The 57,671-nt window shown below is 39.1% G+C and carries 52 protein-coding genes (1 of these 52 running past the window's edge); 22 read left to right on the top strand and 30 right to left on the bottom strand.

What is annotated here, in order from left to right; genetic code table 11:
* The 8 genes from BMX11_RS16390 to BMX11_RS16355 form a co-directional block, all read right to left on the bottom strand.
* On the bottom strand, positions 1-589 hold the 5' portion of the coding sequence (locus BMX11_RS16390; protein ID WP_090886201.1) for a sugar kinase. 467 nt of this gene lie to the left of the window's left edge; the window shows 589 of its 1,056 coding nt (coding positions 1-589); its start codon is at positions 587-589; its stop codon lies beyond the left edge, outside the window.
* Positions 590-700: 111 nt separating this feature from the next.
* A complete protein-coding gene (gene uxaC / locus BMX11_RS16385) occupies positions 701-2,101 on the bottom strand; it encodes a glucuronate isomerase (RefSeq protein WP_090886199.1) in 1,401 nt (466 codons plus the stop codon).
* Between the two features lie 132 nt (positions 2,102-2,233).
* Positions 2,234-3,880 carry a UxaA family hydrolase gene (locus BMX11_RS16380; protein WP_090886197.1) on the bottom strand — a complete coding sequence of 549 codons (1,647 nt, stop codon included), beginning with the start codon at positions 3,878-3,880 and terminating at the stop codon, positions 2,234-2,236.
* Between the two features lies 1 nt (position 3,881).
* Complete coding sequence (locus BMX11_RS16375; RefSeq protein WP_090886195.1) at positions 3,882-5,393, bottom strand: tagaturonate reductase; 1,512 nt, start codon at positions 5,391-5,393, stop codon at positions 3,882-3,884.
* A gap of 79 nt (positions 5,394-5,472) precedes the next feature.
* Positions 5,473-6,489 (bottom strand): pectate lyase, encoded by a 1,017-nt coding sequence (pelA, locus tag BMX11_RS16370; RefSeq protein WP_090886193.1) that lies wholly within the window; start codon positions 6,487-6,489, stop codon positions 5,473-5,475.
* Between the two features lie 4 nt (positions 6,490-6,493).
* Positions 6,494-8,425 (bottom strand): glycoside hydrolase family 88 protein, encoded by a 1,932-nt coding sequence (locus BMX11_RS16365; protein ID WP_090886191.1) that lies wholly within the window; start codon positions 8,423-8,425, stop codon positions 6,494-6,496.
* 5 nt (positions 8,426-8,430) lie between these two features.
* Positions 8,431-10,101 carry a glycoside hydrolase family 28 protein gene (locus BMX11_RS16360; protein WP_090886189.1) on the bottom strand — a complete coding sequence of 557 codons (1,671 nt, stop codon included), beginning with the start codon at positions 10,099-10,101 and terminating at the stop codon, positions 8,431-8,433.
* 142 nt (positions 10,102-10,243) lie between these two features.
* Entirely contained in the window at positions 10,244-11,215 is a 972-nt protein-coding gene (locus BMX11_RS16355; RefSeq protein ID WP_090886187.1) for a pectinesterase family protein, read from the bottom strand.
* Positions 11,216-11,474: 259 nt separating this feature from the next.
* Here BMX11_RS16355 and BMX11_RS16350 point away from each other — a divergent pair, with 259 nt between their 5' ends.
* Both BMX11_RS16350 and BMX11_RS16345 read left to right on the top strand, forming a co-directional pair.
* The gene (locus BMX11_RS16350; RefSeq protein ID WP_090886185.1) at positions 11,475-13,109 is read left to right on the top strand and encodes a glycoside hydrolase family 43 protein; all 1,635 of its coding nucleotides are present in this window, start codon (positions 11,475-11,477) and stop codon (positions 13,107-13,109) included.
* A gap of 194 nt (positions 13,110-13,303) precedes the next feature.
* Positions 13,304-14,098, top strand: a complete 795-nt coding sequence (locus BMX11_RS16345) for a rhamnogalacturonan acetylesterase (RefSeq protein WP_090886183.1) — start codon at positions 13,304-13,306, stop codon at positions 14,096-14,098.
* 138 nt (positions 14,099-14,236) lie between these two features.
* Here the strand turns inward: BMX11_RS16345 and BMX11_RS16340 are convergent, their stop codons facing one another.
* From BMX11_RS16340 to BMX11_RS16330, 3 genes are all read right to left on the bottom strand, one after another.
* Positions 14,237-14,671 (bottom strand): carboxymuconolactone decarboxylase family protein, encoded by a 435-nt coding sequence (locus BMX11_RS16340; protein ID WP_090886181.1) that lies wholly within the window; start codon positions 14,669-14,671, stop codon positions 14,237-14,239.
* A 674-nt stretch (positions 14,672-15,345) separates the two neighbouring features.
* Complete coding sequence (gene hisS, locus BMX11_RS16335; RefSeq protein ID WP_090886179.1) at positions 15,346-16,743, bottom strand: histidine--tRNA ligase; 1,398 nt, start codon at positions 16,741-16,743, stop codon at positions 15,346-15,348.
* 190 nt (positions 16,744-16,933) lie between these two features.
* The gene (locus BMX11_RS16330) at positions 16,934-17,494 is read right to left on the bottom strand and encodes a DUF1543 domain-containing protein (RefSeq protein ID WP_090886177.1); all 561 of its coding nucleotides are present in this window, start codon (positions 17,492-17,494) and stop codon (positions 16,934-16,936) included.
* 133 nt (positions 17,495-17,627) lie between these two features.
* Here BMX11_RS16330 and BMX11_RS16325 point away from each other — a divergent pair, with 133 nt between their 5' ends.
* Positions 17,628-18,302 carry a hypothetical protein gene (locus BMX11_RS16325; RefSeq protein ID WP_090886175.1) on the top strand — a complete coding sequence of 225 codons (675 nt, stop codon included), beginning with the start codon at positions 17,628-17,630 and terminating at the stop codon, positions 18,300-18,302.
* Between the two features lie 320 nt (positions 18,303-18,622).
* Here the strand turns inward: BMX11_RS16325 and BMX11_RS16320 are convergent, their stop codons facing one another.
* The 4 genes from BMX11_RS16320 to BMX11_RS16305 form a co-directional block, all read right to left on the bottom strand.
* A complete protein-coding gene (locus BMX11_RS16320) occupies positions 18,623-20,779 on the bottom strand; it encodes a carboxy terminal-processing peptidase (RefSeq protein ID WP_394332679.1) in 2,157 nt (718 codons plus the stop codon).
* 325 nt (positions 20,780-21,104) lie between these two features.
* Positions 21,105-21,788, bottom strand: coding sequence for a hypothetical protein (locus BMX11_RS16315; RefSeq protein ID WP_090886171.1), 684 nt, complete (start codon positions 21,786-21,788; stop codon positions 21,105-21,107).
* A gap of 30 nt (positions 21,789-21,818) precedes the next feature.
* Positions 21,819-22,661 (bottom strand): isoaspartyl peptidase/L-asparaginase, encoded by an 843-nt coding sequence (locus BMX11_RS16310; protein WP_090886169.1) that lies wholly within the window; start codon positions 22,659-22,661, stop codon positions 21,819-21,821.
* Between the two features lie 34 nt (positions 22,662-22,695).
* On the bottom strand, positions 22,696-23,571 hold the full coding sequence (locus BMX11_RS16305; protein WP_090886168.1) for a cyanophycinase: 876 nt from the start codon (positions 23,569-23,571) through the stop codon (positions 22,696-22,698).
* 290 nt (positions 23,572-23,861) lie between these two features.
* Between BMX11_RS16305 and cphA the strand changes: the two genes are divergently transcribed.
* Positions 23,862-26,477, top strand: coding sequence for a cyanophycin synthetase (gene cphA, locus BMX11_RS16300; RefSeq protein WP_090886167.1), 2,616 nt, complete (start codon positions 23,862-23,864; stop codon positions 26,475-26,477).
* A 171-nt stretch (positions 26,478-26,648) separates the two neighbouring features.
* Here the strand turns inward: cphA and BMX11_RS16295 are convergent, their stop codons facing one another.
* Positions 26,649-27,104 (bottom strand): PA2169 family four-helix-bundle protein, encoded by a 456-nt coding sequence (locus tag BMX11_RS16295; protein WP_090886165.1) that lies wholly within the window; start codon positions 27,102-27,104, stop codon positions 26,649-26,651.
* Positions 27,105-27,429: 325 nt separating this feature from the next.
* Here BMX11_RS16295 and fumC point away from each other — a divergent pair, with 325 nt between their 5' ends.
* The 6 genes from fumC (at position 27,430) to BMX11_RS16265 (ending at position 32,198) form a co-directional block, all read left to right on the top strand.
* Positions 27,430-28,827 (top strand): class II fumarate hydratase, encoded by a 1,398-nt coding sequence (fumC, locus tag BMX11_RS16290; RefSeq protein ID WP_090886163.1) that lies wholly within the window; start codon positions 27,430-27,432, stop codon positions 28,825-28,827.
* 198 nt (positions 28,828-29,025) lie between these two features.
* Positions 29,026-29,541 carry a fumarate hydratase gene (locus tag BMX11_RS16285; RefSeq protein ID WP_090886240.1) on the top strand — a complete coding sequence of 172 codons (516 nt, stop codon included), beginning with the start codon at positions 29,026-29,028 and terminating at the stop codon, positions 29,539-29,541.
* A gap of 1 nt (position 29,542) precedes the next feature.
* Positions 29,543-30,349: a S1/P1 nuclease gene (locus BMX11_RS16280; protein ID WP_090886161.1), complete on the top strand. Its 807-nt coding sequence runs from the start codon at positions 29,543-29,545 to the stop codon at positions 30,347-30,349.
* Positions 30,350-30,552: 203 nt separating this feature from the next.
* Positions 30,553-30,993: a hypothetical protein gene (locus tag BMX11_RS16275; RefSeq protein WP_090886159.1), complete on the top strand. Its 441-nt coding sequence runs from the start codon at positions 30,553-30,555 to the stop codon at positions 30,991-30,993.
* Positions 30,994-30,995: 2 nt separating this feature from the next.
* Complete coding sequence (locus BMX11_RS16270) at positions 30,996-31,430, top strand: low molecular weight protein-tyrosine-phosphatase (RefSeq protein ID WP_090886157.1); 435 nt, start codon at positions 30,996-30,998, stop codon at positions 31,428-31,430.
* A gap of 36 nt (positions 31,431-31,466) precedes the next feature.
* Positions 31,467-32,198, top strand: coding sequence for a ThuA domain-containing protein (locus tag BMX11_RS16265; protein WP_090886155.1), 732 nt, complete (start codon positions 31,467-31,469; stop codon positions 32,196-32,198).
* A 951-nt stretch (positions 32,199-33,149) separates the two neighbouring features.
* Here the strand turns inward: BMX11_RS16265 and BMX11_RS16260 are convergent.
* Positions 33,150-34,073, bottom strand: coding sequence for an SPFH domain-containing protein (locus BMX11_RS16260; RefSeq protein WP_245738691.1), 924 nt, complete (start codon positions 34,071-34,073; stop codon positions 33,150-33,152).
* A 180-nt stretch (positions 34,074-34,253) separates the two neighbouring features.
* Between BMX11_RS16260 and BMX11_RS16255 the strand changes: the two genes are divergently transcribed.
* Positions 34,254-36,296, top strand: a complete 2,043-nt coding sequence (locus BMX11_RS16255) for a M13 family metallopeptidase (protein WP_090886151.1) — start codon at positions 34,254-34,256, stop codon at positions 36,294-36,296.
* A 222-nt stretch (positions 36,297-36,518) separates the two neighbouring features.
* Entirely contained in the window at positions 36,519-36,704 is a 186-nt protein-coding gene (locus BMX11_RS16250) for a hypothetical protein (protein ID WP_025141500.1), read from the top strand.
* Between the two features lie 15 nt (positions 36,705-36,719).
* Here BMX11_RS16250 and BMX11_RS16245 read toward each other — a convergent pair whose 3' ends face one another.
* From BMX11_RS16245 to BMX11_RS16235, 3 genes are all read right to left on the bottom strand, one after another.
* Positions 36,720-36,902, bottom strand: a complete 183-nt coding sequence (locus BMX11_RS16245) for a hypothetical protein (RefSeq protein ID WP_090886150.1) — start codon at positions 36,900-36,902, stop codon at positions 36,720-36,722.
* 42 nt (positions 36,903-36,944) lie between these two features.
* Entirely contained in the window at positions 36,945-38,042 is a 1,098-nt protein-coding gene (locus BMX11_RS16240; RefSeq protein ID WP_090886149.1) for a CapA family protein, read from the bottom strand.
* 109 nt (positions 38,043-38,151) lie between these two features.
* A complete protein-coding gene (locus BMX11_RS16235) occupies positions 38,152-38,709 on the bottom strand; it encodes a C40 family peptidase (RefSeq protein WP_090886147.1) in 558 nt (185 codons plus the stop codon).
* A 1,107-nt stretch (positions 38,710-39,816) separates the two neighbouring features.
* Between BMX11_RS16235 and pdhA the strand changes: the two genes are divergently transcribed.
* From pdhA to BMX11_RS16205, 6 genes are all read left to right on the top strand, one after another.
* Entirely contained in the window at positions 39,817-40,812 is a 996-nt protein-coding gene (pdhA, locus tag BMX11_RS16230; RefSeq protein ID WP_090886145.1) for a pyruvate dehydrogenase (acetyl-transferring) E1 component subunit alpha, read from the top strand.
* Positions 40,813-40,844: 32 nt separating this feature from the next.
* Positions 40,845-42,497: a 2-oxo acid dehydrogenase subunit E2 gene (locus tag BMX11_RS16225; RefSeq protein ID WP_090886143.1), complete on the top strand. Its 1,653-nt coding sequence runs from the start codon at positions 40,845-40,847 to the stop codon at positions 42,495-42,497.
* A 306-nt stretch (positions 42,498-42,803) separates the two neighbouring features.
* Positions 42,804-43,355, top strand: coding sequence for a cupin domain-containing protein (locus BMX11_RS16220; protein WP_090886141.1), 552 nt, complete (start codon positions 42,804-42,806; stop codon positions 43,353-43,355).
* Between the two features lie 68 nt (positions 43,356-43,423).
* Positions 43,424-44,653 (top strand): serine hydrolase domain-containing protein, encoded by a 1,230-nt coding sequence (locus tag BMX11_RS16215; protein ID WP_090886139.1) that lies wholly within the window; start codon positions 43,424-43,426, stop codon positions 44,651-44,653.
* Positions 44,654-44,771: 118 nt separating this feature from the next.
* Entirely contained in the window at positions 44,772-45,077 is a 306-nt protein-coding gene (locus tag BMX11_RS16210; protein WP_090886137.1) for a YbaB/EbfC family nucleoid-associated protein, read from the top strand.
* Between the two features lie 454 nt (positions 45,078-45,531).
* A complete protein-coding gene (locus BMX11_RS16205; protein WP_090886135.1) occupies positions 45,532-46,209 on the top strand; it encodes a metal-dependent hydrolase in 678 nt (225 codons plus the stop codon).
* 54 nt (positions 46,210-46,263) lie between these two features.
* On the opposite strand, the gene BMX11_RS16200 is transcribed toward BMX11_RS16205, so the two are convergent.
* Positions 46,264-46,611, bottom strand: a complete 348-nt coding sequence (locus tag BMX11_RS16200; protein ID WP_090886133.1) for a hypothetical protein — start codon at positions 46,609-46,611, stop codon at positions 46,264-46,266.
* Positions 46,612-46,702: 91 nt separating this feature from the next.
* On the bottom strand, positions 46,703-49,513 hold the full coding sequence (polA, locus tag BMX11_RS16195) for a DNA polymerase I (RefSeq protein ID WP_090886131.1): 2,811 nt from the start codon (positions 49,511-49,513) through the stop codon (positions 46,703-46,705).
* A 156-nt stretch (positions 49,514-49,669) separates the two neighbouring features.
* On the opposite strand from polA, the gene BMX11_RS16190 reads away from it, so the two are divergent.
* Both BMX11_RS16190 and BMX11_RS16185 read left to right on the top strand, forming a co-directional pair.
* Complete coding sequence (locus tag BMX11_RS16190) at positions 49,670-50,443, top strand: hypothetical protein (protein WP_090886129.1); 774 nt, start codon at positions 49,670-49,672, stop codon at positions 50,441-50,443.
* A gap of 38 nt (positions 50,444-50,481) precedes the next feature.
* Entirely contained in the window at positions 50,482-51,168 is a 687-nt protein-coding gene (locus BMX11_RS16185; RefSeq protein WP_090886127.1) for a hypothetical protein, read from the top strand.
* A 142-nt stretch (positions 51,169-51,310) separates the two neighbouring features.
* Here the strand turns inward: BMX11_RS16185 and BMX11_RS16180 are convergent, their stop codons facing one another.
* The 5 genes from BMX11_RS16180 to trmB form a co-directional block, all read right to left on the bottom strand.
* Positions 51,311-51,898 carry a DNA-3-methyladenine glycosylase I gene (locus tag BMX11_RS16180; RefSeq protein WP_090886125.1) on the bottom strand — a complete coding sequence of 196 codons (588 nt, stop codon included), beginning with the start codon at positions 51,896-51,898 and terminating at the stop codon, positions 51,311-51,313.
* 19 nt (positions 51,899-51,917) lie between these two features.
* The gene (locus tag BMX11_RS16175; protein ID WP_090886123.1) at positions 51,918-52,292 is read right to left on the bottom strand and encodes a four helix bundle protein; all 375 of its coding nucleotides are present in this window, start codon (positions 52,290-52,292) and stop codon (positions 51,918-51,920) included.
* Between the two features lie 53 nt (positions 52,293-52,345).
* Positions 52,346-52,702: a carboxymuconolactone decarboxylase family protein gene (locus BMX11_RS16170; protein WP_090886121.1), complete on the bottom strand. Its 357-nt coding sequence runs from the start codon at positions 52,700-52,702 to the stop codon at positions 52,346-52,348.
* 67 nt (positions 52,703-52,769) lie between these two features.
* Entirely contained in the window at positions 52,770-53,102 is a 333-nt protein-coding gene (locus tag BMX11_RS16165) for an MGMT family protein (RefSeq protein ID WP_090886119.1), read from the bottom strand.
* Positions 53,102-53,752, bottom strand: coding sequence for a tRNA (guanosine(46)-N7)-methyltransferase TrmB (gene trmB / locus BMX11_RS16160; protein ID WP_090886118.1), 651 nt, complete (start codon positions 53,750-53,752; stop codon positions 53,102-53,104). The genes BMX11_RS16165 and trmB overlap by 1 nt, the downstream gene beginning before the upstream one ends.
* A gap of 114 nt (positions 53,753-53,866) precedes the next feature.
* On the opposite strand from trmB, the gene fcl reads away from it, so the two are divergent.
* Entirely contained in the window at positions 53,867-54,793 is a 927-nt protein-coding gene (fcl, locus tag BMX11_RS16155) for a GDP-L-fucose synthase (protein ID WP_090886116.1), read from the top strand.
* A 161-nt stretch (positions 54,794-54,954) separates the two neighbouring features.
* On the top strand, positions 54,955-55,887 hold the full coding sequence (locus tag BMX11_RS16150; RefSeq protein ID WP_090886114.1) for a hydrogen peroxide-inducible genes activator: 933 nt from the start codon (positions 54,955-54,957) through the stop codon (positions 55,885-55,887).
* Here BMX11_RS16150 and BMX11_RS16145 read toward each other — a convergent pair.
* The 3 genes from BMX11_RS16145 to BMX11_RS16135 all read right to left on the bottom strand — a co-directional run bounded on the left by BMX11_RS16145 (position 55,884) and on the right by BMX11_RS16135 (position 57,320).
* Positions 55,884-56,129, bottom strand: a complete 246-nt coding sequence (locus BMX11_RS16145) for a hypothetical protein (RefSeq protein WP_090886112.1) — start codon at positions 56,127-56,129, stop codon at positions 55,884-55,886. The genes BMX11_RS16150 and BMX11_RS16145 overlap by 4 nt on opposite strands.
* 24 nt (positions 56,130-56,153) lie before the next feature.
* A complete protein-coding gene (locus BMX11_RS16140; protein WP_090886111.1) occupies positions 56,154-56,609 on the bottom strand; it encodes a hypothetical protein in 456 nt (151 codons plus the stop codon).
* A gap of 102 nt (positions 56,610-56,711) precedes the next feature.
* Positions 56,712-57,320, bottom strand: coding sequence for a superoxide dismutase (locus tag BMX11_RS16135; RefSeq protein WP_090886109.1), 609 nt, complete (start codon positions 57,318-57,320; stop codon positions 56,712-56,714).
* Positions 57,321-57,671 lie beyond the last annotated feature (351 nt).

The following is a 57,671-nucleotide window of genomic DNA, read 5'->3' as shown; positions in this document are numbered from 1 at the left end:
GTTGTGGTAAAATATCAATAGGTTCTTTGCCGTACTTCCAGAGTTTAGCGCGATAATTTAGATCTAAAGAAATCACTATATTTCTTTGGCTTGCGGCCTCTAAAGCCTCTAAGCATACATCGGCAATATCTTGGTTAATTGCAGGACAGATGGCACTAAAGTGAAACCAGGTTACCCCTTCAAAAACGGCATCCCAGTCAATTTGTCCAACTTTTAGTGTTGCATAAGCCGAATTTGCACGGTCGTAAATTACCCCTGCATTTTTAAGGTCTTTTCCTTTTGGAAGATAATATAAGCCTAAACGTTCACCATGAAAAACCATGGGTGTGGTATCTACAGCTTTAGCTTCAAGATAATCGATAATTTCTCTGGTTACAGAATTATCCGGCACAGCCGATAAGTAAGCAGAAGGAACATTCCAAAGGGCTAATGCGGTAGCTACGTTAAGTTCTGCTCCGCCAACATAGAAAGGAAGTTTATTTTCTTTTAACCAGTGCCCATCCATATCGGGGCAAATGCGTAAAAGGATTTCTCCAAAACTTAAAACTTTTTCTCCTTTTTTTGATAGGGAGGTTATTTGGTCACTCATTTTTTGTTCGGTCGGCTTATTTATGCAGTTTCTGGCAACTGTAGAAAAAAGTAAGGAAAACGTTTGAAATGATTTAGTTCTAACTTTTTCCTTACTTAAGCCTTATTTTGGTTAAAATTTAAAGTAATTCTTGGCGTTAAAGTACGAAATATCTTGCACTATTTTGCCAACCCATTCTAAGTCGTTAGGTATTTCTCCATTCTCAATATCTTCTCCGAATAGGTTACAAACAATTCTTCTGAAGTATTCATGACGTGGGAAAGACAGGAAACTACGCGAATCGGTGAGCATCCCTACCAGGCGGCTTAACAAGCCCATGTTTGATAAAGCATTTAATTGTTTAATCATGCCGTCTTTTTGATCTAAAAACCACCAGGCAGAACCAAACTGTACTTTTCCCGCTACCGAACCATCATTGAAGTTTCCAATCATGGTGGCAATAAGTTCATTATCGGCAGGGTTAAGGTTATAAAGGATCGTTTTAGCCAATTTATCCTGGTTATCTAAGCGGTTTAAGAATTTAGATAACATCCTGGCCTGACTAAAATCTCCGATTGAATCCCAACCTGTATCAGGGCCTAGCTGACGCAACATTCGAGCATTGTTATTGCGTAAAGCACCTAAGTGATATTGCTGAACCCAGCCTTTTTCATGATCCCATTCTGCAAAATAAACCAACATTGCCGATTTAAATTTGAGGTTTTCTTCATAAGAAATACCTTGTTTGCTGCGGATTTTTCCAAAAATAGAAACGATTTCCTGCTCGGTGTAATCTTCGGCATAAATTTGCTCTAAACCGTGATCGGAAACTGAACACCCGTTTTCTGCAAAATAGTCGTGGCGACTTTTTAATGCATCAATATAATCCTGAAAAGTACTGATGGTTTTATCCACAACACTTTCTAATTTATTGATGTAATCGTTTAGCCCCTCAATGTCATCGCTATTCATCGCTTTATCTGGACGGAAGGCAGGCAACATTTTCAAATTAGCGCCTTCACGTGCCAGTTGCTGGTGGAAATTTAAGCTATCTAAAGGATCATCTGTAGTACAAACGGCCTCCACATTCATTTTTGCCAATAAACCACGAACAGAAAACTCTGGGGTTTGAAGTTTCGCCGAACATTCATCATAGATTTTTTGGGCAGTTTTACCCGAAAGCAAATCTGTAATGCCAAAATAGCGTTGTAATTCTAAATGTGTCCAGTGATATAAAGGGTTACGCAAAGTAAAAGGAACCGTTTCAGCCCACTTTTCGAATTTTTCGTAATCAGAACCTGCGCCTGTGATGTATTTTTCATTCACCCCGTTTGCCCTCATGGCTCTCCATTTGTAATGATCGCCGGCAAGCCAAACCTGACTGATATTTTCAAATTGGGTGTTGTTGGCAATCTGCTCAGGGATCAGGTGATTATGGTAATCGATAATAGGTAATGATTTGGCAAAGTTGTGATACAGGTGCTCTGCTGTTTTACTTTGCAAAAGAAAATTTTCGTCTAAAAAAGATTTCATGCGATGATGAGGTGTGAGATATGAAATGGTTTAAGATCATATCTGGTTAATATTTTATTTTTTAATGGAGGTCGGTATTTACCAGGCCTCCTTTGATTTACAGACTTAGGGCTCAAGACTCCCGACTTAGGACTACAGACTAACGCCCCTTTTCCAGGGAATGAAGTCATCTTGATTTAGCAATACTGCTTTAGGTGTAACCTCACCGCTGGCAGCTTTAATGCAATATTCTAAGATATCTTCACCCATTTCTTCAATTGTTTTTTCGCCTTCGATAACTGGACCACAGTTAATGTCGATGATATCGCCCATGCGTTTGGTTAATGCATTGTTGGTAGCCACTTTGATAGTAGGGCATACCGGATTTCCGGTTGGAGTGCCTAAACCAGTAGTAAATAGAATCAGGGTTGCTCCTGATGCAGCTTTACCTGTTGTTGCTTCTACATCGTTTCCTGGCGTACAAACCAGGTTTAATCCCGCTTTTGTTGCCGGTTCTGTATAGTCTAAAACATCTTCAACTGGTGATGTACCTCCTTTTTTGGCGGCTCCGGTGCTTTTAATCGCGTCGGTAATTAAACCATCCTTAATGTTTCCTGGTGAAGGGTTCATGTAAAAACCAGATCCGGCATTTTCTGCGGCATTGCTGTAAGCCGTCATTAACTGGATGAATTTACGTGCTGCGGTTTCATCTTTCGTACGATCGATTAACTGTTGCTCTGCGCCACATAGCTCAGGGAATTCGGCCAATAGAACCGTTCCGCCAAGTGCCACCAATAAATCTGAGGTATAACCTACTGCCGGATTAGCGCTAATACCGCTAAAACCATCACTTCCACCACATTTTACACCCAATACCAATTTGCTGATTGGGGCAGGCTGACGCTCAATTTTATTGATTTCTGTTAAGCCGATGAAGGTTTTTCTAATCGCTTCTTTAATCAGTTGTTCTTCGCTTTGCGATTGTTGTTGTTCAAAAATGAATAACGGCTTGTCGAAGTTTGGGCTACGGTGTTTCAAGTCCTCCATAAAATCATGAACTTGAAGGTTTTGACAACCCAGGCTTAATACGGTAACTCCGGCAACGTTTGGATGATCGGCATATGCAGCCAATAGCTTGCTTAAAACTGCCGCATCCTGGCGCGTTCCACCACATCCACCCTGATGGTTTAAAAACTTAATTCCATCAACGTTTTTGAAAATTCGATTGGCTGCAGGATTAGCTTGTCCGATGCTGCTGGTTTCAGCCTCTTCGAGGTTTTCGCCATGTTTATAGGCTTCAACCAGATGATGTGCATATGTTTTATACTTATCCGTTACTGCATACCCTAATTCATTATGTAAGGCTTCTCTGATAACGTCCAAATTCCTGTTTTCACAGAATACCGTAGGGATAAATAACCAATAATTGGCAGTTCCTACGCGACCATCATTGCGGACATAACCATTGAACGTACGCCCTTCAAATTTCGAAACATCAGGTGCGTGCCACTCATAATGATAAGGACGGAATTCATAAGGTTCAGAAGCATGTTTAGTATTTTCTGTATCCATTAAGCCACCTTTAGGGATAAAATGCTGTGCTTTACCCACCAATACACCATACATGATAATTGGATCGCCAACATTCATATCCTGCATGAAAAACTTATGCTTGGCATGGATGTTATCCGTTAACACATACTCATGTCCATCATAAATAACGGTTTCTCCCTTTGTCAAATCTTGTAAAGCAACAAGGACATTATCGTTTGGATGGATCTTTAAAATTCTAGTAATCATTTTAAGCTGTTCTTTCTGAATGCAAGTTACTTAAAGTTTCTTTTGCACCCTTTTTTTGTAATAATTCTACGTAAGATTTTACCGAGGCATTAAATCCAGGGTAGTTATTCAGGTTTTTGTCCCAAAGTCTTCTATCACCCAGTGTACTGTCTACAACCGTTTCTGGATTTTTCCAGTAGCTGTGTAGGATTTCAGCAAATTCGTCGTCTACCGGGTAGGTTTTTCCATTGGCACTGGCCGTGTACGTTTCTCCATCTTTATTCACGTTCATGAATACGATATAGGCCGCAACGCCTAATGCAGTTAATTGAGGTACGTCATTTTTTAAAGCATAGTACTTTCTAATCAAAGGCATGTTGCGCATTTGCAATTTTGAAGTATAATTCAGCGTTATGGCTTTCCATTGGTGTTCTAAAGATGGATTACTAAATCTATCGATTACACTTTTAGCAAAACTTAAGGCCTCTTCATAGGTAATATCTTCATTTACTACTGCCGGAGCAATTTCTTCTTGAATCAACTTTAAGATGTGATTAGAGAAATCCTGATCAGCCATAGCCTCTTTTACCGTATTGAATCCAGCTAAAATGGCTAAACCGCAGGTAATGGTATGTGTTCCATTTAACAGGCGAAGTTTTAGCTCTTTAAATTTATCTATCGATGGAACAATGAAAATACCTTTATCGGCAGCTGCAAAAGACAAAACTTCTTTAACTTTCTCACTCGATGACTCAATAGCCCAAAGTCTGAACGGTTCGGCCATAATCATTAATTCATCGCTATAGCCTAATTCAGCTTCGATTTGCTTTTGCTCCGCTTCTGGTAACTTACCGGGAACAATTCTGTCTACCAGTGTTTTGCAGAAATGGTTAGCCGATTTTAACCATTGTTCAAAATCCCAACCCAATTTATTCTGGATGGCTAAATCCAATAAAATATCCTTTAATTTATCTGCATTATCGCTGATCAATTCGGTAGGCACAATCACCATTCCGCTTTCGGCAGATCCCTTAAAGGCTTTATACCTTTCATGTAAGAAGGCCAAAAGCTTACCAGGATAAGATTGTGGTGGTGTATCTGTAATTTTATCTTCGCTTTTAACAATGCCTACTTCGGTGGTGTTCGAAATTACGATCTGCATTTCAGGCTGATGTGCAGCTTTTAAAATTTCTGCCCAATCTTGCGATGCTGATAGTACACGGCTAATTGAAGCGTTGATGCTGTTTTCTGCCACATTTAACCCATCTTCAATACCTTTTACGCAAAGGGTGTAAAGATTATCCTGCTTTGAAAAGGCATCGGCTCCACCTTTTGAAGTAGATTTTACGACTAAAATACGACCGTTAAAAATCCCTTTCTGATTGGCTTTGTCAATAAAATAATCTGGTAAACCACGTAATAAAACACCGGTTCCAAATTGGATCACTTTCTCTGGTAAGGCCAGAATTTCAGCAGTAGGTTTCGTAACCTTTTCGCTGCTGATGTTTTTTAAATTTTCTTCGTTTAAAATCATGTTAGTGTTATTTAATCACTTAATTCCCAATGGGAGGAGCGTGATTTATATTTTTGTCTCTAAAGAACTGTTGATGTTGTTATTTAATTCCGTTGGCTGCTAACCATTTTGGGTATTCCTTTTCAATTAATTTTTGCCCCCAGTTACCGTACCAGGCATAGCCGCTCCTGCGTTCAGGGCTCAGTTCTTCCAGCTTTGATTTAATGCTATTGTCTCTGTCGCCGAAAATGGGAACGTTCTTATCTATGTCGTAAAAGCGTGCCCAGGTCATACTTGTATTATCGGGCACCAATGCAGCAACTTTACCCTTTTCTCTATCGAAGCGATAACCCGCTATTTTGTAAGTGTCGAACCATTTTAAAGCCGCTGAGATGGCATTCTTTACTTCCGCAGATGGTTTTTTAATGCCCATTAAAAAGCGAACAATGCCAGCCGATTCACTTGTTGCCAATGATGCGGGCTCAAACGCTCTGGCCTTAGCGGGAAGCAGGGTATCTTTATCATATTGGGCGGCCCAAATACTGAGTATGCCATTTTGTTTCACCTGAGTTTTTAAAATGCAGTCTATTCCTTTAGCCACTGCCTTTTCTGCTTGAGGTATGTACGCCGGGCTTACTACTTCGAAATCATTTTTTTGGGTTACAATGTTTTGAAGGATATTGAGCACGTTGATCATGGCATCGTCATTGTAAGTAATCTCTGAGCGATACAATGACTTATCGGGATAGTATTGCGGCCAGCCACCATTAGGGTACTGTGCTGCTAAAATGAAATCCAAACCTTTTTCTGCGGCCTTCAGGTAGTTTTTATTCTGGGTCTTTTTATAGGCCGAAACCAAATAAACAATTTCCCTGCTGGTTGCCTTGTTATCAAATGTGGCGTGTAAATCTTTGGTTGCTTTTACTTTTGCCAAAAGCGCTGGCGTTAAGGTAGCACCGTAATTTACCACACTCTTATCTTCTAATTGTTTAGGCCAGCCACCGTTTCCCAACTGGTAAATCAACATTTTCTCGGCAGTAGAATCTGTTGGCTGCTGTGCATAGCATGAAGCTATTAAACCGCAGCAAATAATGGTGACTAATGTTTTTATCCTCATGGCTTTATTTCTTAGCAGGAACTTGTTTAATCAGCCAGTTCACTAAATCATTGGTGGCTTTGAAGTTTTCAAAGTCGGCCGGTAATTTTCTACCATCTATATACTCATTGTAAAACCATGGATCGCCAACGGCGAAAACAGTTCCCTTGCCATATTTCGCTGTGGCAATAATCACATCCCCATTATCAGTTAAGGCAGAAACTGCAGGTGTTTTAGCCACAAGGGTAGAGATTTCTTTGATGTAGACTTTTTTAGCGGTTTTGAAAATGCTGTTTCCAGCAGGGATTTTGATGGCACCCTGTTCAAAGTTAGCGCCCTGAACCCTGTTGCGGCTATCTTCATTAAAATGGATGCCAAATGTTTCTGGCAGCACATTGAACTTAGCGATTTCACAATTGCCGGCATCATTTAACAAAAGCACTAAAACACCGCCAGCTTTTACCCATTCTGCAATTTGTTTAGCATGCCCGGCATTCATAAAGTTTGGATTTGCCGTTTCTTTCTCCGTATCTGGATCAACAATAATATAGATGTTACTTCCTTTTAAATTAGCAGTTGTAGGTGCAGATTTAAGCGTTGCCGTTTTAACACCTGCATCGTTAAAAATCTTGCCAAATAGAGAAAAACCATTGTTGTCATCTTCTTCCCATACGTAATGGAAAGGGATTTTATCTCCGGTAGGGCCAGTGATGTATTCGTTATTGAAGAAATTGTCTACCGTAACCGTTAACCCCTTACCCGTTTTAGGTAATGCCGCGATTTCCATTTCAGATGCCGCACAAATAAATGATCCAACACCTTTTGGGTCGTTGGTTATTACTTTTTCACTGATATAATATTCAAAACTTCCATCACGATATTTAGGCTTACCACCTAATCCTGAAACAGAAACCGTTTTGGTGAGGTTAATGCGATCTGTGCCTGCAGCCTCCACAAATTCTTTCTTCAATCCGGCAAAGCCTTTATTAGCGGCAGCCATAAAACTTGGAGCTAAGTATCCTTTTCGTACACCCTTCGCCAACCCATAAACGAACATGCTCGAGGCAGAACTTTCGAGGTAATTCCCTTTTTTAGTTGGCATATCTAAAATGTCGAACCAAACACCTGATTTGGGATCCTGATATTTTACGGTAGCAGTTGCCGTACGGTTTAAAATGGCAATAAGTTCTGCTCTTTTAGGGTGGTTTGCAGGGAAATTATCTAAAACATCTACCAGGGCCATAATGTACCAGCCCATTGCTCTTCCCCAAAAATTTGGAGATTTACCAGTAGTTTTATCCGCCCATTTCTCTGCTCTGCTCTCGTCATAACCATGATAAAGCAAACCCGTTTTAGCATCACGGGAAACTTGCTCCATGAGGATAAACTGCTTGGCAATGTCATCAAAGGCTTCGTCCTTTTTCATCAATTTGGCATATTCCGCGTAAAAAGGCTCGCCCATGTAAAGTCCATCCAACCACATTTGGTTAGGATAGATTTTTTTATGCCAAAATCCTCCGGCTTTAGTCCGGGGCTGGTTTTGCAATTGATTGTACAAGTGTGTTGCCGCAGCTAAATATTTGGCTTGTCCGGTAACTTTATACAAAAGCAATAACGAGCGGCCATTTTTAACGTTGTCGATGTTAAAATCCTCAGGTTTGTACGTTCTGATATTTCCTTCCTTATCAACGTACGTATCCATAGCGTTTTGGATGTATTTAAAATACTTGCCGTCGCCGGTGTTTCGCCAAACAACCGCTGCACCTTCCAGCACAACGCCCATATCGTATGTCCATTTGGGACCTTTCGCATCTTTAAGCGCCGTGGTATCCTGAAACAAGGTTTCCATTGCAGTTAAGGTTAATTGCTCGGAAAGCTTTTTTTGTGCAAACCCGCTTTGCGATAGTATCGCTAGGCCTACTGTTGCTATTGTTGTATATAGAAATGATCTCTTCATGTTCGTTATTTTGAAATCTCTAAGGCATTTTTTACTACACCTTCACTAATATTTGATGCTTTTTTAGCTTTCGAGGTATCTGTACCCGAAATCTTTACCCCTTTTGTTTTATCCCCGTTAATATCGAACAACAATTCTGCCCCATTTTTATACTGCAGGTTATTTATGTTAATGTTATTGCCATTCTGAATGTGTACAACCGGATTGGTATCCTCGGTAATCACGTTCACATTTTTCAATGAAATACCCGAAGCTTCTATAATTTCAATTCCTTTTTTAGATTGGATCGTTACGTTTTCTAAACTGATGTTTTTGATATTCATTTCAGGTAGTCCTCTAAAAAAGATTGCTTTTTCAGCCCCATTGGCTACCACATCTTTAATAACAAAGTTTCTGAACTGCGGTGTGGCCTCGGTAACCGGAACGGTAACCGTTTTAATGGCTTCGCGTTTTTCGCCAGCCAAAGGAACCGGATCAAGAGCAGCGTAGTACATATCAAATAAAATAGCTTCACCAGGAATATCAATCATGTTGATGTTATTGATATAAATGTTTTCTACAATTCCGCCACGGCCACGGGTAGTTTTAAATCGCAAACCAATATCTGTACCGATAAAGGAACAATCGTATACCCAGATGTTTTTTGCCCCACCGCTCATTTCACTTCCAATAACAAAGCCACCATGCGCATGGTAAACAATGTTGTTTCTAACAATTACATTTTCTGTCGGAACACCGCGTTTACGGCCTGCCTCATCTCTTCCTGATTTTATACAGATCCCATCATCGCCTACATCAAAAGTGCTGCCCTCTATCAATACATTTTTGCAAGATTCTACATCCACACCATCGCCATTCTGGGCATACCACGGATTTTTTACCTGAAGATTTCTTAGGGTCAAATCCTGGCAAAGTAAAGGATGAAGGTTCCATGCAGGAGAGTTTTGAAAAGTAACACCTTCTAAAAGAATTCTCTTACAGTTGGTTAATACCACTAAGTTCGGACGAAGATAATCCTTAATGTCTTCATAATCAGCTGCGGTTTTTCCAGGTTGAATTACGCCGGCATTCTTGGTGTTAGCACCTTTTACGGTTTTGGCCGATGGATACCACATTTTTCCATCTGCCCTTACCTGGCCACCAGAAGCAACGAGTTTATTCCATTGCGTTTCTGTTAGTTTATCTCGCTTTACCATTCTCCAGGCTCCACCGTTTCCATCAATAATTCCTGTTCCGGTAATGGCTATATTTTCCAGGTTGGCACCAGATATCGGACTTTGATTTCTCCAGGCTGGTTGTCCTTCCCAGTTGCCCTCTACTAACTTATATTGATTAAAATCTGCAGTAAATTGAAGAATTGCATCTCGTTTCAAATGCAGGTTTACGTTGCTCTTTAACTCGATAGGGCCTGTAAGCCATAATCCGGAAGGGATTAGCACTACGCCACCACCTTTTTGACTTACTGCTGCTATGGTTTTATTAATGGCTTGGGTATTTAAAAAAACACCATCAGCTTTTGCGCCATAGCTGGCAATACTGGTTGTATCGTTTTTAAATTTAACCTGCTGGATAATGGGTAAGCTCTGGTTTTGAGCCATAGCTATTGTTGTAAACGACAGAATCAGACCGGTGAGAGCTGTTTTTATGTGGCGTAAACCTTTAGGAAAATGTTTCATTAGCTGCAACTGTTAAATAATATTTGGTTATTGTAATAACAAGTGTACGGCCTTTGAGGGTAAAACAGAAGAGAAATCTATGCAATCGTTGCCAAAGAAATGGTGCTTTAAAATAGGTTTTGTCTATTTAAGTTGTTTATTGTCAGTTATTTGCTGTTTGTTTGGCTTCTGGATTCCATCCACGGAAAACGTTTTCCAAAATATAAGTTTGGTATTCATCAGTTGTGAGCTGATGAGACCAACTTACCCTTTTATCAGTTTGTGCACCTTTGCCAGTGCTCTTATATTCAGCGTAATAAGCTGTTTTTTCATTGCTTTCTTTACCCCAGTTGTGCCAGCCTTCTGCTCTGATCAGTGCAGGTAATTCGCAATTTAAAAAAGCAACTTTGGCATATGGTCGCCAGGGCCTGCCCAGGTAGAAACTGTTATCAGGCGCATTACCTTTAACCTTACATTGGTTAAAAACATAACCATATTTGGTGGTATCGGCTGTTGAAGCGGCAGTGATATAGCCTCCTTTTTTACAAAAAATAGTACAGTTTTCGAACCAGGCAGTAGAAGCGCCAAAGATAAAATCCACAGTTCCCTCTATATAGCAGTTCTTATAATATTGACGATTATTCCCGCCGTATGTGTAAAGCGTATCTTGAAAACCTAAAAACCTGCAATTATTAAATGTGAGCTTGTCGCCACCAGCCCAAACCGCAACAGCTTGCCCTACCGGACCAGAAGAATTTTCAAAAGTGATGTTTTCCGCAGAAAAGCCTTCTCCATAAATAAAGAAGCTGGATGATCCTGAAGTGCCTTTTTCTTCACCAAAGGCATTTTTCTTTTGTGCATAATCATCATAGGTCAGAACGGTTTCATTAAGACTTTCTCCTATCAGCTTAACGTGATGTTTAGATGCAGCCAATATCAGCTTCTCTTTATAAATACCTTTTTTAATAAATATAATGGTTTCCTTTTTCCTGAAATCGGGTACAGCATTGATCGCTTCCTGAACGGTTTTGAAATTTCCGCTGCCATCTGCAGCAACAATGAAATCTGGCTTACTGTGAATGGCATTTGCAGAGAAGCAAACAGCAGTTAACAGGAGGAAGAATAAGGTTTTCATCTGCAATTTGGTTAGGTGTTAAAAAAAATAGGCTACGTAATGGGGGTATTATCCAAGCGCAGCCGTATTCTAAAACTAAATATATATGACGAGCAATTTTAAACATTATTTATCATGAAAGATGAGTTTCGATCAGATAAAAAACCGCAAACGATGACGGGAACGATTGCATAATCTTTTGTTGTGCGCCCCAAAAAAAAGAGCTAATCTTGTTTATAACCAAATATTTGACCGTTTAAACTGGTCTGATAGCTACACAATGAAAAAAAATATCCTTACGTTAAGCATTGGCCTGCTTACCCTATCCGGTTTTGCACAACAAACAGTACCAACTTCATATATTTCTAAAGTTTGGGTAGCCGATCAGGGAAATGGAACCTATAAAAACCCGGTAATTAATGCCGATTATTCTGATCCGGATGCGATAAGGGTTGGGGAAGACTTCTACCTCATTGCCTCTAGTTTTGATGCCGTACCGGGATTACCTATTCTCCATTCTAAAGATTTGGTGAACTGGAAAATTATTGGTCATGCATTAAAGAGACAACCTCCATTTGAGCATTTCGAGAAAACGCAACATGGCAATGGCGTTTGGGCTCCATCTATTCGTTTCCGAAACGGAGAATTTTATATTTATTACCCTGATCCGGATTTTGGCATCTATCTTACTAAAGCCAAAACGATTACCGGCGAATGGTCGAAACCCGAATTGGTAATTGCCGGTAAGGGATTAATTGATCCTTGTCCGTTTTGGGATGAGGATAACAAAGCTTACCTCGCTTACGCCTATGCAGGAAGCAGGGCAGGCATTAAAAGTGTTTTGGCAGTAATGCCCCTTACCAATGACGGTTCTAAAGCAACTGAAACAGGAAGGATTGTATATGATGGACATGAACTAGATCCTACTATTGAAGGGCCTAAGTTTTATAAGCGAAATGGCTATTATTATTTGTTTGCTCCTGCCGGAGGAGTTTCAACAGGCTGGCAATTAATTTTAAGAAGCAAGAATATTTACGGCCCTTATGAACGGCGGGTAGCCATGGATGAAGGAAAATCTGGTGTTAACGGGCCGCATCAGGGTGCCTGGGTAAATACACCAACAGGCGAAGACTGGTTCTTACACTTTCAGGATAAGGATGCTTACGGTCGTGTGGTGCATTTGCAACCGATGAAATGGGTAAACGATTGGCCGGTTATAGGTATAGATAAAGATGGAGATGGGAAAGGAGAGCCTGTGTTTACTTACAAAAAGCCCAATGTGGGCAAAAGCTATCCCATAAGTACACCAGTAGAGAGTGATGAATTTAGTACAGCAAAACTGGGCTTACAATGGCAATGGCAAGCCAATCCTCAGCCTACCTGGCTTTTTACCGATGCCGCTAACGGCCTGTTAAAATTATATACGGCTAAAATTCCCGATGAGGCTAAGAACCTGTGGGATGTGCCGGCCTTGCTGATGCAAAAGTTTCCTGCCGACGAATTTACGGCCAGCACGAAGGTAACTTTTAAACCAAATCTCAAACTCGAAAACGAACAAACAGGATTAGTAGTGATGGGAAGAAGCTATGCGCAAATAAGTTTGAAGAGTAAAAAAGACGGCCTTTACATTGTTTATGGGGTTTGCCAGAGTGCCGATAAAGGCAAAGCAGAGAATTTGAAGGAGCTGGTAAAGCTAAAATCAGGTACCGTCTATTTTCGTGTTAAAGTACTAAATGGTTCCAGGTGTCAATTTGCTTATAGCGAAGATGGAATAAACTTTACCAATGTAGGAGAGGCCTTTCAAGCTACGGCGGGGCAATGGATTGGAGCTAAAGTGGGGCTGTTTGCGATTCGCGATACACAGACCAACGATTCGGGGATTGCGGAATATGACTGGTTCAGGATATCGTTGTAAGGTTAATTTGAAAAGTTTTATCCACAATTTCTGTTTCCCATAAAAAGGATATTCACATACAGCGTGGATAAGTTAATCATTAATGGATAAATGCTAACATGATATTGAGGGTAATTAACAAGGTTGTTTAAGATATTAACATAAACAGGCTGGTTATTAACAGGTGGAAGGCGGTAATTAACAATTTAAAAGTTATGACTAAAAGGAAAGTAATATTCACGATTGCAGGATTAGTAACAACGCTCCTCCTGTCGTTCGTTTTAAAACCAAAACCGATCAAGGTTTACCTGATTGGTGATTCTACTGTTGCCGACTATAGTTTGGAGCGTGATTACAATAAGAAGAGATATCCGCTTATGGGTTGGGGGCAAGTGCTTCAACCTTTGTTGCATCACGAAAGTTTAAAAAATTTAAAGCCTTTAATTAAAGGAGATAGTGCTGTTGTTTTAGATAGAGCCAAAGGCGGTAGAAGTACCAGAAGCTTTTTTGAAGAAGGCCGTTGGAAACCCATTTTAGATACTTTAGAGAAAAATGATCTGGTGCTCATTCAATTTGGACATAATGATGCTGCAAAGGATAAACCAGATCGATATGTAGATGTTCCGGGGTACAAAGACTTTTTAAGGATGTATGTAAAAGAAAGTAGAGGAAAAGGTGCTATTCCGATATTAATTACCCCTGTAACGAGAAATTATCCATGGAAAAATGGGCAGTTAGGCAGCGCACATGGCGAATACCCGCAGGCAGTAAAGGATGTAGCTAAGGAATTAAACGTTCCATTAATAGATCTTACTGCAATTTCAGCAGAATCTTTTAGTAAAAAGGGACAAGATTATGTTACCCGGCATTATTTCATGAATCTGGATTCTGCAAAATATGAAGCCTATCCAAAGGGACAGCAAGATAATACCCATTTTCAGCCAGAAGGCGCCAGGGCGGTTGCCAGATTGGTTTACAACGAAATGAAGAAAATAGTTATTTTAAAATGATAGAATGAGTGAATGATTGAGTTTTGAATGTGAATAGCTGGCCTGTCACTCACTTATTCTCTAATTCTATCATTCAATCACTCATTCACTCATTCAATCATTCTCTCACTCACTAATTCACTCATTGAATAATTCCAACTACCCCACAATAGTTTTAGAAGTAATGGCAATTCTGTTCCAGGCATTGATGGTTACAATGGCCATAATAATCTGTGCAAGTTCCTTTTCATTAAAGAAACCAGCAGCTTTTTGGTAAGTAGCATCAGAAACGTGGTTGGCAATTAGTGTTACTTCTTCGGTTAAGGCAATCACTGCCTGCTCTTTTTCTGTAAATAAATTCGTTTCTCTCCAGGCACTTAATAAATATAAGCGTTGTTCAGTTTCCCCAATTTTACGGGCATCTGCCGAATGCATGTTCAAGCAAAAAGCACAGCCATTAATTTGCGATGCACGCATTTTGATGAGTTCCAACAGGATTGGATCAACTTTACTGGTAGATAGATATTTTTCTAAGCCAAACATAGCCTGATAGGCAGCTGGTTCTACTTCTTGGATGTTTATTCTGTTTTCCATGTCTTTTGTATTTTGATTACGATGTAAAGTTCCGCATCATCGAGATCAAAAAACTTAAACTAGTTTAAGAAATGGAGCTTGTTAACCAGGAAGCGTATTTTTTTTCACCATTTAAGTCATTTAAGAAAATATAAGTGATGTTGATTTATGCCCCGTGACCCGCAACCCATAACTCGCAACCTATAACCAATCTAGCCGTATTGCAGGTAGTGTGGCGGGGGTGGTTCTTAAGATGTCCTCACATGTCTTATATGAAAAAAAATTTAACCTATTTTTTTTCACCATATAAGCCATTTAAGAAATATAAGGAATGTTGGTTTATACGCCATGGCTCATAACCCATAACCCGCAACCCATAACCAATTGAGCCGTATTGCAGGTAGTGTGGCGGGGGTGGTTTCTTAAGATGTCCTCACATGTCTTATATGGTAAAAATTTTTAACCTATTTTTTTTCACCATATAAGCCATTTAAGAAATATTGGTTTATACGCCATGGCTCATAACCCATAACCCGCAACCCATAACCAATCGAGCCGTATTGCAGGTAGTGTGGCGGGGGTGGTTCTTAAAATGTACTCACATGACTTATATGGTAAAAATTTTTAAGCTATTTTTTTTCACCATCTGTGGTTCTTAATATGTGCTTACATGGTAAAAACTTAACCCGCTATAGTTATGCTCCTTTCAACAAATCCAGAATACCTAAAACGCTTAGTTTCTTCTGTTCACCGCTCTGCATATCTTTTAAAGTAAGTTCGCCGCTGGCCATTTCATCTCCACCAACTAAAACTACATAGGGAATTTTCTTAGCATCGGCATAGGCCATTTGCTTTTTCAGCTTTGCAGCCGATGGATATAATTCTGCGGCTATTCCAGCATTTCTTAACTGTTGAAGAACAGGAAGGGCGTATTTCTCTGCTTCGGCATCGAAGTTACTAATTAACACTTTTGTGCCAATTTCAGTAGCCGTTGGGAAAAGATCAAGTTCTTCCAGTACATCGTAAATGCGGTCGGCACCAAATGAAACTCCAACGCCAGTTAAATCCTTCAAGCCAAACATACCGGTTAAATCGTCGTAACGACCACCTCCACCAATGCTGCCCATGGCTACCTCATTGGTTTTAACCTCAAAAATACATCCGGTGTAGTAGTTTAGCCCGCGCGCTAAAGTAATATCAAGTTCTAGCTTCGCCGTTAATGGTAAGCTGTAGGCAATCAGGCTTTCTACATATTCAAAAACCTGTTCAATTTCTGCAATGCCTTTTAAGCCTGTTTCAGATTGTGCCAGTACTGTTTTTAAACTGGCTAACTTTTCGGTATTCGATCCCTCCAATAAAATAACAGGACGAAGTTTTTCCAGGTCTGCTTCAGTAAAACCACGTTCTAATAATTCTTTGCTTACCCCATCCAATCCGATTTTATCCAGTTTATCAATGGCTACCGTCATGTCAATGATCAGTTCAGGTTTACCAATAATTTCGGCAATGCCAGATAGAATTTTTCTATTATTGATTTTGATGCTGAAATCTTTTAATCCGAGATTAGATAAAGCTTCGTTGTAGATTAAAATAAATTCAGCCTCATTTAATAAGCTTGCCGAACCTACTACATCAACATCACATTGATAAAATTCGCGGTAACGACCTTTTTGAGGGCGATCTGCACGCCAAACCGGTTGAACCTGGAAACGCTTAAAAGGTAAAGTAATTTCATTTTGGTGCATTACCACGTAACGTGCAAAAGGAACAGTTAAATCGTAGCGTAAAGCTTTTTCAGAAATCATCGGAATAAGCTTGTTGCTGTTTTCTTCAGCTGCAAAATCAAAATCTTTCTTTTTTGGATCTTTTAAAAATTCTCCACTATTTAATATTTTGAAGATCAATTTATCGCCCTCATCGCCATATTTTCCTGTTAGCGTAGAAAGGTTTTCAAAACTTGGTGTCTGAATTTCAGCATAGCCATATTTTTTGAAAACTGTTTTAATGGTATCGTAGATAAAATTGCGTTTTACCATTTCTACTGGAGTAAAATCGCGTGTACCTTTTGCTAATGAGGGTTTGATAACTGACATAGCGGCAAAAGTACAAAAATGTTTAGAAATTGTTTTTTTAACAATATGAGGCTACCTCATACTTATTGTTCCATTCTAATCTGTTGCGTTGAGCCTGTCGAGATGCGCTAAAATACTCAATCTGGTCTTTCGACAACTGGCCTCGATTTAACTCCCGGAATAAAAGGCTCGCTTGGCGGAAACTGCAGGCCTATTTAATATTTCTTAAAGGAAGATAACCCAAATGAATTTCATCTGCTATCATTTGATTGGCAGGCATTAGTTTAAGTTTGAATTGTTTCCGGGTTTGCTTGCTTAAAATATCCTCAATTTCGAAAACATCGTCTACATCTACACCATACTTATCATCGATATGAGAAACTGCTCCCTTGAAACCATTATGGAGGTAAAATGCAGATTCTTTTGCCCGCTTAATGGCAGTAGCTTTATCATGGGTAACCAGAAGCATTTTATAGTGAGGCTCATCAAATTCATCAGGCCGGTAGCCGCCAAGATTAAGAAAGAACAGGCTTTGTTCGTTCTCCCGTTGAGCCGTAGCAGAGACAATCTCCACCTTATAATCGTCAACATAATTCACCTCTCTCCAGGCATCAATATGCAGTTTATCTTTGGCTTCGGGCCAAAAGGCATGGAGCTCGGGAATAAGATTTTTTAAATTCAGGGCGATGCCAAAAAATATATCGTGCTGCTCTGTGTGGCGACCTTTGGGTTTACAGCCCAGCATCAGCATAAAAAGTTTATATTTTTCCATGTTAGTTTAATGTTATACGAAAGTCGCTAACTTTTTACGTAAAAATATGCCTTAGGATTGTTAATTTATCAACGCTTTGAAGTAGTGGGCAAATATTAAAAATTACCGAACGTTTTAAAATTAATAGTGTTTTATGCAGAATCCTCCAGATGGTGGCACCATGTACACCGAAACCAATCTCAGCCAGTTTTTTCCAGAGCCGCTAAATGCCATAACCAGTTGTTTCTTTTTGGCTATTGCAGTATTCTGGACCATTAAATTGCGTGGTGATTTTAAGCAGCATACTTTTTTAACTGCCGCCCTGGTATTGCTTTATATTGGCGGAATTGGTGGTACAACTTACCACAGCTTAAGGCGTTGGCCCATTTTTATTTTGATGGATTGGATGCCTATTATGCTCTTATGCCTTTCTGCAGGGGTTTATTTTTTAGCAAAAATTACAAAGTGGTATTACGCAGTTCTGATTGTGGTTGTTTATGCTATTTTTCAGTTTTTCATCAGGAGACTTTTTTCTAACGGAGATTTTCAAATCTTTATTAATATTAACTATGCTTTTATGGCTTCGTTGGTTCTGTTTCCTGTATTTGGTTTTCTTGTTAAAACCGATTGGAATAATGGCAAATGGGTAGGTTTTGCATTGGTATCCTTTGTTTTTGCCCTTACTTTTAGAATTGCAGATAAGTGGGGAATCCTCACTATGGGCACTCATTTTCTGTGGCATACGTTTGGTGCTATAGCCTCCTTTTGTATGCTTAATTTTATTTATTTGATAAATGCCAGAAAAGTAAATGTGAGCACTAAAAAGTAGACTGCATGCAACCTTGATTACTAAAAAGTCCGAGGTCCGAGGTCGGGGGTCCGAAGCCTTGGTGCCTAAAGCAAATCGCCAAGCATACTTAGGTGCCTTAGGTGGTTAAAACTGCCAGTCTTGGTACTTGCTACTAAATACTTGCTACTAAATTGTCGGGTTCCGAAGCCTATGGTGCTTAAAGCAAATCGCCAAGCATACTTAGGTGCCTTAGGTGGTTAAACCGGCGAGTCTTGATACTTGCTACTATATACTTGATACTAAAAAAACGAGCCCCGAAGAAATGAATCATCGGGGCTCGTTTTTTATCTAGGGGTCAATTAAAATGCCGTACCCAGGTTCATTACATAATTGCCTGATTGCTGCATAAAATCTCCCATTACTTTAAGCGATTCATCCTCTATAAAATCAAAGGAATCCTGTTTAGTAATTTTCTCTCCTTTTTTGATTGCCGGTAAACCTCGTAATGCTCTCAATTCATTTTGACGTGCCAGAGATTTGGCTTCTTGTTCATCGCGTTCTGCCTTTAATTTGTTTTCATTTAAAGTAACAGATACTTCTGCATCACGTTTTTTAAGGTCGGCTATATCTTGTTTTAGGTATTTGAAATCTAATGAGTTTCCGATGCGTTGTTCACTATTTTTAATAAGGCCGGCCTTAACCGCAGCTAAATTGGCTACTGGTTTAAAGTTCGACGTTGGAATCACATCCCAAGGAAGCGCAGAAGGTTCTGTATCTTCCCCAATTTTATCTAATGGATAAAGCGATGGGAAAACCACATCTGGAGTAACTCCTTTATGTTGTGTACTGCTACCTGCAACACGATAGAATTTCGCCATCGTTAAATTAATTTGTCCCAGGTTAATATCTGCCGGGTTAGCCGAACTAGGGGCGGTACCTGCAGTTTTGTTTTTTGTAATTAAACCCGCAACACGTTGTAGCATGCTTGGATTAACCAATTTATTTAAATCGATTGATGATTGTACGGTTCCTTTACCATAGGTTTGGGTACCCATTACAATACCACGGCCATAATCTTGAATTGCACCAGCAAAAATCTCAGAAGCAGAAGCACTTAAACGGTCTACAATTACCCCAAACGGTCCGTCCCAGGCAACTCCAGCATTCTCATCCTCATCCACTTCAATTTTACCGCGTAAATCTTTTACCTGAACTACAGGGCCTTTATCGATGAATAAGCCTGTTAATGAAATGGCTTCAACCAAAGAACCACCACCATTGCTACGTAAATCCATCACGATGGCATCAACCTTATCAAAAGTTTTTAAAGAATCGATTAACTTTCTTACATCACGGGTGGTACTCTTGTAATTTTTATCGCCAGCATTAGCCGCTTTAAAATCTGCATAGAAAGCAGGTAAAGAGATTACACCGATTTTATAATTTTTACCGTTGGTACTAATGGTTTTTACTTTTTTCTTAGCCGACTGATCTTCCAAAATAATTTTCTCACGAACCAGTTCAATAATTACTGGTTTAGATGACATCTCTTTGCCTACCGGGATCACTTTTAAGCGAACTTTAGTTCCTTTTGGCCCTTTGATCTTGGTTACGGTAACATCTAGTCTCCAGCCCACTACATCAACAAATTCTCCATCACCTTGTGCTACTGCGATAATTTTATCTCCGGCACTTAATTGTTTTCCTTTAAAAGCTGGTCCTCCAGGTATAATTTCTGAAATTTTAACCACCTCATTTTCCAACTGTAAACGTGCGCCAATACCTTCAAATGAACGAGACATATCTTCATTAAATGCTACGGCATTACTTGGATTGAAATAATTGGTATGTGGATCAATAGATTCAGTAAATGCATCCATTAGAATCTGGAAAACATCTTGATTGTTTGCCTTTGACGTTTGAGACTGTAAATTCTGATAACGCTTGGTTAGGGTTTCAATATTTTTAGCGCCTGTGGTACCTGCTAGATTTAAATTAATCAGCTCATACTTTACACGCTTTTTCCAGGTATCATTTAATGCGGTTACCGAAGTAGCCCATGGCATTTTCTCTCTGTCGTAAACGTAGGTGTCATTCTGATTGAAATCGAACTTTGTCTTGATTTGTGCCAAAGAGTAAGTGAAATATTCGTTTAATCTTTTAGCATATACATTATAAATATAGAATGGACCACTTAAATCACCATTTTTAAAATCGTCATCCAGTGTATTTCTGTATTTTTCGAAGTCTTTAATGTCGGCAGCAACGAAATAGTTTCTACCAGGATCCAACGCTTTGATGTAGCGATCTAAAATCAAAGATGAAATAGAATCATTAATCTGTATTTTCTTGTAATTATAGCTTTCAATAAGGTTTACCACCTCCTTGATCACGAGCTGTTGCTGCTCATCTGGCTTGATATTGGTAACTCCATCAACTAGGGGTTGTGGCTTAGGTGCGGCATGACAAGCTAGTACTGCAGCAGTGAAAATTATCAAAAATATTCTCTTTAACATCTCTTTAAACAATTTAAAATCCATTTCTAATTCTATATAGCCAATATGGTACCATTTTATCGAAAAAACAAAAAAGAGACAGCAAAATTACCGTCTCTTTGTTAAATCGTATCAAATTTAGCTAAAAGCTTTCTATTAAGCAATTTATTGAAACAACGCTAACAAGATATTTTTGTTTTGAAGGAAGATGAAAAACAATGCATTTTGTTTTCCCAGTGACAGAATTCAGTAGACAGTTTTCAGTTGCCAGTTTTCAGTTGCCAGTTTTGCTATCGCGAGGAGGCAATTAACAGTTGATCAAATAAGAGGTTAAACAATAATGTAATTACTTTTTAGCCGCTATGCGGATAGCAATCACTTCTCTGGCATCTTTTATTTGTGTTTTATACTGCGAGGATTTAATAGAAGTGGCGAGCCATTCTGCGGTTTTTAAATCTCTTAAGGCCAGCGTGAAATCCTTTTTCTTAATTTTCACCTGAGCTACGCCCAAAACGGATTCTATGTAAGAATTATTGCTTTTTAATTGTTTGGCCAAAATGCCCTGTTGGGTATAAAACCACATAGACTGGGTGTATTTGTTATTGGCAAGGTATACTTTCCCGAGTAGGTTATAAGTATTCATTAGGCCCATTCTACTACCCATCTTAGAGTAATTTTTAACGGCTACATTGAGTAAAATTTGTTCGGCATCGGTAAAGCGGCCCAACTGATAGTGCATATTACTCATTTTGATAATGGCCTGACCATATCTGTTGAAGTTTCTTACGGCATTGTACTCAAACGCAGCTTTCCCAAACATGGTTAAGGCATCGTTGTATTCGCCTTTACGTTCTAAGCTTTCTGCCTCATCAAAATATGTATTTCCATCTGCTTCATCAAATTTTGAAACAACGATATTGATCGCTGAACCGCCAGAATTGAGCTCTTGGTTGTCAGATTTGTCGATGTTTTGAGCGTAAAGTTGAAACGATGCAAAAAGGCCTATAAAGGCCAATACAATCTTGGTCATGCAACAAAAATAATACTTTAATTGAACTTTTTAGTTAAATACCTGTAAATTAACATCAAATGCCGCCCAAACCATGTAGGGGTGAGAATCGCAATGGTAAAGTTGCCCATCAGCAGCTATTCCAATCACTCCGGCAAAGCCATCAAAGGCTTTAAGTTCAGTAAAAGATTTGTCGCAAGCGGCCTTTAAAGAAAATCCATCGGTAACACGGGTTACAATTTTTGCGGCCAGGGCTCCGCTCACAATGTCTTCTCCTACGCCCGTACAAGAAATCGCGGCGTGTGCGTTAGCATAATTACCAGCCACAGTCGCCGAATCGCTTACCCGCGAAGGAATTTCAAACCCTTTACCCCCTGTAGAAGTTGCCGCCGCTAAATTACCTGCTGCATCGAGTGCAACACAGCCTACGGTACCCTTATTGTTCAATTGGTTTAATTTTGCTTCGTATTCTGATTGTCGTTGAGCAGTGATGGGATTAAAATATTCAAATCCATTTTTCCGGGCAAATTGTTGCGCACCTGCTCCACTTAAAACCCGATCATCGTAAGGCATGAGTTCTAACGCCAGGGTAATGGGGTTTTTAACGTCTTCAATATTGATTACTCCACTAAATTTTTCAGTTGCTCCATCCATTAGAGAAGCACTTAGTCTCACCTTTCCATCACTTTGAATCTGAGAGCCAATACCTGCATTAAACAGTTCATTGTCTTCGAGTAAGGCCACGGTGTATACAACCGTTTCTAATGCGGTATGCGTTTTAAGATACTCATGTCCAAGGGTTACAATTTCTGCCAATGCATCTTGCTTGGCTTTTTTTGTTTCCTGATTAGTGGATGATTCGCTGAAGAAACCACCGTGTATGATCAATTTCATTTTATTCGTATCAAGGATGATGTTGCAAAACCTACTAAGCTATTGGTGCAGCCTTTGGGTGATGAATAATTAAGCTATGGTCTTTTAAGTCATAAACGTCTCCATCGCACATAACGTGTACTACCATGTTTTTTATAGATACGGGCTGACCCATTTCTACATCGGTTAGGTTGGTATCGGCCATGTTTCTGCCATCTACTAAAATGACCATTCCCGATCCGATAGCTTCCATTACATGGCCATCAGAAATATATAAACCGGTATCTTCTCCAAGGCCTATGCCTAAATTACCCGGATTACTTGCTGCAGCATAGAGCAAACGGCCAATTCTTCCGCGCTGAACGAAGTGGGTGTCTACAATAACATCGTCAATAAAGCCCAGTCCACCGGTAATTTTAACTTCTCCTTTAAGCAAGGCATCTTTACTACTGCCCTGATAAATCATATTTTTAGAACTCGCTGCAGCTCCTGCAGAAGTTCCTGCAATTACCACGGGTTCTATTCTGTATTTTTCAAGTAGGATTTGATGAATTTTAGTTCCTCCGAAAATAGAAGAGAGCCTTAACTGATCTCCACCTGTAAAAATAATAACCTCTGCCGCTTTAATACGCTCGCAATTTTCTTCAGCATTTGCCTCTTCCCTGTTGGTTACATTTAATACACCAAGATTATGAACGTCTAATTGTGCATAAGCTTTAATGTATTCTTCCCCAACCTTTTCGGGCATAAGAGATGCCGTTGTAATAATTTCAAAACGCGATTCCGTATTTCTAACAGATTCAGTCGTGATGCGCTTTAAAATTCCCCGCTCAAAAAAATTCATGTTTTCAGGCAGTCCAAACTGCGTTTCTGCAAAACTACCTGTATTAATTGCGCCGCCGATGATGATGAGTTTACCTTTCGGAACCATTTGTTATGTATTATAATGCTATCAAAAAGCCCAAATATATCAGCTTATGATAAAAAACACGACTTTTTTTGTCAAGAATATTCCCTTTATCCACAAACGTTGAAATAAATATGACTAAAAGGCAATATTTTATTCAAATTCATAAAACAAAATCTTAATAATTTGATTTTGCTATTTGAAGTAATGAATTCAAATTAATTGCATATTTTACAGACAGCAATTTTAACAGTCGGAATGGAGTTTGATTGGCGAAAAAGCTTGTAGATTAAAACTAACAGCACCCTATTTTAATGAAGATACTGAACATACAAGTATTAAGAGGACCAAACATATGGTCGATAAGTCGTAAGAAACTCATTCAGATGCGTTTAGATCTGGAAGATCTGGAGCAGAAGCCAACTAATGTGATAGATGGATTTAGTGAGCGAATTGAGAAATTGCTTCCCAGCATGTTTACACATCGCTGCTCTAAGGGCGTTGAAGGGGGATTTTTTACCCGTGTAAAAGAAGGCACCTGGATGGGCCATGTGATAGAGCATATTGCTTTAGAAATCCAAACTTTAGCGGGTATGGATACCGGCTTTGGCAGAACCCGCCAAACTAAAACGGAAGGTATTTACAATGTAGTATTTAATTATATTGAAGAAAAAGTAGGTATTTATGCGGCAGAAGCGGCAGTAAATATTGCTCAGGCATTGATAGATAACCAGGAATATGACCTGGAACACGATATCAGGAGAATGAAAGAGATCAGGGAACTGGAACGTTTAGGGCCAAGTACCGGATCAATTGTGGAAGAGGCCGTAAGCAGAAATATTCCCTGGATCAGGTTAAATAAAAGTTCGCTTGTACAGTTGGGATATGGCAAGAATCAGGTTCGCTTTCGTGCTACCATGACCGAAAAAACCAGCTCAATTGCCGTAGATATTGCCAGCAACAAGGAAGAAACCAAAAGATTGTTAACAGAGGCCGCCATCCCTGTGGCATCAGGTGTAACCATTTCTAATCCCGATGATTTAGAAGCTTCGGTAAAGAAAGTTGGTTTCCCTCTTGTTTTTAAACCTTTAGATGGTAATCATGGAAAAGGAGCCACCATTAATGTAAAAACATTAGAAGCTGCTAAAGAAGCCTTCGAATACGCCAAAACTTATTCGAGAAGGGTAATTATTGAAAAATTTATCACAGGATACGATTTCCGTGTACTGGTCATTGATAATAAGGTGGTAGCTGCCGCACAGCGCGACCCTGCACACGTAAGGGGAAATGGCATCCATACCATTCAGGAGCTTATTGATCTGGAAAATGAAGATCCGCGTCGTGGATATGGACACGAAAATGTGCTTACAGAAATCTCTGTAGATAGAGATACCCTGGACTTATTGGCCAAGAAAGATTATACTTTGGAAACCATCCCTGAAAAGGGAGAGATTGTTTACCTTAAATCTACCGCAAACTTAAGTACTGGCGGAACTTCGATTGATGTTACCGATATTGTTCACCCACAAAATATTTTCATTTGTGAAAGAATTTCGAGGGTAATCGGTTTAGACATCTGTGGTATTGATATCATGGCGCAAAACCTCACTCAACCCCTTACCGAAAACGGAGGTGTGGTTTTAGAAGTGAATGCAGCCCCTGGTTTCAGGATGCACCTTGCACCGAGCGAAGGTTTACCAAGAAATGTTGCCGCATCGGTAATTGACATGCTTTATCCTCAGGGAAAACTATCACAAATTCCAATTATCGCCGTAACGGGTACTAATGGCAAAACCACTACCACCCGTTTAATTGCACATATTGTTCGTAGCAATGGTAAAAGGGTTGGTTTTACCACAAGTGATGGCGTATATGTACACAATACCATGCTCATGAAGGGTGATACCACAGGGCCGGTAAGTGCAGAGTTTATTTTAAAAGACCCAACGGTAGAGTTTGCCGTTTTAGAAACTGCAAGAGGTGGAATTTTAAGAGCTGGCTTAGGTTTTAATGCCTGTGACATTGGTGTGGTAACGAATATCCAGGAAGACCACTTAGGTCTCGCCGACATTCACAACCTGGACGACCTTACACGTGTAAAGGCGGTAGTAATTGGCGCGGTTAGGCGTAAAGGATGGGCAGTATTGAATGCCGACAATGGATATTGCGTTCGCATTGCTAAAGATGCCAGATGTAATGTGGCCTATTTCAGCATGGATGAAAACAACCCTGTAATTAAGGAGCATTGCAAAAAAGGAGGAATTGCAGCCATTTATGAAAATGGATACATCACCATTAAAACCGGCGACTGGAAGTTGCGGGTAGATAAGGCTACCCACATTCCTTTAACTTTTGGCGGATCGGTTAATTTTATGATTCAAAATGTTTTAGCGGCTACTTTGGCAGCTTACCTCTGGGGTTACAAACCGGAAGATATTCGTTTATCATTAGAAACGTTCATCCCTTCTGCGGCGCATACACCGGGGCGCATGAATGTTTTCCGTTTTAAAGATTTTAAAGTTTTAGTAGATTTTGCACATAACCCTGATGGTTTTAATGGCGTAAAGGCTTATCTGCAAACCGTAGAAGCAACAGAACATGTAGGCATTATTTCTGGAACAGGAGACAGGCGTGATGAAGATATTGTTGAAACTGCAAAAATTGCGGCCCAAATGTTTGATAAGATTTATATCTGTCAGGAAAAATATCTTCGTGGAAGAGTACAGAGTGAATTATCCGATTTGTTGGTAAAAGGGATAAAAGAGGTTGACCCTAACAAGGAAATTATCATCAATCACAACAGTGCAGCTTGTTTAAAAGATGCGATTGATAATGCTAAAAAAGGTTCATACCTCACCATATTGAGCAACACCATTGATAATACGATTCAGCGGGTAACCGAACATCTCGATAGAGAATTGGAAGGTTAATTTATTTAATACAAAAAGAGGCTGTCACATAAATCAAATTTCCATTGGAAAAGGTGTCACGTTGAGCTTGTCGAAACGCCCTAATAATGCTTAATTAGGTCCTTCGACAAGCTCAGGATGACAATCTAACTTTATGAGACAGCCTTCTTTTTTCAACCTTTTGGGTTGTAATTACGCCTGACTATCGCGTAATCTTTTAATTTCGTCATGAGAAACCCTTAAGGCTGCCTTTTGCTCTGCCACTAAATCTCTAAGGTTAGCAGGTAATTCTTCCTCTTCGAGGGCCATTTTGTAAGCATTTTGAGCGGCATCCTCTCCAAATTCGCAGTTATTTAAAACTGTTTTACGGTCGTGTCCGGTAAAAAGCGCTTTAACATCCATCCATCCCCTGTAAATTTTGCCCGAATTGGTTGTTCCACTTTCTACTTCACTCCCTAAAACTTCAATTTCCTGAGCCAAAGCCATTTTATATTTGTGACTTTCATCTATCATATTTAAAAATAGAGATCTTAAGTCGGCATCTTCTTCTTTTAATTCTTTTCTCGCCTTTTCATACCCTTCAATTCGATCGTTATTAATTAATACCAGGTCGTTTAGTATTTCTGCTGTTGCTGTTGTTGTTTTCATGTTTTTAATAGATTTGATGTATTAATGGAACATGAGCTATCACAAAAGGTTTGTTAAATTTTTAAGAAGGTTATTCGTGTTAGCTATAAGTGGGAGTGAGATCATTAAGAAAGACAAAAATCCATGCGTTATATCTGCCACATTAATTTGATTTTAGCAGTAATTTATATAATGTGGTGAGCATTAACTAGAAATAACATTTCTATTGGGCGGGTGTGCAACGAACCACAGGTCTGCTTTTATCATCTCAACCTAAATATCTCATATAATCCCTTGCTTTATAGGCAAAAAAGTTAAATTTGCCACAATAAAATCAAAAAATATCATGAGTTTCAGAATAGAACACGATACCATGGGCGAGGTTCAGGTACCTGCCGACAAATACTGGGGTGCACAAACCGAACGCTCACGCAATAACTTTAAAATTGGTCCTGAAGGATCTATGCCTAAAGAAATTATCCATGCTTTTGGCTATTTAAAGAAAGCTGCAGCACAAGCCAACACAGAACTTGGCGTATTATCTGCAGAAAAAGCCGAATTAATTGCCAAAGCTTGCGATGAAATTATTGCGGGTCAGTTAGACGATCAATTTCCTTTGGTAATCTGGCAAACCGGTTCGGGTACACAAAGTAACATGAACGGAAACGAAGTAATTGCTAACCGTGCACATGTAATTAATGGTGGTCAACTGGCTGATGATAAAAAAATCCTTCATCCAAATGATGATGTGAACAAATCACAATCTTCTAACGATACTTATCCAACTGCAATGCACATTGCAGCCTATAAATTAACGGTAGAAAATACCATCCCTGGCTTAGAAAAATTACGAAACACCTTAGCTCAGAAAGTAGCAGAATTTGCCAATATTACTAAAACAGGCCGTACACACTTTATGGATGCTACGCCCCTTACTTTAGGTCAGGAATTTTCTGGTTATGTTCAACAGATCGATAACAGTATCCGTGCAATTAAAAATGCTTTGGTAATGGTTGCCGAATTGGCTTTGGGTGGTACGGCAGTGGGTACAGGATTAAATACACCAAAAGGATATGATGTTTTAGTTGCTAAAAAAATTGCCGATTTAACCGGATTACCTTTCGTAACTGCACCTAACAAATTTGAGGCATTAGCAGCTCACGATGCTATGGTTGAGCTTTCAGGTGCTTTAAAACGTACCGCTGTGGCTTTAATGAAAGTAGCTAACGATATCCGTATGCTGAGCTCTGGCCCACGTTGCGGAATTGGCGAAATTGTTATTCCCGATAACGAACCAGGATCATCTATCATGCCAGGAAAAGTTAATCCGACGCAACCAGAGGCACTTACCATGGTGTGTGCTCAGGTGATGGGTAACGATGTAGCAGTATCAATCGGTGGTGCTACAGGTCATTTCGAGCTGAATGTTTTCAAACCTTTAATTGCAGCGAATGTATTGCAATCGGCCCGTTTAATTGGCGATGCCTGCGTGTCGTTCAATGATAAATGTGCAGAAGGAATTACCGCTAACCTGCCGGAAATTGAGAAACATTTACAAAACTCATTGATGTTGGTTACAGCCTTAAATCCTCATGTGGGATACGAAAATGCGGCTAAAATTGCCAAAAAAGCACACAAAGAAAATAAAACCTTAAAAGTTGCCGCTGTAGAATTAGGTTTATTAACCAACGAGCAGTTTGACGAGTGGGTACGTCCCGAAGATATGGTTGGAAGCTTAAAATAATAGTTGAAAAGCAGGGTCAGCAGCCTTTCGGTTAGTTCAGTCCCGCTTTCCGTTATTAGTTTTACAAACTATCACTTCAATCGGGTTTATTTAACTCCAAACAGTATTTCAAAACCCCAAAGCCTAAGCACTTTGGGGTTATAAATTTAATTGCGAGGCGAAATGCCCGCCTTGAAAACAAAACATCCCCAGTCCTTTATGCAAAGAACCCATTTAGGCTTAAAGCTTTTGTCTGCTTCGCTCTTATCAATCGCTCTTTTATACTTCGGTTGTAGCCCTCGTCCAAATATTCAAGGCGAAGGAGAAACCTTTATGCAAGGGGTATGGAATCAAGATTCTGTTGCTTTTAGCAACAAACTAAGCAATTATACCCAACATCATTTTAAGTTTACCTGCGATTCTTTTTATGTAGACCTGACTACGCACAGTAAGGTTAATTTCTACGAAGATTCTTGCTACAACAATGGCATTTGGAAAGAATATGCCAAAGGCGTTTATGCCGTTCGGGGCGACACCCTGTTTTTAGGTGGAACTTTTACACACGCCAATTACAAACAGAAAATATCTGGTTGCTATAGAATTGGCCGCTACGAGAAAAATTTCTTAATTAAAAAAACTACTGCAAACAACTTGTTACTACAAAGCTTAAACGATCAGCAAGAAATCAACCTGGCTTTGAAACAAAGTATTACCTGTGTACCAAAAGAATTATAATATGATTTTCAGATCAATAAAAACGAAATTATTTACAGCAATTGCATTTGTTGCATTGGCCTATATCCCCGTTCAAGTTCAGGCCTGGGGTATGCTGGGGCATCGCATTGTAGGCGAAGTAGCCGATAGCTACCTCAAAGCAAAAACCCGCAAGGCCATTACCAGTATTTTAGGAAGCGAATCTTTAGCCATGTCTGCCAATTGGGGCGATTTCATTAAATCAGATACCGCTTATAATTATTTATATAACTGGCATTTTGTAAATCTTCCGGCAGGATTAAACAAAGAAGGCGTATTCAATTTCTTGGAAACAGAAAAAGGACCAAATGTTTATTCTAAAATTCCTGATCTGGTAGCCATTTTAAAAAACAATACAAGCACGCTTGATCAGAAGAAATTAGCACTCAGAATGTTGGTGCACCTGGTGGGCGATTTACATCAGCCCATGCACACCGCCCGTAAAGAAGATTTAGGCGGTAACCGCATTTCGGTTTTATGGTTTAACGAAAAATCAAACCTTCATCGCGTTTGGGATGAGCAGTTGATTGATTACCAGCAATTGAGTTATACCGAATATACCAAAGCCATCAATCATCCTTCAGCAGTACAATTGTACAACTGGCAAAATACCGGTTTAAAAGAATGTGTTTTTGAATCTTATCAGGTATGCAACAAAATTTACGACAATGTAAAGCCAGATGCTAAACTGAGTTATCGTTACAACTTTGAATGGATCGATATTTTAAATGAGCAATTGGTAAAAGGCGGGGTAAGGCTCGCTAAAATCTTAAACAATATTTATACATAATGATAATGCCTCATGAAAATGGGGCATTTTTTTTGTAGCGTTTATGCAGGTTTAACCGTTTCAATATAGTAATTAGTATGCGGTAGTTCGCACTTAGGCATATGGACCAGAGCAAATCAGGCTTGATACTTGATACTCATTACTTTATACTAGATACTATATACTTTATACTCATTACTTAATACTTGTTACTCAAAAACCACATGAAAAAAACGCTTCTATTATTAATGGTGTGCCTGGGGCTTGCCTGCAAAAAGAAAACTGTAAATGCTGAGGATGACATTACGAAATATTCGTGGCCGCTACAATCGGCAACCGTTTCACCAGCCCTGTTAATTAACGGACAGTTGGAAACCGATTTCAAAACCAAATCAGCTTCTCAAGCCTGCTTAAATCACAATTATTCTATAGAATTCTTTAAAAGTGGTAATTTTGCCTTTGGTTCAAATGGCCCACTTTGCGATATGATCAGCTATAAAAATGCAACATGGGTAAAGAATGGTAGTCAGATTACGCTTAATTATGGTACTGGATCATCACATACCATCCAGATTTCAGGAAGCGTTATTACCGATAAATATGTATTTGAACAAAATAATACAACCTATACGGTAACGTATATTTTTACTGCAAAACCCAAATAACATTGAAAATACTAATGGTGTGCTTAGGCAATATTTGTCGTTCTCCTCTTGCCGAAGGGATAATGAGACACTTAATAGCGGAAAATAATTTAGATTGGGAGGTTGCCTCTGCCGGAACCGGAAACTGGCATATTGGTAAAGCACCCGATCACAGAAGTACATCGGCAGCAAAGTCTTTAGGTTATGATATCAGTAGCCAGCGGGCACAGCAGTTTAGCACCAGCATGTTCGACCAATACGACTTAATATTGGTAATGGACAAGAATAATTTAAGAGATGTTCAAAGCCTGGCCAAAAATGAGTTGGAACGCAAAAAGGTAAAACTTTTTCTTGATAACGATGAAGTTACAGACCCGTACTGGGATAATGCACTGTTTGCGCCAGTTTGTGAGCAGATAGAAGAAAGATGTAGAGCAATTATTAAACAACTTTCTTAAATTTAAAGATTCAAACCCGAATCCTAACCGAATCACATGAAAAGAATATTATTCCTCTGTGCCTTACTTTTTACCATTATCTCTTGCGATGCAACATTACCCCTAAAAAAGGAAGTTCGCATTTTAGTATTTTCCAAAACTGCGGGCTTTAGGCATGCATCTATAGAAACAGGAAAAGAAGCCATAGTAAAGCTGGGTCTAGCAAATCATTTCAAAGCAGATACTACAGAAAATGCCAACGCCTTTACAGATGCTAATTTGAAAAAGTATGCTGCAGTTGTATTTTTAAGTACCACGGGCGATGTTTTGAATGATACTCAACAAGCTGCCTTTGAACGTTACATCAAAAAGGGCGGCGGTTATGTTGGTGTGCATGCAGCAACAGATACCGAGTACGATTGGCCATGGTATGGTAAACTTGCCGGTGCCTATTTTATCAGTCATCCTGTTGTTCAGGAAGCTAAATTTATCATTAAAGATACTAAGCACCCCTCAACAAAATTCTTTACAGATTCTGTTTGGATGCACAAAGATGAACTTTACAACTTTAAAGATATCAATCCAGATATTAAGGTGTTAATTACTATAGATGAGAAGTCTTATAAAGGTGGGAAAAATGGGGATTTCCATCCTTTTAGCTGGTACCATGAATACGATGGAGGAAGAGCCTTTTACACTTCAATGGGACACACTAAAGAATGTTGGGCAGAAGATAAATTTTTACAGCACCTGCTGGGTGGGATTCAATATGCTGTAGGCAGAAAGTAGTCTGGTAATGAGTACCAAGTATTTAGTATCGAATATTTAGTATCAAGTATATAGTATCGAGTATCAAGACTCGCCGGTTTAGCCACCTAAGGAACCTAAGTATGCTTGGCGATTTGCTTTAGGCACCAAGGCATCGGAACCCGACAATTTAGTAGCAAGTATGTAGTAGCAAGTATCAAGACTGGATATTGGAGGAGTAAGGAATAAGGAGCAAAGAAAAAAGAGAAAAAGCCTAAATATTACTTGATGCAAGTTAGGCAACATGTCTAATTACTAACGACTAAGTACTAACTACAACAGAGTATCAAGTACATAGTATCGAGTATCAAGACTCGCCGGTTTAACCACCTAATGCACCTAAGTATGCTTGGCGATTTGCTTTAGGCACCAAGGCTTCGGACCCCGACATTTTTAGTAGCAAGTATGTAGTAGCAAGTACCAAGACTGGATATTGGAGGAGTAAGGAATAAGGAGCAAAGAAAAAAGATAAAAAGCCCAAATATTACCGGATGCTGGTTTGGCACCATGTCTAATTACTAACGACTAAGTACTAACTACTACAATAGTATCAAGTATTCAGTATCAAGTATCAAGCCTGGGTGCTTTAGCCCTTCGCTTTCAGCTTTCGTCTTTTAGCATTATCAAGGCCGCGATTTGCTTTAAGCACCACATCTTCGGACCCCCGACCTCGGACCCCGGACTTTTTAGTATCAAGACCTGACGCAGGCTAGGCGCAATGTCTAAATACTAATGTCTAATGACTAACTACTCAATGCTATTAACTTAAGGAGAAAACTAAAATGGATTGTCATCCTGAGCCTGTCGAAGGGTAATCCATTTTAGTTTTCGACTTATTAAGAAGGTCTTCGACTACTTGTCCCGGTTTCACATCGGGAAGCTCAGGACAGTATTTTGCTTAACTTAATAGCATTGACTAACTACTATACTAACCTACTTCGCCTTCGGCTCGTTCTGCTTATTCATTTGCATGGCCATCATTTGCTTCATTGTATTATTCATCCCATCTGTGCTGCCATCCAGGAAAATTACGTTTCCGTCGCTGTATTCAGCAAATTGCTTAATGGCTTCTGTCCACATGGTGAAAAGAATTACAGAAGTATCTAAATTAGCTTGTTGCATTTCATGGGCGGCATTAGTCATCCCTTTGGCTACTTCCTCTCTAAACAAGGCAATACCTTGTCCACGAAGTTGTGCCGCTTCTCTTTCGGCTGTTGCAGCAATTTTAATGGCATTACCATCAGCTTCAGCGCCTTTAGTTTTAGTAATTAATAGTGCCTGACCTTCATTTTCAGCTGCGGCTTTTAAATTGTTAGAAGCAACAACTCTGCTCATAGAACGCATAATTTCTTCATCAAATGTGATATCATTTAATTGAAGATCCTGAAGGTGATAACCCCAGCCATCCAAAACCTGATCTATCTGTTCTTTAACATGCAGAACAATTTCGTTGCGCTGTGCCAGTACATTTGCTTGTTTTTGTGTGGCCACGTAAGCACGGATAGAACCTTCTATGGTACGGATTAAAGCTTGCATAAGATTACTTGCATCCACAAATTTAAAAGCAACGTTTTTGATGGTTTCTTCATCCTGATTGATAACAGAATATAAAAGCATGGCTTTAAAGTAAACATTAGCCTGATCTTGAGTTACCGCTTGAAAAGATAATTCTACTGATCGGTTCTGAATAGATATGCGAGAATAAATCTGCTCAATTAAGGGGATTTTTAAGCTCAAACCTGGTCTAAGTAATCGTTGATACTTTCCAAAAACGGTGATTACCGCAATAGTTCCTTGTTTTACGGTTACGAATGAGCTGAAGAGAATAATAATTCCGATAAAAATCAGAATGTACATAGTGTATTGCATAATTAGATTTTTTCTTGAAGTTATGAAAAAATTCATACAAACTACAGGAAGCATTTTGTAGCTTTAAACAACTAATTTATAAACTCATGAAACTGTAAGTCCCTAGCAACATTAACCTATTCGTTTCTAAGCTCCTAACAGCTTCATCTCAATTAACTAAATTAAAAGATGAAAAAATTATTTATTCTGCCAGCATGTGCAGTTCTTTTTATTGCTGCATGCCAGAACAAAAACCACCAGCAAAATGGTGAGGGAGACCAAAGAACGGTTTTCTTTGATACCGCAGGGATGGACACTACCGTAAAGCCAGGAGATAACTTCTTTCTCTATGCCAATGGAAAATGGATCAAAAATACCGTTATTCCTAAAACAGAAACCGGCTGGGGATCTTTCTATACCCTTTACAATGACAATATTAAAAATCTAAAGTCGATACTGGAAAATGCTGCGAAAAGTAAGGCAGCCAAGGGGAGTTTAGAGCAAAAAGTTGGCGACTTTTATGCCAGTGGTATGGACTCAACCACTATCGAAAAGCTGGGTACTTCTCCAATTCAACCCTTACTTACAAAAATCGATCAAATTAAAGATGATAAAGAACTGATTAATTTTGTTGCCGAGGGCTATAAAAATGGTGAGGGCGATTTATTAGGTTTTGGCGTAGAGCCAGACGATAAGGCCAGTACGCAAAATATTCTTGCTTTTTCTCAATCGGGCATCAATTTGCCTGACAGAAGTTACTATCTGGATCAGGATGATAAAGCCAAAAAAATACGTGCTGAATATACCAAATACATTGAAAAAATATTCACCCTAACCGGGGATGCAGCAAATGCGGCGAAAAATGCCAACGAAATTTTAAAACTGGAAACGTTAATTGCACAATCACATTCTACACCAGTAGAGCTTAGAAACCCACAAAAGAACTATCATAAATTAGCAGTTGCCGAATTTCAGAAACAAACGCCAAACATCGATTGGAAATCTGTTTTAAACAAAATTGGTGCTTCTACAGATACTGTTTTAGTTAGACAGCCTAAATATTATCAGGCATTATCTACTTTGATTAAAAGTCAGCCACTGGCAGCATGGAAAAGCAAACTTAAATTTGATGCCTTAAGCCGCTCAGCTAACTCGCTAACTCAGGCCTTTAGAGATGCCAGGTTTAATTTCTACGGCAAAACCCTGTATGGACAGCCTGCACAAACAGAAAGATGGAAAGCCATGGTTAATAATACCGACGACCATTTAGGCGAACTTTTGGGCCAGCTTTATACAGAACAATACTTCAAGCCAGAAGCGAAAAAAAGAATGCTCGAATTGGTAAATAACCTGCAAAAGGTTTATGCTGAGCGCATTCAAAAGTTAGATTGGATGACTCCTGAAACCAAGAAAAAGGCTTTAGAGAAGCTGAATGCCTTTATTAAAAAGATTGGCTATCCGGATAAGTGGAAAAAATATGATGATGTAGAAATTTCGAGGGATACCTATTATGCCAATCTTCAATCGGCGAATAAACATGCCTATAAAGAAATGATGGATAAGCTGGGCAAGCCAGTGGATAAAACAGAATGGATGATGACCGCTCCAACAGTAAATGCATACTACAATCCTTCATTTAGTGAAATCGTTTTCCCTGCCGGGATTTTACAGTTCCCATTTTTTGATTTCTCTGCAGATGATGCCATCAACTACGGAGCGATAGGTGCGGTAATTGGCCATGAAATGACGCATGGTTTTGACGACCAGGGCCGCCAATATGATGCTCAGGGAAATTTAAAGGAATGGTGGAACAGCGTTGATGCCGCTAAGTTTAAAGTTAAAACCGATAAAGTAGATTCATTCTATAATAAGTTTACCTTATTGGATAATCAGCATGTAAACGGTTCGCTAACTTTAGGCGAAAACTTAGCCGATTTAGGTGGATTAAACATTGCTTATGATGCCTTTAAATTGACAGAGCAGGCTAAAGGCGATAAAAAGATTGATGGTTTTACACCAGATCAGCGCTTCTTTTTGAGTTTTGCGCAAGTATGGCGCATAAAGGATCGTCCTGAACGCATGAGTGTACGCTTAAAAACCGATCCGCATAGCCCGGAAATGTTCCGTGTAAATGGCCCGGTATCTAACATGGAGGCATTCTATAAAGCATTTAATATCCCAACTTCGGCCAAAATGTATATTGCTCCGGCAAATAGATTAGGCGTTTGGTAATTGGAGATTAATAAATGATTGAGTGATTGAGTGATTGAGTGATTGATTGAATGAATGATTGAATGATGGAATGATTGAATGGGCAGGAAGTTATTCTATCCTTCATTCATCCACTAATTCAAACCTTATAAAAGCCGGTTTCAATTCGTTGAGATCGGCTTTTTTATGGGCTTCAAAACAAAAGCGATCATTGCTTTGTCTTATGATACAAATATTCAAATCATGAACGTAAAACGCACTTTTGGAACAGTATTAACCATTCTGGGGATAATCGGATTAATATATGCAGGTTATGGTTTTGTTAACCACAGTCAGAATACCAGGGGCTTAATGGTATATGGAATTATCGGCCTGATCTTTTTTGTGTCAGGTATAGGTTTGGTGAAGAATACTAAGGATGAGAGTTAGCATTGTTTTTATAATTTATTGCTTCTTCTTTTGCTTAATAATCTGAAACTGGCTAAAAGCCACCAAACAACCTGCCAGTATAATAATGCCTGCCGATAATAGGTTTTTGGGGTTTTGCTGGATATAATATGCAGCTGCAAACACTAAAAATACGGCGGCAATACCAATGATATAATGAATGATCAATCCTTTTTTCATGAACAAAGATTCTGAAATAAATTTAGAGTAGCGGTGTAATGCCTAATTTTTTACCGTAATCTTATTGTTCTCAAATTGGAGCGGGTGGCCAGTAAAATCAATATCCGTTAATTGCTTAATGCGGTTAAAAGCATTGTGGTTCTCATCTAAGGTTAACCTGTTAATTTTATCCTGCTTTACCGAAACCACATCTGCATACAGAAAATCTCCTTTGGCATTTATTTTCAACTGGAGTAAAGGAGCAAAACCATTCCAGCCCTTCAGGCTAAACATGCCATAGGTACAGAAGTTACCTAAACTGTAAGCAATAAACTTATTCTTATACACTTCTACCGCACGGGTAACATGAGGTCCATGGCCTAAAACAACATCTGCACCGGCATCAATTACGCCATGAGCAAAAGCATAAACATTGCCACGATTTTCGTTGTAGAAAATTTCAGTCTTTTTGGTCACGTGCTCAAATCTGGCACCTTCTCCTCCACCATGAAAAGAAACGATTACAATATCGGCCATAGTTTTTAAACGGGCAACCAGGGCTTTTGCACTATCTATATTCTTGATAGAAACAGTATTTTCATTAGGGGCAAAAGCACAAAAGGCATATTTAACACTGTCTTTTTCGAAAATCTCAAAGGGTTTATTGAGTTGTCCGGCATAGTGTATTTGCAAGGAGTCTAAAATTCTTGCCGTATTTTTTCTTCCCCTGGTATCAAAATCGCCCACATGGTTATTGGCAATGCTCAATACATTGAAGCCTGCTTTTTTGTAAATCCCTGCATAACGCTCTGGCATACGAAAGGCATAGCAGTTGTTTGGGTTGATCCCATTGCATTTATTAGAGCTGCCCGAATTAAGAAAACAGCCTTCTAGGTTACCGAATACAATATCGCCCTTAAGCAAACTATCAACTGCCTGAAAGCTATTTACAGCGTCGTCTGGCGGGAGGTTAACCTTGGAAGGGAAAGCAGAACCTAGCATGATGTCTCCTACAGCCACAATACTAATGGTATCTTTAATCTTTCTTACTATCGTATCTTGTTTTTGTGCTGTTGGTGCCACCTGTGCATTGTTACTGGTGCAGCTGGCCAAAATAACGACTGTTAGTGAGGATAGTATAATGCTATTGATGAATCTCATGAATTGATATTATTCAAAAAAAAATCCTCCATAATTTCTTGTGGAGGATTGTATATTTTAGTTTGATTGTTGAACTGCTTAATCGCGACAACTAGGAACTGTAAATTGATTACTCTACGGTAAACTCTTTCTTAAATGATTCTAAAACCCGCCCGCCTTTATAAAAATAGCGACTGTAATAAGGCTCATTTAAATTGCTGATAACTACACCTCTTGAACTGGATGCATGCGCAAATCTATTGTCGCCCAGATAAATACCAACGTGTGAAATACTTCTGCTTTTTATCTTAAAGAAAACCAAATCACCCTCTTTCAAATCTTCTTTTGATAATGGATCAACCATGCTAAAAATATCGCGGGAATTTCTTCTGATGGTAGTGTTGAAAACTTTATCGTAGATTGCTTTTGTAAAAGCAGAGCAATCAATGCCTTTTTTGGTGTTTCCGCCGTAACTGTACGGGGTACCGATCCATTCGTAAATAAACTTATATAACTTTAAGTTAGCCGTTGCATCTACAGCAACTCCCATCACTTGCGAAAAATATTGGGAAGCTAAGTTGTCAGGGTCGTTTAGTTCTTTACCAGATTCTTTTGTTTTTGTTTGTGAAAACGCTGCTGAGATCGTGCAGATGGCGATTAGGGATGAAAACAAAAATTTTTTAATCATGTTATACAGTTATGTTTGGGTAATTCACTTACACATTAACGTACACCACATGGGCTTATTGTTGGTTGCCAAAAGTATTAATTATACAAATGTTATCCAAATGTAAATTGTTAAAAAGTAAAAGTTATTAACATTTCTTGTCTTTTCTGCTTTCAAGCGTGTATTTAAAGCAGCCTAAAAAAGTGGTATGTTTTATATAAAAAACGGCGAATTTTTACAAGAGATCCCTGCCCTTTATCTCTATAATCTGCTATTTAATGGGGGCGAGCTAGGAAATACGATGTACTAGGCGGAAAACCATAGCTCTGGTCGGTGGGGGTAGGAAAGAATGCTATTAACTTAAGGATAAAACTAAAATGGATTGTCATCCTGAGCCTGTCGAAGGGTAATCCATTTTAGTTTTCGACTTATTAAGAAGGTCTTCGACTACTTGTCCTGATTTCACATCGGAAAGCTCAGACAAATTATAAGGACAAAGTTCCTTGGACAAGCTCACGATGGAAATATTTTTATTTTTCATTAAATTAATGACATTGAGGAGGGCTGCGGTTTAAGTTTATCCAGCGAAACTTTAAACTTTCCGCACATAATTTTGAATTTGCAGGCGAAACAAACTGCTGATAGCAGCATGAACTTTGATCTTTAGACGGGATTGAAGTGGTATCCTTTTTTGTTTAGGTTTTTTCGGTTTTAATTCACACTTTAACAAAAAAAAATTAACGTAAAGCCCGACTAGCCTTAATAAATAGTACTGATTTTGCTTTTCTAAAACTATTTCAAAAAATTATTGTAAATATTTAACAAAAATTTACTGTAATAGAGACCTGTAAACTGTCTAATTAAAAAACATTTATAAATTAGGGGCGATTGCCATTATGCAGAATTAAATTTTATCATCAATTCAAACTTACACTTTGATAAAGCGTGAATTTTTAATTCTGTAAAATCTCTGTTTTTTAGGCGAAAAGCGTTATTACGACGATTTAATTGTAAAACAACTGTTAAATCTAAAAGGATGCTTAGTACGTTGATGTTTTTACACTAAAAAGTGTCAAAAATTACAATAAAAAATTTAGATTTGCTGTCGCAAAAAAACAATACCAAGAAATGAGTGCAGTAGAAATAAATAAAGATACCTGGTTAAAGTGGTTTGAATCGATGTTGCTGATGCGCAAGTTCGAAGAAAAAACTGGCCAGTTATACGGACAACAAAAAATTCGTGGCTTTTGTCATTTATACATTGGGCAAGAAGCTGTAGTTGCAGGTGCAATATCTGCTATGCAAAAAGGCGATTCAATGATTACAACCTATCGTGATCACGCTCATGCCCTGGCTTTGGGTGTTAGTGCAGATAGTATCATGGCCGAAATGTATGGTAAAGCTACAGGTTGCTCAAAAGGTAAAGGTGGTTCTATGCACATGTTCAGTAAAGAACATAATTTTTATGGTGGACACGCAATTGTGGGTGGTCAGATTCCTTTGGGTGCTGGCGTTGCTTTTGCCGAGAAATATAAAGGTACTGATAACGTAAACATTTGCTACATGGGCGATGGTGCAGTACGTCAGGGTGCTTTGAACGAAACCTTTAACATGGCTATGCTTTGGAAACTTCCAGTAATTTTTGTTTGCGAAAACAATGGTTATGCCATGGGTACTTCGGTTCAACGTACAACCAACATGACTGATATTTATAAAATTGGTTTAGGATTTGATATGCCATGCGCACCTGTTGATGGTATGGACCCTGTTGCTGTACACAACGCAATGGATGAAGCTATTCAACGTGCACGTAAAGGTGAAGGGCCAACTTTCTTAGAAATGAGAACTTACCGTTACCGTGGTCACTCCATGTCAGATCCGGCGAAATACCGTACCAAAGAAGAATTAGAAGATTACAAAGCTAAAGATCCTGTTGAGCTTGCAAGAGAAACTATTCTTAAAGAAAAGTATGCAGATCAGGCTTGGATTGAGGAAGTGGAAGGTAAAGTTAAGGCAATTGTAGATCAGGCTGTGAAATTTGCAGAAGAGTCTCCTTGGCCAGATGCATCTGAATTATACAAAGATGTATATATGACTGAGAACTACCCTTACGTAATGGACTAAACAATATTTAAGATTTCAATTAATTAGATATAATGGCTGATGTAATTAAAATGCCCAAAATGAGCGACACCATGACCGAAGGGGTTTTGGCGAAGTGGCACAAAAAAGTGGGCGATAAAGTTAAAAGCGGTGATGTTTTGGCAGAAGTAGAAACTGACAAAGCAACGATGGATATGGAATCTTATTGGGATGGTACACTTCTATTCGTTGGCGTTGAAGAAGGTCAGGCTGTTCCTGTTGATGCAATCATGGCCGTTATCGGTAAAGAGGGCGAAGACTACAAAGCTGCGTTAGCGGCTGAACAAGGTGCTGGCGAAGCAGCAGCTGAGGCTCCTAAAGCTGAAAGCGCTGAGGCTCCTAAAGAAGAGGCTCCTGCTCAAGGCGGTGCTTTAAGTGAAGATGAATTAGCAGCAAAAGGTATTACTGTTATCCGTATGCCTTTGCTTAGCGATACCATGACTGAAGGCGTTATTGCTGAATGGCATAAAAAAGTTGGCGATAAAGTTAAGGATGATGATGTTTTAGCTGATGTAGAAACCGATAAGGCAACTATGGAAGTTATGGGTTATGCTACCGGAACATTATTACACATTGGCGTTGAAAAAGGTCAGGCTGCAAAAGTAAACGGCATTATTGCTATTGTGGGTCCGGAAGGAACTGATGTTAGCGGTATTTTAGCTGGCGGTTCTGCTCCTGCGAAAAAAGCTGAAAGCGCTGAGGCTCCTAAAGAAGAAAAACAAGCTACTGCTAATGCAAGTGCATCTGCTCCGGTTGCTGAAAGTTCTTCTGATAGTCGTGTTAAAGCTTCTCCATTAGCAAAGAAAATTGCTAAGGATAAGGGAATCGACTTATCACAAGTTGCAGGTAGTGCAGAAGGTGGTCGTATCATTAAGAAAGATATTGAAAACTTTAAGCCAGCTGCACAAGCGGCGGCTCCAGGTACTGAAGCTGCAAGTGCTCCTGCACAGAAAGCTGCTCCAGTGATCCCTACTTATGTTGGTGAAGAGAAATTTACAGAGAAACCTGTTTCTCAAATGCGTAAAGTTATTGCTAAGCGTTTAGCTGAAAGCTTATTTACTGCGCCGCATTTCTACTTAACCATTAGTATTGATATGGATAACGCAATGACTGCCCGTACAGCAATCAACGCTGTTGCTCCTGTTAAAGTATCTTTCAACGATATCGTAATTAAAGCTGTTGCAGTTGCTTTGAAACAACATCCTGCGGTTAACTCATCATGGGGTGGAGATAAAATCCGTTTCAATGAGCATACTAACATTGGTGTAGCGATGGCCGTTGAAGATGGTTTATTGGTACCTGTAGTGCGTTTTGCTGATGGCAAATCTTTATCTCACATTTCTGCTGAGGTTAAAGAATATGGCGCTAAAGCAAAAGCTAAAAAATTACAACCTGCAGATTGGGAAGGTTCTACTTTCACTGTATCTAACTTAGGTATGTTTGGTATTGATGAGTTTACTTCAATTATCAACTCTCCTGATGGTGCAATTTTATCGGTAGGTGCAATTCAAGCAGTACCTGTTGTTAAAAATGGCGCTGTAGTACCTGGCAATGTAATGAAGTTAACCTTAGGCTGTGACCACCGCGTGGTTGATGGTGCTACTGGTGCTGCTTTCTTACAAACCTTAAAAGGATTGTTAGAGGAACCAATTAGGTTATTGGCTTAATTAGTTTTCACTCAGAATATAGTAAAGGCTTCCAATTGGAAGCCTTTTTTGTTAGCTGCGACCCTGATAAAGATGCTGAAACAAGTTCAGCAAGACGGTTATGGAGGGGATTATTCAAGGATCTTATCAACAAACCGTCACCCTGAACTTGTTTCAGGGCTTTACTATAAACCCTGATAAAGATGCTGAAACAAGTTCAGCAAGACGATTATTCAAGGATCCTTTAAAAAACGCGTAATCAACAGGAAACTGCTCAAATTCTAAACCCTTTCCCATCTTCTTTGTTAAACAATAAAATAGCTCACCATGGACAAAGAAAAACTGGTACAAGAAGCCTACTTAGTAGCTCATAAAATAGAAGAGAATGGCGGTTTTCCCAATAACCCTAATTTGCCGCTCATGATTTACAAAGGGGCGCTTCTAATCCATCCCGATGAAACGGAGGAGGCCATTAAAAGAATTTTCGCGCAGAATGGTTATACCAATGCCTGGGTGGATGGCATTTTTGATTATCATCATTACCACAGCAACACGCATGAAGTGATGGGCGTTTATTGCGGCAAGGCAGATGTTCAGTTCGGCGGTGAGCATGGTGTTTGTATTGAGCTGGATAAAGGCGATGTTGTTGTTGTTCCAGCAGGCGTGGCGCATAAGAAATTAAACTCCAGTGAAGATTTTACGGTAGTTGGCGCTTACCCTTATGGGGCTGATTACGACATGAAATACGGTAAGCCGGAAGAGCGACCAGAGGCAGACGAGGCTATTGCAAAAGTTAAAAATCCGGATAACGATCCGGTATATGGCAGCAAAGGTCATTTATTTGAGTGCTGGTATAAACAAAATTGCGAAAATGTGTAAAACTCTTTCGTTTTAACCGTTCAAAATTCTTTAATTTTCGGGTTTTAAATCTACTATCCCTGATATTAATGAATTTTCGATATATATGTTCAGCATTCGCGCTCTCTATAACCTTACTTACTGCATGTTCAAGTAAAAAATCTGAAGAGAAAAAGGAAGCTGAAAAAAAAATCCGCACCAAAGAAGACGACAAAGCCGACAGTCTTTTAGTGGCTTATAATCCTGAAAAGGGTGATAAATGGATTGCTGATTTTGTTCAAAACTTACACAAAAAATACGGCTTTAATGGCAATATGCTTGTAGCTAAGGATGGTAAAATCCTCTATGAGAAAGCCATTGGATGGGCAGATTACCTCCACCGCGATAGCCTAAACATCAATTCTGAATTTGAGCTGGCGTCCATTACCAAAACCTTTACGGGTACGGCCATTATGCAATTGGTAGAGGCGGGTAAATTATCGCTTAATGATAATGTAAAGAAGTTCTTCCCCAACTTCCCTTATGAGGGGATTACTGTAAAATTATTGCTTACTCACCGAAGTGGAATGATGAATTACGTTTACTTCATAGATGACATTTGGCGCAAGGAGAAACGCAATATGAAAAAGGGTATTACCAATCAGGAGGTAATGAATATCATTGCCGAGAAGAAGCCTAATCCCTATACAAAGCCCGATAACCGTTTCCATTATAACAACTCTAACTTTATGGTGTTAGGGGCCATCATTGAAAAAGTAACCGGACAACGCTACTCACAGTATATGATGGAACATATCTTCAAACCTGCCGGAATGAAACATACCCATGTATATTCGACAACTGAATATGAAAAGGTTCCAGTTGATGTGGTTGGGCATGATCGCACCTGGAGATATTCGGTAGTGCAAAACTTTTTAGATGGACCTGTAGGGGATAAAGGTATCTACAGTACGGTTCATGATTTGGTGCTTTACGACAAATACTTAAAAAATGGCAGGTTACTCAGTAAAAAGAGCCTTGATTCTGCTTACGTTGGGAGAAACAAGCCTGTAAATGCTCACTTTAACTATGGCTATGGCTGGAGAATGTTTGATGGGGAGAAGATGGACAAAGTGGTTTACCATACAGGTTGGTGGCATGGCTTCCGTCACATATATGTACGTGATCTGGATAAAAATATTATTGTCATCTTCCTGGGTAACTTAACCAATGGGAGTTTGATGCATTTAGATGAGTTGTACAAGCATTTAAACATGCCTATAATCCGTAAAGGCGCTTACCATGGAAATGGAAGCTTGCCGGGCTCAGACGAAGATTAATTTTAAGGTTTATTTTATAGTGTTTCCTTCCTGGAGAGAAATTTGAATTTGCTTTTTTTAAAAGTGAAATAGAAAACAATTTGTCCTAATTTCGCCTTATAATATAAAACACAAGAATATGTTTGATAAATTATTTGCAGCACAGCAAAAGGCTGAAGAAATAAAGAAAAGATTAGATACCATTTCTGTTTTCGGCGAAGTGGAAAATGGTGCAATCAAAATCACGGCAACTGCCAATAAAGCAATTACTGGAATCTCTATTGATGAAGAGTTTTATAAGACTGCAGATAGAGAAGAGCTAGAGGAATTATTGCAGGTGGCCATTAACAAGGCTTTAGCAAGCGCAGAACAAGTGAGCGCTGCCGAAATGCAGTCGTCTGCCAAAGATATGTTAGGTGGCTTAGGCGGGATGTTTGGAGGCTAAATTAGTTTTGAGTGGTGGGTTTGGAGTTGAGAGTCAAAGCAGAAAGACTAAAGCTGAAATCGACCAGTTTTGATACTAAAAAGTCAGAGGTCAGGGGTCCGAGGCTATGGTGCTTAAAGCAAATCGCCAAATATACTGAGGTGCCTTAGGTGGTTTAAACGGCGGTCTTGATACTCGATACTAAATACTTGATACTATTGCAGTAGTTAGTACATAGTCGTTAGTATTTAGATATTGAGCCTAGCCTGCGTCCGGTAATATTTGGGCTTATTCTCTTCTTTGATCCTATTCCTTGCTCATTAAACAGTCTTGATACTAAGATTTAAGAGGTCAGGGGGCTGAGGCTATGGTGCTTAAAGCAAATCGCTAAACGTACTTAATTGCCTTAGGTGGTTAAAACGGCCAGTCTTGATACTCGATACTAAATACTTGATACTATTTAACACTATATAAAATGAAATATACTTATTACGGTCAATCGTGTTTCCTGTTAGAAACAGCTTCGAAGAAACTTTTATTCGATCCTTTCATTACCCCAAATCCTTTAGCTAAGCATATTGATGTAAAGGCTATTGAAGCGGATTATATCTTAATTAGTCATGGGCATGGAGACCATGTTGCAGATCTGGTGGCATTAGCGAAACAAACCAACGCAACCGTTATAGCCATTCCAGAGGTAATTGATTGGGTTAAAAACCAAGGAATCGAAAATGTTCATCCCATGAATTTTGGAAAATTTGCCTTTGATTGGGGTACGGTTAGAATGGTTGTAGCCACCCACTCATCGGGCTTGCCCGACGGCAGTTACGGTGGCAATCCTGCAGGCTTTGTGATAGAAGCAGATGGTAAGCAGATTTATTTCGCAGGAGATACTGGCCTTACGGTAGAAATGAAAATTTTGGCAGATTTATACAATTTGGATTATGCCATTCTCCCAATCGGTGGAAATTATACGATGGATGTGGATGATACCTTAATTGCGACCAAATATTTCGATTGCGACAAGGTAATCGGCGTTCATTACAATACTTTTCCGGTTATTGAAATTGATACAAAAGTAGCATTAGATAAATTTGCCCGCGAGCAAAAAACACTTTTGCTGCCCGAAATTGGCGAAACCATTAGCCTGTAAAATAAAAAAGGGGCTGTTCCTTTCGGAGCAACCCCTTCAATTATAAACCTAAACCTAGTTCTTTTTTACTGTTTTTGTAGCTTCTTTATTCGCTTTGTAACGCATATCTGCGGTACCGTCCTTTTTAGTTGGGCCAGCTACTTTGGTTACCGCCTTTGCTTTATTTTCTTTAAAGCGCATATCTGGCGTACCATCTGCCTTAACCTTAGTAGCAGTAGTAGTGGTTTTAGTCTCTACCTTTTTAGCTTCTTGTTTTACGCCTGCTTTTACAGGAGCAGTAGCCGTTTTTACTTCTTTCTTAACCACTTTTTTAGCAGGAGTGGTTGTAGCGGCTGGTGTTTGAGCAAATGCGGTTGTTAAACCTAATGCTGCGATTGCGATTAAACTCAATAACTTTTTCATGTCCTTTAATTTTTGTTTTACTCGTTGATTTTTTTGTTGATATAAAATTGATTAATCGGGATGAAGATTTAATGAAGATAAAGAAAATATGCTAATGTGCAGCTAACCAATTATCACCTTCTCCAATTTCTACCACAATAGGTACAATGGTTTTTATGGCATTGGGCATACGCTCTAAAATAATGGCTTTCATGGCTTCCTTTTCTGTTTTAAGCACATCAAAAACCAACTCATCATGCACCTGCATGGTCATGGTTGATCTTAAGTTCTGCGCTTTCATATCTTGATGGATATTGATCATGGCAATTTTGATCATATCTGCTGCAGAACCCTGAATAGGCGCGTTAATGGCATTTCGCTCAGCAAAACCTCTTACAGTTTGATTGGCAGAGTTAATGTCTCTCAGATAGCGTCTGCGTCCCATAATGGTCTCTACGAAGCCATTCTCCCGTGCAAAATTCATGGTATCGCTCATGTAACGCTTAATGCCTGGGTATTGAGCGAAATACTGCTCAATGATTTCTGCGGCCTCTTTACGAGGGATGCCGAGGTTTTGAGATAAGCCGAAAGCCGATTGACCATAAATAATTCCGAAGTTAACGGCTTTGGCATTTCTACGTTGGGTTCCGTCTACTTCTTCAATACTTACTCCATAAACCTTCGCTGCAGTAGCGGTATGAATATCAATACCCTTGCTAAAAGCATCCAGCATATTTTCTTCTTTACTGATGTCGGCAATAATACGCAGCTCTATCTGCGAATAATCCGCAGAAAGTAAGATGTGATCTTCATCGCGGGCGATAAAGGCCTTACGTACTTCCCGTCCGCGCTCCGTCCTAATTGGAATATTCTGTAAGTTTGGATTATTAGAACTCAATCTTCCTGTAGCGGCAACAGCTTGATTATATGAAGTATGCACACGCCCGGTTTTTGGATTTACCATTAAGGGAAGCGCATCCACATAAGTAGATTTTAACTTCTGTAATTGACGGAAATCTAAAATATCCTGAACAATATCACTTTTGCTCGCTAAAGCCAGCAACACGTCTTCTCCGGTTTGATATTGTCCCGTTTTTGTTTTCTTCGCCTTTGGATCTAACTGAAGCTTATCAAACAATACTTCACCCAGTTGCTTTGGAGAGGCCAGGTTAAATTTAATTCCAGCCTTATCATAAACATTTTGTTCAAATTTGATGATATCTTTTTCCAGCTCTGCCGAATAGTTTTTCAAAGTTTCCATATCAATACGGACACCTTCTTTTTCTATATCAGCCAATACATAAACTAAAGGGTTTTCTATTTCTTCAGCCAACTTAGCAGCATTGAGTTCCTTTAATTTAGGCTCAAAAACATGGGCTAATTGAAGGGTTACATCTGCATCTTCTGCTGCATAATCTACCACTTTTTCTACCGGAACATCCCTCATGGTGCCCTGATTTTTACCCTTGGCACCAATTAAGGTTGTGATAGAGATAGGCGAATACCCTAAATAGTTTTCAGAAAGCACGTCCATGTTATGACGGGTGTCCGGATCAATCAGGTAATGCGCCAGCATGGTGTCGAATAACTTGCCTTTTACTTCCAAGTTGTACCATTTCAGGACAAGGATGTCGTATTTAGTATTTTGACCTATCTTTTCAATACTTTCATTCTCCAGCACAACTTTAAACTCATCTACAATGGCTTGCGCTGCGGCTCTATCGGCTGGAACCGGGATATAATAACCCTCGCCAGGTTTAATTGAAAACGAAAGGCCTACTAAGTCTGCGGTATTGGCGTCTGTTCCTGTTGTTTCTGTATCAAATGAAATTCGCTCCTGAGTTAAAAGCAACTTAATGAGTTCTGCCCTTTGTTCTGGGGTATCAACTAAATGATATTGATGTTCAGTGTTTTCTATATTCTTTGCAGGAAGTTGCTGGGCTGGCTCTTCCGCTATTGTATTGGTATATTGAACGGTTTCTCCTGTCTGGTTTCCGAAAAGATCCGTTTGTGTGCCTTCTCCAAACTTGGCGGTAGTAACCGAAAACTCATCACCAAAAACTCTTCTTCCTAAAGTTCTGAATTCTAACTCAGTAAATAATGGCTCCAATAAATCGCGGCTTGGGTCGCAAAGTTCCAGGCTTTGCTCATCCAGTTCTACCGGAACATCTAAAAGAATAGTCGCCAGTTTTTTAGAAATCAATCCTTGTTGGGCAAAATTTTCTACATTTTCCTTTTGCTTCCCTTTAAGCTCATGGCTATTGGCAATGATATTCTCCATAGAGCCATATTGCTTTATGAGAGCTTTCGCAGTTTTTTCTCCAATTCCCGGAATTCCAGGGATATTGTCTACCGCATCGCCCCAAAGGCCTAAAATATCGATCACTTGTAAAACATTTTCTATCTCCCATTTAGCCAAAACCTCTTTCACGCCCAAAATCTCCATATCATTTCCCATTCGGGCAGGTTTGTAGATAAAGATGTTTTCTGAAACCAGTTGTGCAAAATCCTTATCAGGAGTCATGCAGTATACCTGATACCCTTTTGCTTCTGCTTTTTTGGCTAAAGTGCCAATAATATCATCTGCCTCGTATCCATCTGAGGTGATGACCGGAATATTGAATCCAGTAATTAATTTGATTACATAAGGCATAGCTGCCGCCAAATCTTCAGGCATTGCCTGACGGTGGGCTTTATAGGCTTCATATTCCGTATGTCGTTCTGTCGGCGCTTCGGTATCGAAAACAACTGCTATATGAGTGGGTTTTTCTTTCTTCAATACATCTAATAAAGTATTGGTAAATCCCATTACTGCCGATGTATTAATCCCTGTTGAGGTAAAACGAGGATTTTTACTCAACGCGAAATGTGCACGGTACATTAGTGCCATTCCATCTAAAAGAAAGAGTTTTTTATTGTTCATGTGATTACACAGATTAATGATTACACTGATCAAAAGATTTCATCAGTTGATAAAAGTAACCAAAGTTAATGATATCGTTAAAATGCTTAACGAAGAAAAGTTTAAATTTATTTATTGAAATCACGTATTTTCAGCATCATCAATCTAAAACGCTTTATGAAAACATTTTATACTTTTCTTTTCTGCCTTATTTTAAGTGCTGCTAAAGCCCAGCTCCCGGCAGATACCCTGATTACCTACATAACCTTCGAAAATTTGAAGGGATATAACAAAGGTTATGGTACTTCAATTGAAAGGCCAATTGGTACAGGGGCATTCACCAATATTGCAGATAGGGCTTCCTTACAAATCAGAATGGCTAAGTTGGAGAACTCTTTCCGCTGGCCTGATGGCTCATCGATAGATTTTTCTAACAGGGGAAGCACGAGTGGCAAAACCGGTATTGTTGACTGCTATGCCTTAAAAAATCCGAGAACTAAAGAGACGGTAACACTTTATGTAGATCCCTATCATACCGATTCTACCTTTTATATCCCCGAAGGATTAATTTTAGTTACCAAAGAGATTTTAGCAAAGGAAATGGCTCCCCATCTGGCTAAAATCGACGAGCTCGATGCGGCGGCTGATCCATTTGCTGATCAAAAGGAAAATATAAAGCAAGAACTAAATTATATTGCGATGAAGATTGGGATTGGTGCTTTTGTGGATCGTGACAATCTTCGGAAACTAATGACGGATACTCAGGCCAACAACGATTTAAAAAATTACCTTTTTAACATTTATATTCTCCATAAATTTTATGCAATGGGTAAGAACCTTCCAAAATCTAAGGAATATGCTTTGAATAAAATGAAAGCTGAATTCCTAAAGTTTCAAAAGAACCATCCCGATATGGAGGCCGGAAATATCAAAATCAATTTGAATGAGTAAGATTTAATAATTTGTTCCGTTATTTGTGAACAAGCGATATGAATATGAAATTTTTCCTGCCCATACTATTTTTGATTTTTACGGTAAATACCCTTTCAGCTCAGGATTTTGTAGTCAAAAACAACGACGAAGTGCTGCGGGGAACTATAAAGGGAACGGACTATTTTTCGGTGTGGATTAGTGCAAATGATGAAGCTGAAGTTATTTTGTTGGCCAAGGATGTGAAAAATTTCTTCTGGAATGGGAACAGTTATGTGAGTAAGGGCTTTGCGGCTAAGCGAAATCTGGAATACCGTTTTGTAAAGGTTATAGAGATGGGAACGGTTAATCTTTACTCTTTTGGAGGAGAAACGCTGGCACCTGCACAAAAAGAAAAGAAAGTGAAATTCAGGCCTTCTATTGGTATTGGAGCGGGAACGGGTGGTTTTGGTGGAATGGGTATGGGTGGCGGAATCAGCATTGGTGGTGGAAGAAGAAACAGTGAACCCGATCGTCCGGCAGGTGCGCCAGTGGTGCGCTATTTTATTGAGAAACCAGGCGCAGGGCCATTGCAAGAAGTGCCCATGAAGGCTATAACCGAAGATGCACAAAAGGCAAACGTTAAAAATATTTTGATACAAAAGCTAGGTGATCGACCTGAACTGAAATCCAAAATTGAAGCCTCAGTAGATTTTAACAGCAGGGATGTGATTAATCTTGTTCAGGAATACAACAGTAAAAAATAAAAAGGGCTGGTAACATCAATTAGATGGGGCATCCTGAACTTCCCGATGATAATCGGGGCAAGTATTTCAAATACATAACAATACTTTGAAGAGGTCCTTCTATGGGTTCAGGATTGACAATTGATGTTTGGGAACAATCTTCTTATCTGGCTATACAATTCACGAGGTGATCGTTAACCATTCCTGTAGCCTGCATGTGGGCATAACATATCGTTGTACCAAAGAATTTGAAGCCCCTTTTCTTCATGTCCTTACTAATCTGATCAGATATTTCTGTTCTTGCCGGAACATCACCCATTTTGGTTACCTGATTTAAAATAGGCTTTTTATCAGGTAAAAATCCCCAGATGTAATCTGAAAAGCTGCCAAACTCTTTTTGAATTTCTATAAATAGCTTGGCATTGGTAATTGCACCATTTACTTTTAGCCGATTGCGGATAATCCCTTCATCCTGCATTAAGCGCTCCACATCCTGCTCATTAAACTTCGCCACCTTTGTTACATCAAAATCTGCAAAAGCCTTTCTATAGCTTTCTCTCCGTCTTAGAATAGTAATCCAGCTTAAACCCGCCTGAGCCCCCTCTAAAATCAAAAACTCAAATAAAGTCTTATCGTCATACACGGGTTTACCCCACTCTTCATCATGATATTTGATGTATAATGGATCGGTACCGCACCAGGAACAGCGTGTTAAGTTGGGAGTTGGGTGTTCGGAGTTGGGAGTCTGCATAGTGGTCTAGATATTTGGGTTAAAGGGATTTTATTAAAAATTTTTCTGCATTATTCATCATGTAAACTAATAATCTGGCTACTTCTTCTGCCTGGTTGTTTAGTAGTTCAAATTCTTCTTGCGTAATATAACCACAGGCCAATGCAAATGCCAGCCAGGTTTGGGTTTCGCCATTTTCGGTATCAGAATCTGATAATTTACTGATGAAATGGTTCGGATACTTTCGTTTTCTATACGCCTCGGCCAAATTTGCGCACACACTTCTAGAACATCTCCTAATCTGATCCGTTAAACTATATCGCTCTTCAGCCGGAAATCTTTTCGAAATATGAAAAATTTCCATAGCAAGGTTGAAACCTTTTTTATAGGCAAGTAAGTCTGTGAGCGTTCCCATTCTTAAATGTACTAATAATTTAGGAATTGAGTGACCGCCCAGTACTCCAAACCCTAAACTCCCGCCTCCGAACTCAAAAGATCATCCCAATACTCCACAGCCCTCCTGTAATGTGGAATTACGATGCTTCCGCCGACTAAATTAGCGATCATAAAAATTTCATTCATCTCATCATTGTTCACACCGGCATCGTGGCATTTGCCTAAATGATATTTAATGCAATCATCGCAGCGAAGTACCATAGAGGCCACCAGACCTAGCATCTCTTTGGTTTTTACGTCTAGTGCACCATCGGCATAAGAGGTGGTGTCTAGAGCGAAGAAACGTTTGATGTTAGTATTCGCGGTTTCCATTATCCTATCGTTCATTTTTTCGCGATAGTTGTTAAATTCTTCTACTAGTTTGCCCATGTTTTAATTATTGAATGAGAGAATTATTGAGTGAGTGAGTGAATGACGTGGTGTAATACCTATTGGATTAAAGGTTAATTTCTTCCAGGGGATTCCAAAAAACGGTTTTAAAATTAACAACCTTATCGTTCTTTACCTCCACACCTTCTGCTGCCAGTAATTCGATCATTAAGTCTGGTGGATTGAAGTGAAATTTTCCTGTGAGCAGTCCACTGCTATTTACTACACGATGAGCCGGTACCTTAGGATGAGCTGTTCCGGCGTAAGCCATGGCATGCCCAACCATCCTGGATGACTTTGCTGCACCTAAACTTTTAGCGATGGCTCCATAAGAAGTTACTCTTCCTTTCGGAATTAAGCGTACAACCTCATAAACCTGTTCGTAAAAGTTAGTGTCCATTATTCAAATGAAAATTGAATGTAGTTAATATTCTTGTCGTGTAATAAGTATTTCTTCTCGTAATAAGTTTTGATCGATAAAACCTCATCAACTAAATCTGAAGTATATAAATGATCTGTATTCTTATGCACTTTTAAGCCCAATTCATTTACTTTTTCAACAGTGTAGGCATAAAGATCGTCATTATCTGTTTTCAGATTAACTTTACCACCAGCTTTCAATACTTGTTTATAGCGATCTAAAAAAGCTGGAAAAGTCAACCTTTTCTTCTCTCTGCTATCTTGTGGCTGAGGGTCAGGGAAGGTAATCCATATTTCATCAATTTCTCCCGCTTCGAAATAATCTAGCAGGTTTTCGATCTGAATTCTTAAAAAAGCAACATTATCAATGCCTTCTTCTATACCCGTTTTAGCACCTCTCCAGATTCGGTTTCCTTTATAATCTATCCCGATAAAATTTTTCTCCGGGAATAATTTAGCCAGATTAACTGTGTATTCTCCTTTGCCGCAAGCTAACTCCAATACCACAGGCTTTTCATTTTTGAAATGCGTTTTCGCCCATTCACCCTTTAACGGCTTGCCCTCATCTAATTGATATACGTTTGCAAATGTCTCTATTTCTGCAAAACGTCTAAGTTTATCTTTACCCAAATTTCTTTTTTTCTGGCAAAAATACGATTTATCAGCTATCCAAATCTTATTTTGTTGTTAACACTACATCTTTTTATTTAATGTATCGTATTTTTGTGCCTTATCTGTAATACTTTGGAAAAGAACGCTAAAATTTATATTGCTGGTCATAGAGGAATGGTTGGCTCAGCCATCTATCGTAAACTTGAAAAAGAAGGATACCAGAACCTGGTTGTTCGTGGCTCCCAGGAACTCGATCTTCGGAACCAACAGGCTGTTGCTGATTTTTTTGAAGCTGAAAAACCAGATTATGTATTCTTAGCGGCAGCCAAAGTGGGGGGGATTGTGGCAAATAATACCTATCGGGCAGACTTTCTCTATGAAAATTTAGCCATACAGAACAATGTTATCCACAACGCGTATTTAACTGGAGTAAAGAAATTAATGTTCCTGGGGTCTAGCTGTATTTACCCTAAACTAGCGCCACAGCCATTAAAAGAAGACTATTTGTTAACAGGAACTTTAGAGCCCACCAATGAACCTTATGCGATTGCTAAAATTGCAGGGATTAAAATGTGTGATGCTTATCGCGACCAGTATGGCTGTAATTTCATTTCAGTAATGCCAACCAATTTATATGGCTATAATGATAACTACCATCCTCAAAATTCGCATGTTTTACCGGCATTAATTAGAAAAGTGCATGAAGCCAAAATCAATAATGAAAAGCAAATCACCGTTTGGGGATCGGGTTCTCCATTGAGAGAGTTTTTATTTGCCGACGACCTGGCTGATGCTTGCTATTTTCTAATGCAAAATTATGATGAACGCCACCTGATTAATATTGGTACAGGCCATGATTTATCTATTAAAGACCTGGCATTGCTGATTAAAGAGGTGCTGAATTATGAGGGAGAGTTGGTATTTGATACCACAAAACCAGATGGAACACCCAGAAAATTAATGGATGTAAGCAAATTACATAACCTGGGCTGGAAACACAACATTGAACTCCCGGAAGGTATTGCTTTGGCTTATCAGGATTTTGAGAGCAGGTATTAGGCTTTATTGATTGAGTGAGGGAACAACTGGATGACAGAGTGATTGAATTTGGATCAAGGAAATGAGTACCAAAATTGTTATTTGCATTTCATAATCCATGTCATCACTTTTTATTATAGCTAAAATTTATATATTTGATATTATAAATCAATTTTAGCTATATGACTTTAGTTCAGCTCGAATATATTGTTGCCGTAGATACTTATCGCAGTTTCGTTACTGCTGCAGAGAAGTGCTTTGTAACACAGCCTACACTCAGTATGCAGGTTCAAAAACTAGAAGAACTTTTAAGCGTTAAAATATTCGACAGAAGCCGGCAGCCTGTTAGTCCTACAGAAATAGGCGCTCAGATTATTGCGCAGGCGCGTATCATTTTACAAGAAAGCGGCAAAATAAAAGAGTTGATTAGTAGTCAACAGCAAGACGTGCTCGGCGAGTTACGCATTGGAGTAATCCCAACGGTAGCGCCTTATCTTTTGCCAGAGGTGATTTCATCGATGCTGGAAAAGTATCCCGAACTGAAATTATTAATTTGGGAGTATACTACAGAAGATATCATCCATCATCTTAAAACGGGAGTACTCGACTGCGGAATTCTGGCTACGCCACTATCCGATCCCAATATTGCAGAGACACCACTTTACTATGAAAATTTTGTAAGCTATATTAGTAAAAACAGTAAACTCTACAAAAAGAAGGCTGTTGATGCAGAAGATTTGAATGATGAAAATATATGGCTATTAAATGAAGGTCACTGCATGCGCAATCAGGTGCTAAACATTTGCAGATCTACCAAGAATAATAGATTACAGGGGTTGGAATATAACACGGGTAGCGTAGAAACGTTGGTGCGAATGGTAGATTTAAACGGTGGTGCAACGCTTCTTCCCGAATTGGCTATCGCAGAATTAAATGCAAAACAACTGAACAAAGTACGGTATTTTAAGCCCTCAGAGCCGGTAAGGGAAATTAGTTTGGTAACCCATAAAAACTTCATCAAAAAAAGAATGCTGAATGCTTTACAGGAGGAAATTCTAGCCATCATCCCTAAAGCCATGAAGCAAAAGAAAAAGAAAGATATTGTTGGGATTTAACTGGCGATTCCTTGTTTAAAGTCGTTCGACTTATCTACATGGGCGGCCAATGGGTAGCCCTCGGCTTTTGGGTTCTTATCTTCGAGGAAAATCAGGATAACCAATGAAATTACAGGAATGACAAAGGAAATACAGAACCAAAACCAAAAGTTACGTCCTGTTCTTTTGGCTAAAAAACCGGCCAAAATCTGTGGAGATAACAGTAGGCCTAAAACAACTGCGCCTACGATGATTTCTGGCATTACGAGGCTACTGTTATTTAATAACTAAAGCTCCTGTTTCTCTACTTTCGGGCCTGTTAGCAAGCCTTTAATATCGCCAGCTTCTTCTACTTCTTCGCCTTTTTTCTTTTTCTTGCCTTTATTAGACTTTCCGCTTAAACGTTCTTCAATAATTTTATCGTATTCCGTTTGTTGCTCGCCTTTTAACACCGTGCGAATATTCTTTGAAGTTTCATTTTGAAGCTTGTAGAATTTATCTACATCTTCTTCTCTGGAAGTACCTGCCTGTTGTCTTTTAATAAGTTCAGCCTGTTCTTTAGCCTGGGTATAGGTGTAACTGTAGATCACGCTTTTTTGTGTTCCATTCAGTTTTAACCGCTTGTCTAAATCTTCTACATTCTTCTTAGCAATCTCATCAGGTGTAGGCATTTTATTCTGTTGTGCATTAACAGCACCAGTAACACCAATCAAAATCAAGAATAAAAATACAATCCGCTTCATATTGAACATATTAATGATGCAAAGTTAACCAATAAAATTAAAACAAGAAAGCCCACAAAACTGAATTTGCGGGCTTAATTTGTTAACCTTGTTAACTAGTGATTAAAGTGCTTTTTTGTAAAGTTCGGCAACTGCATCCCAGTTAATTACATTCCAGATTGCTGCTAAGTAATCTGGACGTTTGTTTTGATACTTTAAGTAGTAAGCATGTTCCCAAACATCAATACCTAAAATAGGTGTTCCTTTAACTTCAGCAACATCCATTAATGGATTGTCCTGGTTTGGAGTAGAAGAAACCTGAAGTTTTTTATCAGCACCTACTGATAACCAAGCCCATCCCGAACCAAAACGGGTAGCGCCAGCTTCTTGTAATTTAGTTTTTAAATCAGCGAAAGAACCAAATGTTTCGTTAATTGCTTTTGCTAAATCGCCAGTTGGCTCGCCACCTTTATTTGGGCCTAAAATATTCCAGAATAAAGAGTGGTTATAGTGACCACCGCCGTTGTTTCTAACAGCAGCAGGAAACTTAGAAATGTTTTTTACAATTTCCTCGATGCTTGAACCTGCTTCAGGCTTACCTTCTAATGCTTTATTCAAGTTAGTTACGTAAGCTTGGTGATGTTTATCATGGTGGATTTCCATGGTTGTTTTATCAATATGCGGTTCTAGTGCATCTGTTGCGTAATGTAACGCAGGTAATTCAAAAGCCATAATGTTTTATGTTTAAGATTTAAAAATGTTTCTTGTAGCAAATATAACATTCGAAGATTAACATTTGTTCATGTTATTATCATCAATTGTATTTTAGTTTAGTAGTTAGTATATAGTCGTTAGTAATTAGACGATTTGCCGAACCTGCATCCGGTCTTGGTACTTGATACTAGCATCTTGATACTTTTACAGTCGTTAGTATTTAGTCGTTAGTAATTAGACATCACGCATAACCTGCATCCGGTCTTGATACTATCATCTTGATACTTGATACTAGCATCTTGATACTTTTATAGCAGTTAGTAATTAGACATGGAGCCGAACCTGCATCCGGTAATATTTGGGCTTTTT

The organism is Pedobacter rhizosphaerae, assembly GCF_900111155.1.
In the GTDB taxonomy this organism is placed as follows: domain Bacteria; phylum Bacteroidota; class Bacteroidia; order Sphingobacteriales; family Sphingobacteriaceae; genus Pedobacter; species Pedobacter rhizosphaerae.
The sequence above is the reverse complement of the archived record's forward strand: the minus strand, read 5'-3'. Positions and strand labels throughout refer to the sequence as shown.

Bases quoted from the DNA above. Each gene is read 5' to 3' on its own strand.
- uxaC (WP_090886199.1), bottom strand. From the start codon at position 2,101: ATGAAATCTTTTTTAGACGAAAATTTTCTTTTGCAAAGTAAAACAGCA.
- BMX11_RS16380 (WP_090886197.1), bottom strand. From the start codon at position 3,880: ATGATTACTAGAATTTTAAAGATCCATCCAAACGATAATGTCCTTGTT.
- BMX11_RS16375 (WP_090886195.1), bottom strand. From the start codon at position 5,393: ATGATTTTAAACGAAGAAAATTTAAAAAACATCAGCAGCGAAAAGGTT.
- pelA (WP_090886193.1), bottom strand. From the start codon at position 6,489: ATGAGGATAAAAACATTAGTCACCATTATTTGCTGCGGTTTAATAGCT.
- BMX11_RS16365 (WP_090886191.1), bottom strand. From the start codon at position 8,425: ATGAAGAGATCATTTCTATATACAACAATAGCAACAGTAGGCCTAGCG.
- BMX11_RS16360 (WP_090886189.1), bottom strand. From the start codon at position 10,101: ATGAAACATTTTCCTAAAGGTTTACGCCACATAAAAACAGCTCTCACC.
- BMX11_RS16355 (WP_090886187.1), bottom strand. From the start codon at position 11,215: ATGAAAACCTTATTCTTCCTCCTGTTAACTGCTGTTTGCTTCTCTGCA.
- BMX11_RS16350 (WP_090886185.1), top strand. From the start codon at position 11,475: ATGAAAAAAAATATCCTTACGTTAAGCATTGGCCTGCTTACCCTATCC.
- BMX11_RS16345 (WP_090886183.1), top strand. From the start codon at position 13,304: ATGACTAAAAGGAAAGTAATATTCACGATTGCAGGATTAGTAACAACG.
- BMX11_RS16340 (WP_090886181.1), bottom strand. From the start codon at position 14,671: ATGGAAAACAGAATAAACATCCAAGAAGTAGAACCAGCTGCCTATCAG.
- hisS (WP_090886179.1), bottom strand. From the start codon at position 16,743: ATGTCAGTTATCAAACCCTCATTAGCAAAAGGTACACGCGATTTTACT.
- BMX11_RS16330 (WP_090886177.1), bottom strand. From the start codon at position 17,494: ATGGAAAAATATAAACTTTTTATGCTGATGCTGGGCTGTAAACCCAAA.
- BMX11_RS16325 (WP_090886175.1), top strand. From the start codon at position 17,628: ATGCAGAATCCTCCAGATGGTGGCACCATGTACACCGAAACCAATCTC.
- BMX11_RS16320 (WP_394332679.1), bottom strand. From the start codon at position 20,779: ATGTTAAAGAGAATATTTTTGATAATTTTCACTGCTGCAGTACTAGCT.
- BMX11_RS16315 (WP_090886171.1), bottom strand. From the start codon at position 21,788: ATGACCAAGATTGTATTGGCCTTTATAGGCCTTTTTGCATCGTTTCAA.
- BMX11_RS16310 (WP_090886169.1), bottom strand. From the start codon at position 22,661: ATGAAATTGATCATACACGGTGGTTTCTTCAGCGAATCATCCACTAAT.
- BMX11_RS16305 (WP_090886168.1), bottom strand. From the start codon at position 23,571: ATGGTTCCGAAAGGTAAACTCATCATCATCGGCGGCGCAATTAATACA.
- cphA (WP_090886167.1), top strand. From the start codon at position 23,862: ATGAAGATACTGAACATACAAGTATTAAGAGGACCAAACATATGGTCG.
- BMX11_RS16295 (WP_090886165.1), bottom strand. From the start codon at position 27,104: ATGAAAACAACAACAGCAACAGCAGAAATACTAAACGACCTGGTATTA.
- fumC (WP_090886163.1), top strand. From the start codon at position 27,430: ATGAGTTTCAGAATAGAACACGATACCATGGGCGAGGTTCAGGTACCT.
- BMX11_RS16285 (WP_090886240.1), top strand. From the start codon at position 29,026: ATGCAAAGAACCCATTTAGGCTTAAAGCTTTTGTCTGCTTCGCTCTTA.
- BMX11_RS16280 (WP_090886161.1), top strand. From the start codon at position 29,543: ATGATTTTCAGATCAATAAAAACGAAATTATTTACAGCAATTGCATTT.
- BMX11_RS16275 (WP_090886159.1), top strand. From the start codon at position 30,553: ATGAAAAAAACGCTTCTATTATTAATGGTGTGCCTGGGGCTTGCCTGC.
- BMX11_RS16265 (WP_090886155.1), top strand. From the start codon at position 31,467: ATGAAAAGAATATTATTCCTCTGTGCCTTACTTTTTACCATTATCTCT.
- BMX11_RS16260 (WP_245738691.1), bottom strand. From the start codon at position 34,073: ATGTACATTCTGATTTTTATCGGAATTATTATTCTCTTCAGCTCATTC.
- BMX11_RS16255 (WP_090886151.1), top strand. From the start codon at position 34,254: ATGAAAAAATTATTTATTCTGCCAGCATGTGCAGTTCTTTTTATTGCT.
- BMX11_RS16250 (WP_025141500.1), top strand. From the start codon at position 36,519: ATGAACGTAAAACGCACTTTTGGAACAGTATTAACCATTCTGGGGATA.
- BMX11_RS16245 (WP_090886150.1), bottom strand. From the start codon at position 36,902: ATGAAAAAAGGATTGATCATTCATTATATCATTGGTATTGCCGCCGTA.
- BMX11_RS16240 (WP_090886149.1), bottom strand. From the start codon at position 38,042: ATGAGATTCATCAATAGCATTATACTATCCTCACTAACAGTCGTTATT.
- BMX11_RS16235 (WP_090886147.1), bottom strand. From the start codon at position 38,709: ATGATTAAAAAATTTTTGTTTTCATCCCTAATCGCCATCTGCACGATC.
- pdhA (WP_090886145.1), top strand. From the start codon at position 39,817: ATGAGTGCAGTAGAAATAAATAAAGATACCTGGTTAAAGTGGTTTGAA.
- BMX11_RS16225 (WP_090886143.1), top strand. From the start codon at position 40,845: ATGGCTGATGTAATTAAAATGCCCAAAATGAGCGACACCATGACCGAA.
- BMX11_RS16220 (WP_090886141.1), top strand. From the start codon at position 42,804: ATGGACAAAGAAAAACTGGTACAAGAAGCCTACTTAGTAGCTCATAAA.
- BMX11_RS16215 (WP_090886139.1), top strand. From the start codon at position 43,424: ATGAATTTTCGATATATATGTTCAGCATTCGCGCTCTCTATAACCTTA.
- BMX11_RS16210 (WP_090886137.1), top strand. From the start codon at position 44,772: ATGTTTGATAAATTATTTGCAGCACAGCAAAAGGCTGAAGAAATAAAG.
- BMX11_RS16205 (WP_090886135.1), top strand. From the start codon at position 45,532: ATGAAATATACTTATTACGGTCAATCGTGTTTCCTGTTAGAAACAGCT.
- BMX11_RS16200 (WP_090886133.1), bottom strand. From the start codon at position 46,611: ATGAAAAAGTTATTGAGTTTAATCGCAATCGCAGCATTAGGTTTAACA.
- polA (WP_090886131.1), bottom strand. From the start codon at position 49,513: ATGAACAATAAAAAACTCTTTCTTTTAGATGGAATGGCACTAATGTAC.
- BMX11_RS16190 (WP_090886129.1), top strand. From the start codon at position 49,670: ATGAAAACATTTTATACTTTTCTTTTCTGCCTTATTTTAAGTGCTGCT.
- BMX11_RS16185 (WP_090886127.1), top strand. From the start codon at position 50,482: ATGAATATGAAATTTTTCCTGCCCATACTATTTTTGATTTTTACGGTA.
- BMX11_RS16180 (WP_090886125.1), bottom strand. From the start codon at position 51,898: ATGCAGACTCCCAACTCCGAACACCCAACTCCCAACTTAACACGCTGT.
- BMX11_RS16175 (WP_090886123.1), bottom strand. From the start codon at position 52,292: ATGGGAACGCTCACAGACTTACTTGCCTATAAAAAAGGTTTCAACCTT.
- BMX11_RS16170 (WP_090886121.1), bottom strand. From the start codon at position 52,702: ATGGGCAAACTAGTAGAAGAATTTAACAACTATCGCGAAAAAATGAAC.
- BMX11_RS16165 (WP_090886119.1), bottom strand. From the start codon at position 53,102: ATGGACACTAACTTTTACGAACAGGTTTATGAGGTTGTACGCTTAATT.
- BMX11_RS16150 (WP_090886114.1), top strand. From the start codon at position 54,955: ATGACTTTAGTTCAGCTCGAATATATTGTTGCCGTAGATACTTATCGC.
- BMX11_RS16145 (WP_090886112.1), bottom strand. From the start codon at position 56,129: ATGCCAGAAATCATCGTAGGCGCAGTTGTTTTAGGCCTACTGTTATCT.
- BMX11_RS16140 (WP_090886111.1), bottom strand. From the start codon at position 56,609: ATGAAGCGGATTGTATTTTTATTCTTGATTTTGATTGGTGTTACTGGT.
- BMX11_RS16135 (WP_090886109.1), bottom strand. From the start codon at position 57,320: ATGGCTTTTGAATTACCTGCGTTACATTACGCAACAGATGCACTAGAA.